Here is a 57,671-nt window from a genome sequence, read left to right on the forward strand (position 1 = left end):
TATTTACATTTTTGCAACGTAACAAGATTCAGTTCTCAATTCAAAACAAATGTCAAGAGGTTGAAAAGTTTCCAGGAATTTGCTGATATCGCGCCAGTAAACGCTTTGCTATCATCGTCGATCACTGGGATGCGCTTCAAAATGCTCAAGTTCGACTCCATACTTGCCGATAGCCAACCACAGATTCTCATTCAATGTTCAGGGTGCGACTGACTACACCTGTAAGAAGATAAGTAAGATGGGGAAAGCATGAGCACCATTTTGATTTTTCTCGCGGCTGTGCTGGCTGGCGCAATAATTGCGGGTTGGTTATACAGACGCCGCGTATATCGACAATTTCGGCTGCCCTTCCTGAACGCTTTTGCGGGTGCAACCACGCGCAAGCTCTCGTCTGAAGAGCGCAGCACCGTCGAACAGTATCTTGAAACCCTCAACCGTTCTCAGCTTACGCCTGGGCCAACGGGTGCCACGACCGCTCCTATTACGCTTAATCTGAACGCACAAAGCGACACCGTACTGTGCGTGACGCGCTCAATCACCCGCTACGGCATCACCACCGACGATCCCAATAAATGGCGCTACTATCTTGATTCCGTCGAGGTTCATCTCCCGCCGTTCTGGGAGCAGTACATCAACGACGAAAACAGCGTTGAGCTGATCCATACCGACTCGCTGCCGCTGGTCATCACCCTGAATGGGCACACCCTGAGCGAGTACCTTCAGGAAGCCCCGCGCTTCGCCCTGGAGCGCGCCAGCGCAACGCAAGCCTCTATTCGCGGTGAAGAGACGGAGCAGATAGAGCTGCTGAATATTCGTCAGGAAACGCGCGAAGAGTACTCCCTCAACCGTCCGGACGGCATTCGCGAGGCGGCGTTGATCGTGGCGTCATTCCTGCTCTTTTTCTTCTGCCTGCTAACACCGGACGTCTTTGTCCCCTGGCTGGCTGGCGGCGGCGTCCTGCTGCTGGCGGCCGGGCTGTGGGGGCTGTTTGCGCATCCGACAAAGACCTCACTACGTGAAATTCACTGCCTGCGCGGGACGCCAAAGCGCTGGGGCCTGTTTGGCGAGAACGATCAGGAGCATATCAACAATATCTCCCTCGGAATTATCGATCTTATTTATCCGCGCCACTGGCAGCCGTGGATTGCCCAGGATTTAGGGCACAAAACCGATATTGATATCTACCTTGACCGCCACGTCGTGCGCCAGGGACGTTACCTTTCTCTGCACGACGAGGTTAAAAACTTCCCGCTGCAGCACTGGCTGCGCAGCACGGTGATTGCGGGCGGCGCGGCGCTGGTCTTTGCAATGCTGCTGCTGTTCGTTCCGCTGGATATGCCGATTAAATTCACCCTGTCATGGATTAAGGGGGCGCAAACGGTGGAGGCCACCAGCGTCAAACAGCTGAACGAGGCCGGCGTCAGGGTGGGCGATACGCTGCGCCTGAAGGGTACCGGCATGTGTAATATCCACACGCCAGGCGCCTGGAATACGCGTCAGAACTCGCCGTTTGCGCCGTTCGACTGCTCGCAAATCATCTGGAACGACGCCGCGCCGCTGCCGCTGCCGGAATCAGACGTGGTCAATAAGGCCAACGCGCTTACCCAAACGGTCAGCCGCCAGCTCCATCCAAAACCGGATGATGACTCGCGCGTCAGCCCTGCCCTGCGCTCCGCTATTCAGAAATCAGGCATGGTGCTGCTGGATGACTTTGCCGAAATCGTCCTGAAAACGCAGGATTTGTGCTCTGCGCAGGACGAGTGCGTACGCCTGAAAAATGCGCTGGTTAACCTGGGCAACAGCAAAGACTGGGAAGCGCTGGTGAAGCGCGCCGAAGCGGGCCGCCTTGACGGTGTTAACGTGCTGCTGCGCCCGGTCAGCGCCGAGTCGCTGGATAACCTGGTGGCGACCTCAACCGCGCCGTTTGTGATGCGCGAAACCACCCGTGCGGCCCAGGCGCTTAACAGCCCGGCGCCGGGCGGGTTTGTGATTGTTAGCGATGAAGGCAGCGACCTGGTCGACCAGCCTTATCCCCAGGTTTCGCTGTACGATTATCCTGCGCAAGAGCAGTGGGCCGCGTTCCAGCGCCTTGCGCAGATGCTGATGCAAACGCCGTTCAGCGCCGAAGGCATCGTCACAGGCATCTATACAGATGCCAACGGTACGCGCCATGTCGATCTCCACCGCATGCCGGACAGCGCAGGCCTGTGGCGCTACTTCGGCACATCGCTGCTGATGATAGCGATGCTGGCGTGTATTTGCTGGAACGGCTATGCGGCACTACGCCGCTACCAGCGCTCCCGCACTCGCCTGGCGGAGATCCAGCAGTACTACGAAAATTGCCTCAATCCTAAACTGATCTCCTCTCCGGAAAGCCTGATCGGATAACGTCACGGCGCGACAAGTTATGCTACCCTGTCGCGCACGTTTCATCTGGCTGGAGAGTTTCCCTATGCATTTTGATATCGCCTGGCAGGAGGTCGATACCGTCCTGCTGGATATGGACGGCACGCTGCTCGATCTCGCCTTCGATAACTATTTCTGGCAAAAACTGGTGCCAGAAACCTATGGCGAACGGCAGGGCATCTCCCCGGCAGAAGCGCAGAAATTCATTCGTTCGCAATATAGCGCGGTGCAGCATACGCTAAACTGGTACTGTCTCGACTACTGGAGCGAGAAGCTCGGCCTCGATATTTGTGCCATGACCACCGCCCAGGGGCCGCGCGCCACGCTGCGTGAAGATACGGTTCCGTTCCTGGATGCGCTCAAAGCCAGCGGCAAGCGCCGTATTCTGCTTACTAACGCGCATCCGCATAACCTGGCGGTGAAGCTGGAACATACCGGACTTGCTTCACACCTTGATTTATTACTTTCCACCCACACATTTGGTTATCCGAAAGAAGATCAGCGATTGTGGCACGCGGTGGCGGAAGAGACCGGCCTGCAGCCGGAGCGCACGCTGTTTATTGATGACAGCGAGCCGATTCTGGATTCCGCAGCCCAGTTTGGTATTCGCTATTGCTTAGGCGTGACCAATCCTGATTCTGGCCTGGCTGAAAAAAGCTATTCGCGTCATCCGGGGCTGAACGACTATCGCCGGATGATCCCCTCACTCACCGTGAAGGAGACGCCATGAAGGAAAAACCCGCAGATGGGGTAAGACTGGATAAATGGCTGTGGGCCGCCCGTTTTTATAAAACGCGCGCCCTCGCCCGCGAGATGGTTGACGGCGGGAAAGTGCATTATAACGGCCAGCGCAGCAAACCGAGCAAGCTGGTTGAACTGAATGCCACCCTGACGCTTCGCCAGGGTAACGATGAAAAAACGGTGGTGGTGAAAGCCATCACCGAGCAGCGTCGCCCCGCAACCGAAGCCGTTTTGCTTTATGAAGAGACGGCAGAAAGCATTGAAAAGCGCGAGAAAACCGCGCTGGCGCGCAAAATGAACGCGCTGACGATGCCACACCCGGACCGGCGACCGGATAAGAAAGAGCGCCGCGATCTGATGAAATTTAAACACGGTGAGACCGAGTAACCCTCACCTGCACGAGAGACTATTATGGCCCAACACGACCAATTACACCGCTATCTGTTTGAACAATTTGCCGTTCGCGGCGAGCTGGTCACCGTTTCAGAAACCTGGAAACAGATTTTGGAAAACCACAATTACCCGCTGCCGGTCAAAAACCTGTTGGGCGAACTGCTGGTTGCCACCAGCCTGCTGACCGCCACGCTGAAGTTTGCCGGGGATATTACCGTGCAGCTTCAGGGCGATGGCCCGATGACGCTGGCGGTGATTAATGGTAACAACCAGCAGCAGATGCGCGGCGTCGCTCGCGTTCAGGGCGAGGTGCCTGAAAATGCGGACCTGAAAACCCTGGTTGGTAACGGCTATCTGGTCATCACCATTTCGCCGGAAGAAGGCGAGCGCTATCAGGGCGTTGTCGGCCTGGAAGGCGATACCCTGGCGGCCTGCCTGGAAGATTACTTCATGCGCTCTGAACAGCTGCCAACCCGCCTGTTCATCCGCACCGGTGAAGTGGACGGCCAGCCCGCTGCGGGCGGCATGCTGCTGCAGGTTCTGCCAGCCCAGGACGCGCAGACCAACGACTTCGAGCACCTGGCGACGCTGACGGAAACCATCAAAGCGGAAGAGCTGTTCACCCTGTCGGCCACCGACGTGCTGTGGCGTCTGTATCACGAAGAAGAAGTGACGGTTTACGATCCGCAGGACGTTGAGTTCAAGTGCACCTGCTCCCGCGAGCGCTGCGCCGGTGCCCTGAAAACGCTGCCGGACGAAGAGATCGACAGCATCATGGCGGAAGACGGTGAAATCGACATGCACTGCGACTATTGCGGCACGCACTACGTGTTCAATTCGATGGACATCGCAGAGATCCGCAATAACGCCTCTCCGGCGGATCCGCAGGTTCACTAAGCGCTGAGCCCGTTGCCCGGCGGCGCTATGCCTGCGCGGGCCTACGGAGCTTGTAGGCCGGGTAAGCGTTAGCGCCACCCGGCTTAAAAACGGCTAGCGCCACTGCGCGTTGCTGTAGCTGTCGTAGCTCATCCCCACTCGCTCCCCAAAAATCTCGATATCTGCCCACGGCTTCACGACCGGTTTCACTTTCCCCTGCTTCAGCGCGCGGTCAAATTCATCTCGGGTCAGGCTTTCAGGCATTTTCCAGGCATCTCCGGCAATTCTCCAGCCCGTGTTGGTTTGCGTAAAGGCCGTAATGGTGTGGGCGCTGAACTGGTACACCACCGCTTCCGGCCTGCCGTCACCGTTGAGATCCATCGCCATGAGCAGGCAGTTTTTCTGCTCAATGCTGCAGGTATCAAACCGATACTGCTCCTTGAGCATGGCCTGCCACAGCGCGTCATCAGGGCGCGGCGTTCCTGGAGCAATCTGAATGTCATTCTCCAGCGTCGCGGCCGTCGCGCTATTTCCGGCGTTTCCGGTAAGCAGCCCGTTAAGCTCGCGCAGGCGTTTAGGGCTGGCGGTGAACTGCGGATCGTTTTGCAACGTTTTCATCGCCTCTCGCCCCTTGCGCCCGCTGCTGCTGAGCATATACAGGCTCACCTGATCCGCCGTAATGCGTCCTTCATGATAGCGCGCCATATGGCTGTTGACGCTGATGCGCCACGGATCGAGCACGGGAGTATGGATCAATATCAGAAAGACCAGCGAGAGCAGCCCTGTCGCGGGAACAATGCCCCCTTGAAGCTTCTGCGGTTCACGCCGGGTGAATATTACGCTGGCGCAAAAGCCCGCCGCCCATACCAGCGCCACCGTCGTTATCAGCACGCCGTAGAGCCGCTCGGGCGACCAGCCGTACTGCGAAATGCGCAGCCATAGCGCCCATCCGGCAAGCAGGGGATACACCGGCGCAATCATGACGGCCAGCTGGATTAGGCCGCGCAGCGGTGCGTAATAGGGCAACGCGCGGCGCTGCGGATGCCAGACGATGGTCACCAGAAAGAGCAGCAGAAGCGCCAGCGTGGTTAACAGGCCAGCCGCGGATATCCGCGCTGAAATGGTGTCGAAGCCGACAAACGGCAGCGCGGCAATGAAGAGCAAGGCCAGCGCCGCCATCAGGGGCAGCAGCCCGGTGGCAATCAGCGTGAGCAGGTTTTGTAAGGCGACGATGAGCCGCCCCTGAACACGCGCAAGCACCGCCGCGCTCGCGGAAACCACGCCAAGCGAAACGGCAATAAACCAGCCGGTATCGAAGAACAGCCGCTCGAAAAAGGGAATACCAATCAGCTTGAACAGCTCGGCCCACAGGAAAAGCACCAGCCAGAACAGGCCATTGGAGACAAAAATCACCATTAGCGTCAGCGCGTTATGCCAGTTCCTGGCGTAAAAATCGCTGTAAAATGACGCTGCCGACGCGGCAGCAAGCCGCCTTTGCAGCCAGGGCAACATGAACAGCGTCATCAGCATCAGATGGAAGCCGAACAGCAGCACCGCGTCCCGGACGTCCCATTTATCCAGACCCGAAACGCGCCATTTCAGCCAGACGCCCATTCCCGCCACGGCGGCACCGATCGCGCCCAGCGCCAGCCACAGCAACGGTTTGCGAAATGTGGTTATGGAAAGCGAGAGCGTGGCCGTCATCACCACGCTAGCAGGCACGACGCACACCAGCCACAGCGTATCGTACGGCAGGCTCGCGTAGTCGATATACCAGCTAATCAGGTAGCAAATTAACCCCTGCGCCGCGCCCGCCAGCACCACGGCGACGCGCGCGGCTGGCGATAACACTTCACTGTTTTCCATCTCTCATCCCTTAATTGCGAAAAGCGTATTGTCTCACCGATGCGGTCGCCCGGTCCCCAGAGCATAGTCTGAAAGATTAACGGCAGGAGACGTGAATCGTTTTTAACAGTGTAATCCTTACGTAACTTTCCAACATGTATGCGATTACATTCACATTCCCACGGATAAATTCACCACCCCTTAACCTTTTAAGAACATTTTCCCCAACCAAAAAGCGATTCCTGCGATAATCTGCCCGCCCTGTGACTGGAGTCGCAGCGTTTTCCGTTAGCAAGGGTTTTGTCCAGATACGTAAATCTATGAGCCCCGTCGCGGTTAACAACCACAGAAAAACCCTACAATTTCAGACAGTACATATTGGCTAAGGAGCAGTGATATGCGTGTTACTGGTTTAACCCCGCAAGATCTCAAGGCTTATGGTATTCACGACGTCCAGGAAGTCGTCTACAACCCCGACTACGATACGCTGTATCAGGAAGAGCTTAACCCAGCGCTGGAAGGCTACGAGCGTGGCGTGTTGACGAACCTGGGGGCTATCGCCGTTGACACCGGTATCTTTACCGGCCGTTCGCCTAAGGATAAATACATCGTCCGAGACGACACCACCCGCGATACGCTGTGGTGGGCCGATAAAGGCAAAGGTAAAAACGATAACAAGCCGCTTTCCCCTGAAACCTGGCAGCACCTGAAAGGTCTCGTCACTCACCAACTCTCCGGCAAACGCCTGTTTATTGTCGATGCATTCTGCGGCGCTAACGCCGACACCCGCCTTTCCGTTCGCTTTATTACCGAAGTGGCCTGGCAGGCGCATTTCGTGAAGAACATGTTTATTCGCCCAACCGACGAAGAGCTCCAGGATTTCACCCCGGATTTCATCGTCATGAACGGCGCGAAATGCACGAACCCGCAGTGGAAAGAGCAGGGTCTAAACTCCGAAAACTTTATCGCCTTTAACCTCACCGAGCGCATCCAGCTGATCGGCGGGACCTGGTACGGCGGCGAAATGAAGAAAGGGATGTTCTCGGTGATGAACTACCTGCTGCCGCTGCGCGGTATCGCCTCCATGCACTGCTCGGCGAACGTCGGTGAAAAAGGCGACGTGGCGGTATTCTTCGGCCTGTCCGGCACCGGTAAAACCACCCTCTCCACCGATCCAAAACGCCGCCTGATCGGCGATGACGAGCACGGCTGGGACGACGACGGCGTATTTAACTTTGAAGGCGGCTGCTACGCGAAGACCATTCGCCTGTCTGAAGAGGCCGAGCCGGATATCTTCCACGCCATCCGCCGCGATGCGCTGCTGGAGAATGTCACCGTGCGCGCCGACGGCTCCATCGACTTCGACGACGCCTCGAAAACCGAAAACACCCGCGTCTCTTACCCGATTTACCATATCGATAACATCGTGAAGCCAGTCTCGAAAGCGGGCCACGCCACGAAGGTGATTTTCCTGACTGCAGACGCGTTCGGCGTGCTGCCGCCGGTTTCTCGCCTGACGGCCAGCCAGACGCAGTACCACTTCCTTTCCGGGTTTACGGCGAAGCTGGCGGGCACCGAGCGCGGGGTAACGGAGCCAACTCCAACCTTCTCCGCCTGCTTCGGCGCGGCGTTCCTGTCGCTGCACCCAACGCAGTACGCTGAAGTGCTGGTGAAGCGCATGCAGGCTTCCGGCGCGCAGGCATACCTGGTCAACACCGGCTGGAACGGTACGGGCAAACGTATTTCTATCAAGGATACGCGCGCCATCATTGACGCCATTCTGGATGGTTCACTGGATAACGCCGAAACCTTCACCCTACCGATGTTCGATCTGGCGATCCCAACCGAACTGCCGGGCGTGGAGACGCGCATCCTGGATCCGCGCAACACCTACGGCTCCCCGGAGCAGTGGCGTGAGAAAGCGGAATCGCTGGCTAAGCTGTTTATTGAGAACTTCGAGAAGTATACCGATACTCCGGCAGGTGAAGCGCTGGTGAGCGCGGGACCGAAGCTGTAGCCCCTCACCCTAACCCTCTCCCCAAAGGGGAGAGGGAACTGAGCGGTGCGAGCCTTTCCACCTCACTCCTAAGGAATATAGGGCTGCACGGTGCAATCTTTTCACCCTCGCCCCTTTGGGGAGAGGGCCGGGGTGAGGGGAAATTAACCCTCTTTCACCTGCCCCCGCGTGACCGGCACCGGCAACCACGCGCGAATGCACAGCCCGCCACGCTCGCTGGTGCCAATCTCCAGCAGCCCGTTATGGTTATCAACAATACGCTGCACAATCGCCAGGCCTAATCCGGTGCCGCTGGTGCTGCGCGCGCTGTCGCCGCGCACAAACGGCTGGAAAAGATGCTTACGCTGCTCGGGCTTAATGCCGGGGCCATCGTCCTCCACCTGGAACCAGGCGCGGTTGAGCTCTGAACCGCTGCTGACCTTGATCCAGCCGTTGCCGTAGCGCGCCGCGTTGACCACCATGTTCGCCAGCGCGCGCTTGATCGAGAGAGGATGCATACGCACCTGGATCTCGCCCGCCTGAAGGTCGGTATCAATTTCGCGTTCGTAGCCGCTCTCCGCCGCCACCACTTCGCCGAGCACCGAGTTCAGGTCGGCCATCTCCATCGGCATCTCCTGCCCGGTGCGCAGGTAGTCGATGAACTGTTCGATGATGGCGTTACACTCTTCGATGTCCTTGTTGATAGACTCCGCGAGATAGCCATCCTGCTCGCCCATCATTTCCGTCGCTAGGCGAATGCGCGTCAGCGGCGTGCGAAGATCGTGGCTCACGCCCGCCATCAGTAGCGTACGGTCATCCGCCAGCTGCTTCACGCCTGCCGCCATATGGTTGAAGGCGCGCGTCACCGAACGCACTTCAGATGCACCGTACTCGCGCAGCGGCGGAGGAATAATCCCTTTACCGACCTGCAGCGCGGCGTGCTCCAGGTCGACCAGCGGTCGGTTCTGGATGCGGATAAACAGCCACGCGCCCCCTATCGCCAGCAGCATAATGGCCAGGGTATAGCGGAACAGCGGCGAGAAGTCGCCCTGATGGATTTCCGTCAGCGGGACGCGCACCCAGATGTTGGGCGACAGCCAGGTTTTCAGCCAGACGACCGGCGAGCTTTTGTTGACCTCAACGCGCACTTCCGTTGGGCCACCGAGCTGCTGCGCCATCTGCTGGCTGAGAAATTCGTAGTGCTGCGCCCAGCGCAGGCCCGCGTCCTCCGCCGCTTCGTTCGAGTAGAGCGAAATGCCCAGCTCGCGGTAGATTTCGCGGCGGAATGCAGGCGGAACGACGAGCTGCGTGCCGTCCTCCAGCTGCAGTTTGTCGGTCATCAGCATACGCACTTCGTACGCGAGGACTTTATTAAACTGCTGGAGGCTCGGCAGGATTGCAAAGTTCAGCACCACCAGATAGGTCGTCACCAGGCTGACGAACAGCAGGGTGACGATCAACAGTAAGGTTCGGGCAAATGAGCTTCGCGGCGAGAAGCGCATTCGCCTCATGCTTTAGAACCGTCCGGTACGAATACATAGCCCAGGCCCCAAACGGTCTGGATATAGCGAGGATGCGCCGGGTCTTCTTCCACCATGCGGCGCAGGCGGGAAATTTGCACATCGATGGAGCGCTCCATCGCGGAGTATTCGCGACCGCGCGCCAGGTTCATCAGCTTGTCGCGGGAGAGCGGCTCGCGCGGATGGCTGACCAGCGCTTTCAGGACGGCAAACTCACCGCTGGTAAGCGGCATTGGCTCATCTTCGCGGAACATTTCGCGCGTGCCGAGGTTCAGCTTGAACTTCCCGAAGGCGATAACCGCTTCTTCCTGCGACGGCGCGCCCGGCAGCTCGTTCGCCTGACGGCGCAGCACGGCACGAATACGCGCCAGCAGCTCGCGCGGGTTAAACGGTTTAGGAATGTAATCATCCGCGCCGATTTCGAGGCCCACGATACGGTCAACCTCTTCCCCCTTCGCCGTGACCATGATGATCGGCATTGGGTTGCTTTGGCTGCGCAGGCGGCGGCAGATAGAGAGACCATCTTCGCCCGGCAGCATCAGGTCGAGCACCATCAGATGGAACGATTCACGGGTCAGCAGGCGGTCCATCTGCTCGGCGTTTGCGACGCTACGAACCTGGAAGCCCTGCTCGGTCAGATAACGTTCAAGGAGCGCACGCAGGCGCATGTCGTCATCTACGACCAGAATTTTGTAGTTCTCTTGCATTGTGTGTACTCCCAAAGGTTCGGATAGTCTTATAACAGCGTATTCTAAAAAAGTGCACGTGTTCGACCAGCTAATTCTGGTATAAATTCTAGTCGAAATTGTTACAAAGCATATTTAACAGCAGCTTATCTGCACATTTCATCACATAAATCATTATTAATCCTGTCTGTATAGCGATGTGGTACGTATTGTGCGCACAGACGGTCATGAGTATTAAGGCAACGTATGAAAACGCCCCTTATCACCCGCGAAGGGTACGAAAAGCTCAAAAAAGAGATGGATTTCCTGTGGCGCGAAGAGCGCCCTGAAGTCACCAAAAAAGTGACCTGGGCGGCAAGCCTGGGCGATCGCAGCGAAAACGCCGACTATCAGTACAACAAAAAGCGTCTGCGCGAGATCGACCGGCGGGTGCGCTATCTCACGAAATGCCTTGAGCGCCTTAAAATCGTCGATTACTCCCCGCAGCAGGAGGGAAAGGTGTTCTTTGGCGCGTGGGTAGAAATTGAAAACGACGACGGCGACATCAAGCGCTTTCGCATCGTTGGCTATGATGAAATTTTTGGTCGTAAGGATTACATCTCTATCGACTCGCCGATGGCCCGCGCCCTGCTTAAAAAGGAAGTGGGCGATTTGGCGGTCGTACAGACGCCTGGCGGTGAAGCCAGCTGGTACGTGAACGAAATCGAGTACGTAAAATAGTCTGAGAGCACCCTCCGTGGCTGGCATTTTGCCGTGCCAGCCCGTATAACTATCCCCTGATTTTTGACCCAACAGATGATAAAGCCATGATGAAAGATTCGCTCTGCCGCATTATTGCGGGTGAACTTCAGGCCAGAGCCGAACAGGTAGAAGCTGCCGTTCGCCTGCTTGATGAAGGGAACACCGTGCCGTTTATTGCACGCTATCGTAAGGAAGTCACCGGCGGTCTGGATGACACGCAGCTGCGTAACCTGGAAACCCGCCTGGGCTACCTGCGCGAGCTGGAAGACCGACGTCAGGCGATCCTCAAATCCATCGGCGAACAGGGCAAGCTGACCGCCGATCTGGAAAAGGCCATCAACGGCACCTTGAGCAAAACCGAACTCGAAGATCTCTATCTGCCGTACAAGCCGAAGCGCCGCACGCGCGGACAAATTGCGATTGAAGCGGGCCTTGAGCCGCTGGCCGATCTCCTGTGGAACGAGCCGTCCCACGATCCTGAAACCGAAGCGGCGAAATACATCGACGCCGACAAAGGCGTTGCGGACACCAAGGCCGCGCTCGACGGCGCGCGCTATATCCTGATGGAGCGCTTCGCTGAAGACGCCGCCCTGCTCGCTAAAGTGCGTGATTACCTCTGGAAGAACGCCCACATCGTCTCCACCGTGGTCGCAGGTAAAGAGGACGAAGGCGCGAAGTTCCGCGACTACTTCGACCACCACGAACCGATTTCAACTACCCCTTCCCACCGCGCGCTGGCGATGTTCCGCGGGCGCAACGAAGGCGTGCTTCAGCTCTCCCTCAACGCCGACCCGCAGTTTGACGAGCCGCCGAAAGAGAGCCACTGCGAGCAGATTATTATCGACCACCTCGGCCTGCGCCTGAACAACGCCCCGGCGGACAGCTGGCGCAAAGGCGTGGTGAGCTGGACCTGGCGCATTAAGGTGCTGATGCACCTCGAAACCGAGCTGATGGGCACCGTGCGCGAGCGCGCCGAAGATGAAGCGATCAACGTCTTTGCCCGCAACCTGCACGACCTGCTGATGGCAGCCCCTGCCGGCCTGCGCGCAACGATGGGTCTCGATCCGGGCCTGCGTACCGGCGTGAAGGTGGCGGTGGTTGACGGCACCGGCAAGCTGGTGGCGACCGACACCATTTATCCGCATACCGGCCAGGCCGCGAAAGCGGCAACGGTGGTTGCGGCCCTGTGCGAAAAATACAACGTCGAGCTGGTGGCGATCGGCAACGGCACGGCGTCCCGCGAAACCGAGCGTTTCTATCTCGACGTACAGAAGCAGTTCCCGAAAGTGACGGCGCAGAAGGTGATCGTCAGCGAAGCGGGCGCGTCGGTCTATTCCGCGTCCGAACTGGCGGCGCAGGAGTTCCCGGACCTGGACGTTTCATTGCGCGGCGCGGTCTCCATCGCCCGCCGCCTGCAGGATCCGCTGGCGGAGCTGGTGAAGATTGACCCGAAATCCATCGGCGTGGGCCAGTATCAGCACGACGTGAGCCAGACGCAGCTGGCGCGCAAGCTGGACGCGGTGGTGGAAGACTGCGTAAACGCCGTGGGCGTTGACCTGAACACTGCGTCGGTTCCGCTGCTGACCCGCGTGGCGGGCCTGACCCGCATGATGGCGCAGAACATCGTCGCCTGGCGCGATGAGAACGGCCAGTTCCAGAACCGCCAGCAGCTGCTGAAGGTGAGCCGTCTGGGGCCAAAAGCCTTTGAGCAGTGCGCGGGCTTCCTGCGCATCAACCACGGCGATAACCCGCTGGATGCGTCTACCGTTCACCCGGAAGCCTATCCGGTCGTGGAGCGCATTCTGGCCGCCACCCAGCAGGCGCTGAAGGACCTGATGGGCGACAGCAGCGCGCTGCGCAACCTGAAGGCGGTCGATTTCACCGACGAGAAATTCGGCGTGCCAACGGTTTCTGACATCATTAAAGAGCTGGAAAAACCGGGCCGCGATCCGCGCCCTGAGTTTAAAACCGCCACCTTCGCCGACGGCGTTGAGACGATGAACGACCTCCTGCCCGGCATGGTGCTGGAGGGCGCGGTGACTAACGTCACTAACTTCGGCGCGTTTGTGGATATCGGCGTGCATCAGGATGGCCTGGTGCATATCTCTTCCCTGGCCGACAAGTTCGTTGAAGACCCGCACACCGTGGTCAAAGCGGGCGACATCGTGAAGGTGAAAGTGCTGGAAGTGGATCTGCAGCGCAAGCGTATCGCCCTGACCATGCGTCTGGACGAGCAGCCTGGCGAAACCAACGCCCGTCGCGGCAGCGGCGGCGGTGCGCGCGAGCAGCAGCGTCCGGCAGCCAAAGCGGCAAAACCACGCGGACGCGACGCACAGCCTGCGGGCAACAGCGCGATGATGGATGCGCTGGCGGCGGCGATGGGTAAAAAACGCTAAACCCTCACCCTAACCCTCTCCCTAAAAGGGAGAGGGAACTGCACGGTGCGGTCTTTTCCCCCTCGACCCTTTGGGGAGAGGGACTGCACGGTGCGGTCTTTCCCCCCTCGCCCCTTTGGGGAGAGGGACTGCACGGTGCGGTCTTTCCCCCCTCGCCCCTTTGGGGAGAGGGACTGCACGGTGCGGTCTTTCCCCCCTCGCCCCTTTGGGGAGAGGGACTGCACGGTGCGGTCTTTTCCCCCTCGACCCTTTGGGGAGAGGGACTGCACGGTGCGGTCTTTTCCCCCTCGACCCTTTGGGGAGAGGGACTGCACGGTGCGGTCTTTCCCCCCTCGCCCCTTTGGGGAGAGGGACTGCACGGTGCGGTCTTTCCCCCCTCGGCCCTTTGGGGAGAGGGACTGCACGGTGCGGTCTTTCCCCCCTCGCCCCTTTGGGGAGAGGGGACTGCACGGTGCGGTCTTTTCCCCCTCGCCCCTTTGGGGAGAGGGAACTACACGGTGCGGTCTTTCTCCCCCTCGCCCCTTTGGGGAGAGGGTCGGGGTGAGGGGAAATAGGGCAATAATATATGAAACCGATTGCACATCCTTATTTAAACCACGAATTATCACCCCGTTAACAAATACTCTCCTTTTCGTTTTCCCGGCACGTCGGCAAATATTGAGCAAGGTCAAACAGTCCGTAAATTAATACCGCTAACAACATTCCGTCACAGTTTTAATATTGCTGATAAAAACTATTCTCATTATCATCGCAGTGTAGATTATTTAACCTCTCGTGAAAGTAGGCGCTATGCAATTCACTCCAGACAGTGCATGGAAAATTATCGGTTTCACCCGTGAAATTAGCCCGGCCTATCGGCAAAAGCTGCTCTCGCTGGGCATGCTGCCCGGCTCGTCGTTCCAGGTCGTGCGCGTGGCGCCGCTGGGCGATCCGGTGCATATCGAAACCCGACGGGTAAATTTGGTTTTACGTAAGAAAGACCTCGCCTTAATTGAAGTTGAAGCGTTATCCCGATAACAGCCAGCGGTTCAGTGAGTCTAAAACAATGAAAAAATTAACTATTGGCTTAATTGGCAATCCTAATTCCGGCAAGACAACCCTATTTAACCAGCTCACGGGCGCGCGCCAGCGCGTCGGTAACTGGGCAGGCGTAACGGTTGAACGCAAAGAAGGCCAGTTCACCACGACGGACAATCAGGTCACCCTGGTTGACCTGCCCGGCACCTATTCGTTAACCACCATTTCGTCGCAAACGTCGCTCGATGAGCAAATCGCCTGCCACTATATTCTGAGCGGCGATGCCGATTTACTCATTAACGTCGTCGATGCCTCTAACCTTGAGCGCAACCTTTACCTGACGCTGCAGCTGCTGGAGCTGGGCATCCCGTGCATCGTGGCGCTCAACATGCTCGATATCGCGGAAAAGCAGAAGCTGCGCATTGACGTGGATGCCCTCTCCGCGCGTCTGGGCTGTCCCGTCGTGCCGCTGGTCTCTACCCGCGCGCGCGGCATCGACGCCCTGAAGCTGGCAATTGACCGCCACGCGGGCAACGATGACGTCGAGCTAGTGCATTACGCCCAGCCGCTGCTGCGCGAAGCCAATTTGCTGGCGCAGGAGATGGACAAAAGCATGCCTGCGAAACAGCGCCTGTGGCTTGGCCTGCAGATGCTGGAAGGAGATATCTACAGCCGCGCCTATGCGGGCGAGGCGGCGGATAAGCTTGATATTTCTCTGGCGCACCTGAAGGACGAACTCGACGATCCCGCCCTTCATATTGCCGATGCGCGCTATCAGGCTATTGCCGCCACCTGCGAAGTGGTCAGTAACGCCCTAACGGCAGAGCCAAGCCGCTTTACCGCCGCCGTCGATAAAATCGTGCTCAACCGCTTCCTCGGCCTGCCGGTCTTTCTGCTGGTGATGTACGTGATGTTCCTGCTCGCCATTAACATCGGCGGCGCGCTCCAGCCCATTTTCGACGCGGGCTCGGTTGCCCTCTTCGTCCACGGCATTCAGTGGCTGGGCTACACCCTGCACTTCCCGGAATGGCTGACGATTTTCCTCGCTCAGGGCCTGGGCGGCGGTATCAATACCGTGCTTCCGCTGGTGCCGCAAATCGGCATGATGTACCTGTTCCTCTCCTTCCTCGAGGACTCCGGCTACATGGCGCGCGCCGCGTTCGTGATGGACCGTCTGATGCAGGCGCTGGGCCTGCCGGGCAAATCGTTCGTGCCGCTGATCGTCGGCTTCGGCTGTAACGTGCCGTCGGTGATGGGCGCGCGCACGCTCGACGCGCCGCGCGAACGCCTGATGACCATCATGATGGCGCCGTTTATGTCCTGCGGCGCGCGTCTGGCGATCTTCGCCGTCTTTGCCGCGGCCTTCTTCGGCCAAAACGGCGCGCTGGCGGTCTTCTCGCTGTACGTGCTCGGTATCGTCATGGCAATCCTGACCGGCCTGATGCTGAAGCACACCATCATGCGCGGCGAAGCGTCCCCGTTCGTGATGGAACTGCCGGTTTACCACGTTCCGCACCTGAAAAGCCTGATTATCCAGACCTGGCAGCGCCTGAAAGGCTTCGTGCTGCGCGCGGGTAAGGTGATTGTTATCGTGAGCATCTTCCTGAGCGCGCTGAACAGCTTCACGCTGAGCGGCCAGGCGGCGGATAACATTAACGATTCCGCCCTCGCCTCCGTCAGCCGCCTCATCACCCCAATCTTCAAGCCGATCGGCGTGCATGAGGATAACTGGCAGGCGACCGTGGGCCTGTTCACCGGCGCGATGGCAAAAGAGGTGGTCGTCGGCACGCTGAACACGCTCTACACTGCCGAAAACATTCAGGAAGCGGAATTTAACCCGGCGGAGTTTAACCTCGGCGACGAGCTGCTCGGCGCGATGGAAGAGACCTGGCAGAGCCTGAAGGACACCTTCAGCCTGAGCGTGCTGGCGAACCCGATTGAAGCCAGCAAGGGCGACGGCGAGATGGCAACGGGCGCGATGGGCGTAATGGGCGAGAAGTTTGGCAGCGCGTCTGCGGCCTACAGCTACCTGATTTTCGTTCTGCTCTACATTCCGTGCATCTCGGTGATGGGGGCCATTGCCCGTGAATCGAGCCGCGGCTGGATGGGCTTCTCTATCCTGTGGGGTCTGAACATTGCGTACTCGCTGGCCACGGTCTTCTACCAGACGGTCAACTTCAGCCAGCACCCGCGCTACAGCCTGGTTTGCATTCTGGCGGTGCTGCTGTTCAACGTTGTCGTCATCGGCCTGCTGCGCCGGGCGCGCAGCCGCGTGAACGTCAACCTGCTTGCCACCCGCAAGACGCCGACGAGCTGCTGCAGCAGCCCGGCGGGCGATTGCCACTAAGGCGGCAAGAATGGCATCGTTGATTCAGGTTCGCGATCTGCTGGCGCTGCAGGGGCGTATGGAGGCTAACCAGATTAGCGTCGCGCTTAGCACGCCGCAGCCGATGATCGATGCCATGCTCGAAAGGCTGGAGGCCATGGGTAAGGCCATCCGGATCCAGGAGGATGCGCGCGGCTGTTTATCAGGAAGCTGTAAAAGCTGCCCGGAAGGCAAGGCGTGCATTCGGGAGTGGTGGGCGCTGCGCTAGCGCAGCGCCGTTGGGCATACTTACTTGTAGACGACCGCCGTGGCATGCACGTTTTTGGTGTCTTTCTGCGCGCTGGTGACCACGAAATATTTTCCGCCCAGCTCATCCGCTTTTTTCGACAGTTCTTTTTTCGCGTCCATCGGCGCGGTGGTATCCGAGGTGGTGATCTCGCCCACTTTGGTGAGATTCATCTCTTTCACCTTATCTTTTTCCAGCTCCTGCGCAGCCATAACGCCGAAGGACAGTGACCCAATAACCAGAGACGTAACAATACCAGTAACAAGTTTCATAGACATGACTCTCCTTAGATTGTTGTTTTGATCATCGTCGGCGAAACAACCGCAGCGACACGTTGAGTATTGTTGCCGCGGGTGACTTTTGCCAGGTGGAGCAGAAAACAATCAGCGCAAGCGTTGACGTAGCGCAATCAGCGCCGCGCAAAACTCAGCGGGATGGGAGATAAACGGCGCATGCGCCGCTTTGGCAATGACCAGTGATTCGCTTTCCGGCCAGCGCGCGTCAAGCAGCGGCACAACCTTGCGCGGCACCAGCCCGTCGAGATAGCCGTAAATGCGCAGGTGCGGCATCGCCAGCGACGCAAGCGGCTCGCGCAGATCGACCGTCTTCAGCATGTCCAGGCCGCCGTTCAGCGCGTCTACTCCCGGCATCGGCAGCGAAAGAACCGTGTTTTTCAGCGCGCGAGCGTCCTGCCGCGCCGTCTCGGTGCCGAGGGTTTGCAGGGCAAGGAAGCGCTCAACGGTGCGCTGGAAGTTCTCGCTCAGCTGCTGCTGGAACCCGGACAGCACCTCCGGCTTGATGCCCGGCCACGCCTCTCTGGCGCTGAAGCACGGCGACGACGCGACCGTGACCAGCGCCTCTACGCGCTCAGGGTGCGTCAGGGCAATCTTGCTTGCAACCAGCCCGCCCAGGCTCCAGCCGAGCCAGATGGCCTTTTGCGGCGCGGCGTCCAGCACGATATCCGCCATCGCTTCCAGCGACATCGCGCCGAAATCCCGGCTGCGGCCATACCCCGGCAGGTCCACCAGATGCAGCGTAAAATGCGAGGACAGTTCCTCCGTTACGCAACGCCACACCTCCGCATTCAGTCCCCATCCGTGCAGCAGCACAAGATGGCAATTTCCCGTTCCAACGGTCTGCCACCACAGCGTTTTCATAAGCTATTGTTCTCTTTTTTTACAGGGAGGTTGACCATGCTAACAGCGCCCGGCCTGTGCTGGCTATGTCGAATGCCGCTCGCGCTCAGCGGGTGGGGGATCTGCTCCGTCTGCACGCGCGCGCAGAGCGGGCGCCTCTGCGGCTGCCCGCAGTGCGGTTTACCGGCCGTGAGCCAGACGGTCTCCTGCGGCCGTTGCCTGCGGAAATCTCCGCCGTGGCACGCGCTGGTCGCCGTGGATGATTACGTCCTGCCGCTGAGCAGGCTAATACACCGGCTTAAGTTCTCTCACCAGAGCAGCCTGGCGCCGCCGCTGGCTCGCCTCATGCTGCTCGCCGTTTTGCAGGCGCGGCGAACGCGCGCCCTGCCGCGGGTCGATTTGATCGTCAACGTGCCGCTTTATCACCGCCGCCACTGGCGGCGAGGCTACAACCAAAGCGATTTACTTTGTCGTCCGCTTGCCCGCTGGCTGGGCTGTCGCTACGAGGCGGCCGCGATCGCGCGCCTGCGCGCCACCGCGATACAGCATCAGCTCACCGCACGCCAGCGCAAAAGAAACCTGAAAAACGCCTTTCGTCTTGAATTACCGGTTAACGGGCTCCATATCGCGATTGTGGATGATGTCGTCACCACGGGCAGCACCGTTGCCGAGCTTTCACGGCTGCTTTTGCAAAGCGGCGCCGCGTCGGTTCAGGTATGGTGTCTGTGCCGTACCTTGTAGCCCTTCTTCAATGGGCGTATGATTATACCCAGGTAATTTAGTCAACTATTAGGCCAAAGCTATGATCCGTATTTCCGATTCTGCACAAGCGCACTTTGCCAAACTGCTGGCAAATCAGGAAGAAGGGACGCAGATCCGCGTGTTTGTGATCAATCCAGGCACTCCGAATGCAGAATGTGGTGTCTCTTACTGCCCTCCGGACGCGGTAGAAGCCACCGATACAGCCCTTAAATTTGAACAGCTCACCGCCTATGTTGATGAGCTGAGCGCGCCGTATCTTGAAGATGCGGAGATTGACTTCGTCACCGATCAGCTCGGCTCCCAGCTGACGCTGAAGGCGCCAAACGCGAAAATGCGTAAAGTCTCTGACGATGCCCCGCTGATGGAGCGCGTTGAGTACCTGCTGCAATCGCAGATCAACCCGCAGCTGGCGGGCCACGGCGGTCGGGTTTCCCTGATGGAAATCACCGAAGACGGTCTGGCGATCCTGCAGTTCGGCGGCGGCTGTAACGGCTGCTCCATGGTCGACGTAACGCTGAAAGAAGGGATCGAAAAGCAGCTGCTGAACGAGTTCCCGGAGCTGAAAGGCGTGCGCGATCTGACCGAGCACCAGCGCGGCGAGCACTCCTACTACTAAGCCGTCTGCCTTTTCCCGGTGGCGCTGCGCTTACCGGGCCTGCAAAAACAGCGCGGTTTGATGACCTCTCCCACAGGGAGAGGGAACAAGCACTATAAAACGGCAACGCACGTTGCCGTTTTGCGTTTACCTCCCCTCCATATATTGACCTGCGTCTCATAATTCAAATTTAGCCTCCTTAGGTGATTCTCAATCCCGTGATGTTACCCGTATCATTCGCGTGGGCACTCAACGCCTTCATAACAGCCGACTAAACTTATCCGTTTACAAGGCAACAGTCTGAGTGCCGTTATCGCTCTGTTCCCAGTTGGGACAACCGGACATTGTCGTCGAAACACAGACGTTACCCATAACAATTAAAGGCCAGGTAAATCATGCCATTAGTCATCGTCGCTATCGGTGTTGTGTTATTACTGCTCTTGATGATCCGCTTCAAGATGAACGGATTTATCGCTCTGGTTCTGGTGGCGCTTGCAGTCGGTCTGATGCAAGGCATGCCGCTGGTAAAAGTCATTAGCTCGATTAAAGCGGGCGTCGGCGGCACCCTCGGCAGCCTCGCCCTTATCATGGGCTTTGGCGCCATGCTCGGCAAAATGCTGGCGGACTGCGGTGGCGCACAGCGCATTGCCACCACGCTGATCGATAAATTCGGCAAGCAGCACATTCAGTGGGCCGTCGTGTTAACCGGCTTCACCGTCGGTTTTGCGCTGTTCTATGAAGTCGGCTTCGTGCTGATGCTGCCGCTGGTCTTCACCATCGCCGCGGCGGCAAATATCCCGCTGCTGTTCGTCGGCGTGCCGATGGCGGCGGCGCTGTCCGTGACCCACGGCTTCCTGCCTCCGCACCCGGGCCCAACCGCCATTGCGACCATTTTCCACGCCGATATGGGTAAAACCCTGCTGTTCGGTACCATTCTTGCGATCCCAACCGTGATTCTGGCAGGCCCGGTATACGCACGCTTCCTGAAAGGCATTGATAAGCCAATCCCGGAAGGCCTGTACAGCGCGAAAACCTTTACTGAAGAAGAGATGCCTGGCTTCGGCGTCAGCGTCTGGACCTCGCTGGTGCCGGTTATTCTGATGGCGATGCGCGCCGTAGCGGAGATGATCCTGCCAAAAGGCCACGCGTTCCTGGCCGTGGCGGAATTCCTCGGCGACCCGGTCATGGCAACGCTGATTGCGGTACTGATCGCGATGTTCACCTTCGGTCTTAACCGCGGTCGTTCAATGGATCAGATCAACGACACGCTGACCTCTTCCATCAAAATCATCGCCATGATGCTGCTGATCATCGGCGGCGGCGGCGCGTTCAAGCAGGTGCTGGTCGACAGCGGCGTGGACAAATACATCGCGGCCATGATGCATGAAACCAACGTGTCACCGCTGCTGATGGCGTGGTCTATCGCTGCGGTTCTGCGCATCGCGCTCGGCTCTGCAACCGTTGCGGCGATCACCGCCGGTGGTATCGTTGCGCCGCTGATTGCAACCACGGGCGTGAGCCCTGAGCTGATGGTTATCGCGGTCGGTTCCGGTAGCGTGATTTTCTCTCACGTTAACGATCCGGGCTTCTGGCTGTTCAAGGAGTACTTCAACCTGACCATCGGTGAAACCATCAAGTCCTGGTCCGCGCTGGAAACCATCATTTCGGTGTGCGGTCTGATCGGGGTGCTGCTGTTAAATATGGTGATTTGATGCCCCTCACCCTAACCCTCTCCCCATAGGGGAGAGGGAACCGATCGCGCCCCTCGCCCCTATGGGGAGAGGGGCGAGGAGTGAGGAGTGTATTTACCGCTTCTTACCCACCGCCCTTCTGCGCTTATCCAAATCCTTAATCAGCCTGTTCACCCCGTCATCGGCAAACATCTTCTCAAGGCTCACCGACAGCTTGCGGCGCCAGTTCTTGTACTGATAGCTGGTCCCCGGAATGTTCACCGGCTCTGCCATATCAATCCAGTCTTCCGGCTGCAGGCCAAGCAGCGCGCTGTTGCTGTCGGCAATATAGCGCTGTAAACCACGGTTGAGCGTGGCGGTCATCGACATCAGCGACGCCTTGTGACCGGCGCTTTTCGGCAGGCAGCCGTGCTGGTGCAGCGCATCCAGCAGCCCCTGCTTCGACAGCTCGCGGTCCTGGTACAGCTCAAGCAGGACGTCTTCATCCGGATAAAGCCCCAGCGTTTTGCCGAGCGTCAGATCGCCGCTTTCCCAATAGCCGCGAAGCGTAGGAAGGTCATGCGTCGTCGCGACTGCCATTGACTGTTCCGGGTACGCCTCCGGCGCGCGGAAGGTTTTCTCATGGTCGTTCTCGAAATAGAGCACTTTGTAAGAGTAAACGCCGCTGTCGCGCAGCTTGCTGACGATCTCCACCGGCACGGTCCCGAGATCTTCACCGATCACCATGCACTGATGGCGTTTGCTCTCCAGGGCGAGGATCGACAGCAGATCGTCCACCGGATACTGCACGTAGGCGCCGTGGTCGGCGGTTTCACCGTAAGGTATCCACCACAGGCGCAGCACGGACATCACGTGGTCAATGCGCAGCGCGCCGCAGTTCTGCATGTTGGCGCGCAGCAGGTCGATAAACGGCTCGTAGGCGCGGGCGGCCATCACGTGCGGGTCCATCGGCGGCAGGCCCCAGTTCTGGCCGAGCGGGCCGAGAATATCCGGCGGCGCGCCAACGGAAGCTTTTAGGCAGTACAGCTCGCGGTCGCACCAGGTTTCCGCCCCGCCTTCCGCTACGCCGACCGCCAGATCGCGATAGAGGCCGATCGGCATCTTATAGCCCTGGCTGACCTGCCAGCAGGCGGCGAACTGGCTGTAGGCCAGCCACTGCAGCCACAGGTAGAAATCCACTTCGTCGGCGTATTTTTCACAGAAGGCTTTTACTTCCGGCGCGTCGACGGAGCGATACGCCTTCGGCCATACCGGCCAGCCCCAGCGCATTTCGTCTTCTTTCACCTGATACGCGTGCAGCGCGTCAAAGGCCGCCTGCCAGTAAAGGCTTTCGCCCTCCTGCATCACAAACTGGCGGAACGCGGCCATTTGCTCGTCATCGCGCTGCGAAAAGCCTTTCCACGCCATGCGCAGCGCGGCCATTTTCAGCGCCGTGACGGTGGCGTAATCCACCCAGTCGGCCTCGCGCGCCTGCTTCAGCGCCTGCTGCGTGGTACTGAGTTTCCACCACGCCTGCGCCTCTTTGCTGTTTTTGAAATCGTCTAACGCGTTAACGTCGATATAAATCACGTTCAGCCAGCGGCGGGACGACGGGCTGTACGGGCTGGCGCTCTCCGGGTTTGCCGGATAGAGCGCGTGGATCGGATTGAGGCCGATAAACGCGCCGCCGCGCTCGCCTACTGAGGCCAGCATCTTTTTCAGATCGCCAAAATCGCCGATGCCCCAGTTGCTGTCGGAGCGCAGCGTGTAGAGCTGCACGCAGGCGCCCCACAGCTTTTTGCCCTCCCGCAGCGCCTGCGGCTCGTAGCAGCGCTGTGGCGCGACGATCAGCCGACAGTGAAAGCGGCTGTCGTCCTGGGTGAGGGTGAGCGTGTGGTAGCCCTCCGGCAGCTTCGCCGGAAGGTTAAGCGTTTTGCCGCCCGTCGCGTGGCCCTTGTGCTGCTCGCCCTCTTCGGTGGTCAGCAGCCAGCTAAACTCGCCGCGCCCGCTTACCGCCAGCGGCATCTTTTTGCCCGCGGTAAAGACCTTCACGTTCGGTATCGGCGCAGCCGACGCGTTCGCGTCGGGTTTGTGCATGGCATCCAGCAAACGTCTTTTGGTTTCCGCACCAATAGACTGCGGCTTGCCGTGCGCGTTGATGTAACTGAGGCTAATTCCCGCCGCCTGCGCGGCACTGTCCAGACGTTTACTCTCCATCGCGCTTCCTTAGCGTTTTGCCTGCCAGATACGGGCCTGATAATCACGGATTGAGCGGTCAGAGCTGAACATGCCGCAGCGCGCGGTGTTCAGAATGCACGCGCGGGTCCAGGCTTCCTGGTCGCGGTACAGCACGTCGACCTGCTTTTGCGCGTCCACGTAGGCCGTGAAGTCCGCCATGACCAGATACGGGTCGCCGCCCTGTTTGCCCATGCTGTGCAGCATCTGGTCAAACGCGTGCTTGTCGCCGTCGCTGTATTTTCCGCTCTCCAGCTCTTTCAGCACCGCATCCAGCACTTTGTCTTTTTTACGCCACTTCACCGGGTCGTAGCCTTTGGCCTTAATGGCTTTCACTTCTTCAACAGTATGGCCGAAGATAAAGATGTTCTCTTCGCCCACCTTCTCGGCGATCTCGACGTTCGCGCCGTCGAGCGTGCCGACGGTCAGCGCGCCGTTGAGCGCCAGCTTCATGTTGCCGGTACCGGACGCCTCTTTACCCGCGGTGGAGATCTGCTCGGAGATATCCGCCGCCGGGATCAGCATTTCCGCCGCGGAGACGCAGTAGTCCGGCAGGAACACCACCTTCAGCTTATCGCCCACCTTCGGATCGTTGTTGATCGCTTCCGCCACCTTGTTGATGGCGAGGATGATGTTCTTCGCCAGGTAGTAGCCCGGCGCCGCCTTCGCGCCGAACAGGAACACGCGCGGCACGCGGTCGGCGTTCGGGTTCTCGCGGATCTCTTTGTACAGCGCCAGAATGTGCAGCAGGTTCAGGTGCTGGCGCTTGTACTCGTGCAGGCGCTTAATCTGGATGTCGAAAATCGCGTTCGGGTTGATTTCAATCCCGGTGCGCATTTTCACGAACGCGGCCAGGCGCACTTTGTTTTCCAGCTTGATGGCGCGGTATTCTTCGCGGAATTTCGCGTTATCGGCCTGTTTTTCCAGGCTGATAAGCTGGTCCAGGTCGTTGGCCCACTCTTTCTTCAGGGTCTTGTCCAGCAGGCCGGCCAGCAGCGGGTTGCACTGCTTGATCCAGCGGCGCGGCGTGATGCCGTTGGTCACGTTGTGGAATTTGGTCGGCCACAGCTGGTGGTATTCCGGGAACAGATCTTTGACCACCAGGTCGGAGTGCAGCGCCGCCACGCCGTTGACGGCAAAGCCGCTCACCACGCACATGTTCGCCATGCGCACCTGCCTGTCGTGCACCACGGCCAGCTTCGCCCAGACCGCCTTATCGCCCGGCCAGGTTTTCTCCACCAGCGTTTTGAACTGCTCGTTAATCTTATTGATGATCTGCATATGGCGCGGCAGCAGCGCCTTCACCAGCTTCTCGTCCCAGCACTCCAGCGCTTCCGGCATCAGGGTGTGGTTGGTGTAAGCGAACGTGCGGCTGGTAATCGCCCAGGCGTCGTCCCAGCTCAGCTGATGTTCGTCAATCAGCACGCGCAGCAGCTCGGGGATGGCAATCGTCGGGTGCGTGTCGTTAAGCTGAATGACCTCGAAGTCCGGCAGCTGCGCCAGTTTGCGGCCCGCGAGGTGGTGACGGCGCAGGATGTCGGCCACGGAGCAGGCGCACTGGAAGTACTGCTGCATCAGGCGCAGCTTTTTGCCCGCCAGATGGTTGTCGTTCGGGTACAGCACTTTGGTCAGCTTCTCGGCGTCGATGCCCTGCTGTTCTGCGCGCAGGAAATCGCCGTCGTTGAATTTGGTCAGGTTGAACGGGTGCGCGTGCTTCGCCTGCCACAGGCGCAGCGGCTGCGACACGCCGTTGCGGTAGCCGAGCACCGGCAGATCCCAGGCTTCACCGGTAATGGTAAACGCTGGCTCCCAGAGGCCCTGTTTCGACACCTTGCCGCCAATACCGACCTGCACGTCCAGCTGCGCGTTGTGGCGGAACCACGGGTAGGTGTTGCGGTGCCAGTCGTCCGGCGCTTCCATCTGATGCCCGTCGGCAAACGACTGGCGGAACAGGCCGTACTGGTAGTTCAGGCCATAGCCGATGGCCGACTGCCCCACCGTTGCCATAGAGTCGAGGAAGCAGGCCGCCAGGCGTCCCAGGCCGCCGTTGCCCAGCGCCGGATCGGTCTCTTCTTCCAGCAGGTCGGTCAGGTTCACGTCGTGCTCTTTCAGCACGTCGCCCACGTCCTGGTACCAGCCGAGGTTAAGCAGGTTGTTGCCCGTCAGGCGGCCAATCAGAAACTCCATCGAAATATAGTTCACGTGGCGCTGGCCCTTGACGGGCTTCGCCTGCGGTTGCGCGTCCAGCTGCTCTGCGAGCGCTCCGCTCACCGCCTGCCACCACTGGTGGGGCGTCATGTCGTTTGCAGCTTGAAGACCAAAACGCTGCCACTGACGCGTCAGTGCAGCCTGAAATTGCGCTTTGTTGAAGGTTGGCTGTGACATAGGGAATCGGCATCCTGTAGAGAGAAAAACATTTGGCGCTAGTGTGCCTGGCTCATTTCACCTCTTCCTCCTCCTGGAGGGGATTAGACAGGGAGGAGTAGCGGGGATGAGCATAAAAGTGTGATCGAGGCCACTCTGAATCGCATCCTCGAGTGTGCCCGGCAGGAAAAAAGATAGCGAGGAAGCGTGTCAAAGAAATGAAATACCGTTTCCTGAGAAATTAAAACGCACGGAAATAGTTGCTTACGTAGAATAATATTTATGCCGTTAAGTATGTTCTCAGCACACAAATAAACCTGAACAACTTTACCGAAACTTTATTACCTTTGACGACACTATACCTTTCTGAAACCAGTTTCAGCGGCACCATGCTAAACGCGGACAAACCAGTATCCACGCGGGATGCGGGACCTTTTGAGAAAGTTCCTTCCGGCGTCAGAATGTTTTGTGACAGAGTGCAAATTCAGAGGCATAAAACCCCGACATAACTTGCAATAGTTCCCTTTCTGGCCGAACTTATAGCTATTAATTACGAAGCGCAAAAAAAATAAATTCTCTCGTTACCCACAGTGAAGTGAAAACTATGTTGATTCCGTCCAAATTAAGTCGCCCGGTTCGTCTTGACCACACCGTGGTCCGCGAGCGCCTGCTGGCTAAACTTTCCGGCGCGCATAATTTCCGACTGGCGCTGGTTACGAGTCCTGCAGGTTACGGAAAAACGACGCTCATTTCGCAATGGGCCGCAGGGAAAAGCGATCTTGGCTGGTACTCGCTTGATGAGGGCGATAACCAGCAGGAGCGTTTCGCCAGCTATCTTATTGCCGCGATTCAGCAGGCCACCAACGGGCACTGCGCCGCCAGCGAGACGATGGTGCAAAAGCGCCAGTACGCCAGCCTCTCCTCGCTGTTCTCGCAGCTGTTTATCGAGCTCGCCGAATGGCACCGCCCGCTGTACGTGGTGATTGACGATTATCATCTGATCACCAACCCGGTGATCCACGAGTCGATGCGCTTCTTCCTGCGCCATCAGCCCGAGAACCTCACGCTGGTCGTGCTGTCGCGCAATTTGCCGCAGCTCGGCATCGCCAACCTGCGCGTGCGCGATCAGCTCCTGGAGATCGGCAGCCAGCAGCTCGCCTTTACCCATCAGGAAGCAAAACAGTTCTTTGACTGCCGCATGACCTCGCCGATTGAGGCATCTGAAAGCAGCCGCCTGTGCGATGACGTTGCGGGCTGGGCCACGGCGCTGCAGCTGATTGCCCTGTCGGCCCGGCAGAATAACAGCCCGGCGCACCAGTCCGCGCGCCGCCTGGCCGGAATTAACGCCAGCCACCTGTCGGATTATCTGGTGGACGAAGTGCTGGACAGCGTCGATCCCGCGACCCGCAATTTCCTGCTGAAAAGCTCCCTGCTGCGCTCGATGAACGACGCGCTGATTGTGCGCGTGACCGGCTGCGAAAACGGCCAGCTCCAGCTCGAAGAGATTGAGCGCCAGGGCCTGTTCCTGACGCGCATGGACGACCCGGGCGAATGGTTTAGCTATCATCCGCTGTTTGGCAGCTTCCTGCGCCAGCGCTGCCAGTGGGAGCTGGCGGTTGAACTGCCGGATATACACCGCGCCGCGGCGGAAAGCTGGATGGCGCAGGGCTTCCCGAGCGAAGCCATTCACCACGCGCTCGCCGCGGGTGACGCCGCAATGCTGCGCGATATCCTGCTAAACCACGCGTGGGGGCTGTTTAACCACAGCGAGCTGACGCTGCTCGAAGAGTCGCTAAAAGCGCTGCCGTGGGAAAGCCTGCTGGAAAACCCGCGCCTGGTGCTGCTGCAGGCCTGGCTGATGCAGAGCCAGCACCGCTACAGCGAAGTCAACACCCTGCTGGCCCGCGCCGAGCAGGAGATGGAAAGCGAAATGGACGCCACCCTGCACGGCGAATTTAACGCGCTGCGCGCCCAAGTGGCGATCAACGATGGCGATCCGGAAGAGGCCGAACGCCTGGCCATGATAGCGCTCGACGAGCTGCCGCTGGCGAACTTCTACAGCCGCATCGTTGCAACGTCAGTGCACGGCGAAGTGCTGCACTGCAAAGGCGACCTCACCCGCTCGCTCTCCTTAATGCAGCAAACCGAGCAGATGGCGCGCCGCCACGACGTGTGGCACTACGCGCTCTGGAGCCTGATCCAGCAGAGCGAAATTTTATTTGCGCAGGGGTTCCTGCAGGCCGCCTGGGAGAACCAGGAAAAAGCGTTCCAGCTGATTCGCGATCAGCACCTTGAACAGCTGCCGATGCACGAGTTCCTGTTGCGCATTCGCGCCCAGCTGCTGTGGGCGTGGTCGCGTCTCGACGAGGCGGAAAGCTGCGCGCGTCAGGGCGTTAACGTACTCTCCAGCTTCCAGCCGCAGCAGCAGCTTCAGTGCCTGGCCCTGCTGGTGCAGTGCTCGCTGGCGCGCGGCGATCTGGACAACGCGCGTAACCACCTTAACCGTCTGGAAAACCTGCTCGGCAACGGCCAGTACCACAGCGACTGGGTATCAAATGCCGATAAGGTGCGGGTGATCTACTGGCAGATGATTGGCGACAAGAAATCCGCCGCCAACTGGCTGCGCCAGACGCCGAAGCCGGAATTTGCCAATAACCACTTCCTGCAAAGCCAGTGGCGCAACATCGCCCGCGCGCAGATCCTGCTGGGCGAGTTCGAGCCTGCGGAGATTGTGCTGGAAGAGCTGAATGAAAATGCCCGCAGCCTGCGCCTGATGAGCGATCTCAACCGCAACCTGCTGCTGCTCAATCAGCTGTACTGGCAGGCTGGCCGCAAGAATGACGCCCAGCGCGTGCTGCTGGAAGCGCTGCAGCTGGCTAACCGCACCGGGTTTATCAGCCACTTTGTGATTGAAGGCGAAGTGATGGCGCAGCAGCTGCGCCAGCTGATTCAGCTCAATACCTTGCCGGAGCTGGACCAGCACCGCGCCCAGCGTATCCTGCGCGAGATTAACCAGCATCATCGGCACAAGTTCGCCCATTTCGACGAAAACTTCGTTGAACGCCTGCTGAACCATCCGGAAGTGCCGGAGCTTATCCGCACCAGCCCGCTCACCCAGCGCGAATGGCAGGTGCTGGGGCTGATCTATTCAGGCTATAGCAATGAGCAGATTGCCGGGGAGCTGGCGGTGGCGGCAACCACCATCAAAACGCACATCCGAAATCTGTACCAGAAGCTCGGCGTAGCGCACCGTCAGGATGCGGTGCAGCATGCGCAGCAGCTGTTGAAAATGATGGGGTACGGCGTGTAGGTTTTGTGCGGCCTGATGCCCTCTCCCACGGGGAGAGGGAGAAAGGCTTCTCAACACAACTCTAGCTGCAGATTATTATCTTTAATCACCTGCAGAACGCCCGCCGGCGGCATGACGTCGGTGTAAAGCGCGTTGACCATGCTGATGCTGCCCATGTTCACCATCGCATTACGGCCAAACTTCGAGTGGTCCGCCACCAGCATCACGTGGCGCGAGTTCTCGATGATCGCCCGCTTGGTGCGGACCTCGTGATAATCAAACTCCAGCAGCGAGCCGTCGCTGTCGATGCCGCTGATCCCCAGAATGCCGAAATCGAGGCGGAACTGGGAGATAAAATCGAGCGTCGCTTCGCCAATAATTCCACCGTCGCGGCTGCGCAGCTCGCCGCCCGCCAGGATGATGCGGAAATCGTCTTTCTGCATCAGGGTATTCGCCACGTTCAGGTTGTTGGTCACCACGCGCAGGTTCTCGTGATCCAGCAACGCGTGGGCCACCGCTTCCGGCGTGGTGCCGATATCAATAAACAGGGTCGCGCCGTTCGGGATCTGGCTTGCCACCTTGCGGGCAATACGCTCTTTCTCGGCGGTTTGCGTGGCCTTGCGGTCATGCCAGGAGGTGTTGACCGAGCTGGACGGCAGCGCCGCGCCGCCGTGGTGGCGCAGAATGCGGCTCTGATCGGCCAGGTCGTTCAGATCGCGACGAATCGTTTGTGGGCTAACGGCAAACTGCTCAACCAGCTCTTCGGTGCTGACGTATCCCTGTTTTTTAACCAGCTCGATAATGGCGTCATGACGCTGTGTTTGTTTCATGAAATATCCCTGGAATTATGTTCGTTTTCGCGCATGAAGCGTATCGGCAAGCGCCATCGCCAGCCCAACGGCCAGCCCGGTGACGTGCGCACCGTTGGCGATCGACATACCAAACAGATCAAACCATCCGGCAATTAACCATATTAACGCAAAGGCTATCAGCCCGCGCTGCAGATAAATGCCGCTTTCCGGTTCGCGTTCGCCCCTGAGCCAGACGTACCCCATCAGGGCGTACACCACGCCAGATAATCCGCCGAACCACGGGCCGCTAAACTTGTGCTGCACATAGCCGCTCAGCAGGGCGCTGATGACCGTAATGACAATCAGCTTGCCGCTTCCGAGGCGCTTCTCCACCGCGCCGCCGAGATACCACCACCACAGCAGGTTGAAGAGAATATGCATCACGGAGAAGTGCATCAGCGCGTGGGAGAAGTAGCGCCAGAGGTCAAACTGCAGCGACGGATCGTACGGCCACGCGAGGGCAATCATTACGCTCTGGTCGCCCACCACGTTCATGATGATGAAGACGATAATGCAGGCCGCCATCAGCAGCAGCGTAAACGGCCCCGCGCGCTCGCGGAGGGTGGCGAGGAAAGGGAAACGGCTGTAGTGCAGGCCGCTTCCGGTGTGGCCGGACTGCCAGCTCGCGGCCAGGTAGCGCGGGTCACCGGGGTTTTCCAGAAAGCGCGCCAGCTCGTCGTTCACCCGCGCGGCCTGGCTCTCGTCGGCCAGCCAGACGTCGGTCTGGGTATGTTGCTGGATGGTCAAAATAACGCCCTGCGTCGCCATATAGTCGACAAACGCCTGGGCGACGCGCGGGTTGGTAAAGGAGGTGATCATCAACATGGCAGCGGTCGCTTATTTCCACACAAAAGGGGACAGTATAGAGGTTTTAGCCCCCGAACGCGTGCTCAACTTCTGCCGGGAAATGGCGGTGCCAGGCATCAAAGCCGCCGTCGACGCTGTAGACCGCGTCGTAGCCCTGCTGGAGCAGATATTGCGCCGCGCCTTTGCTGCTGTTGCCGTGGTAGCACATCACCATCACCGGCGTGTCGAAGTCGTTATCGCGCATAAACGCGCCCAGCGTGTCGTTGGTGAGATGGAACGCGCCCGGGGTGTGGCCCATGGCAAAGCTCTGCGGATCGCGAATATCCACCAGCACCGCCGTTCCCTGGTGCATCTTCTGGTGGGCTTCTTCTACGTTAATACATTCAAACTGTTCCATGGTGTTCTCTTTCGATTATTCAGATTTTATGCGGCTTGCTGACCCTCACCCCAGCCCTCTCCCTGAAAGGGAGAGGGAGCAAAACATTCCCTCGCCCCTCTGGGGAGAGGGTTAGGGTGAGGGGTGGCGTTTCACCGCACTATTTTACCCCGTAGTGTACGTCCTGGCGGCGGGTAAACGCCATTATGTTATCCATATCACTCTAAATTGTTTTTTTGATGTTACCAAAAGCGCGTTCCTTTGCTATTATGAGCGATATCGAACATTTTTGAGCTTTAACGAAAGCGCGTGAGGGTGTTATGGAAACCAAAGATCTGATTGTGATAGGCGGCGGCATCAACGGTGCCGGTATTGCGGTAGATGCCGCAGGACGCGGTTTGTCCGTACTGATGCTGGAAGCTAACGATCTCGCCTGCGCGACATCCTCCGCCAGCTCAAAACTGATCCACGGCGGCCTGCGCTACCTGGAACACTACGAGTTTCGCCTGGTGAGCGAAGCGCTGGCCGAACGCGAAGTGCTGCTGAAAATGGCCCCGCACCTGGCGATCCCGATGCGCTTTCGCCTGCCGCACCGCCCGCACCTGCGTCCGGCGTGGATGATCCGCATTGGCCTGTTTATGTACGATCATCTGGGCAAACGCACCAGCCTGCCGGGTTCGAACGGCTTGCGTTTTGGCTCAGAGTCGGTCCTTAAGCCGGAAATCGTGCGCGGTTTCGAATATTCCGACTGCTGGGTAGACGATGCGCGCCTGGTGCTGGCCAACGCGCAGATGGTGGTGAAAAAAGGCGGCGAGGTAAAAACCCGCACCCGCGCGACCGCCGCTCGCCGCGAAAACGGCCTGTGGATTGTGGAAGCGGAAGACATCGACACCGGCGAGAAATTCAGCTGGAAGGCGCGCGGCCTGGTGAACGCCACTGGCCCGTGGGTCAAACAGTTCTTTGACGACGGTATGCACCTGCCCTCTCCGTACGGCATTCGCCTGATCAAAGGCAGCCATATCGTAGTGCCGCGCGTACACACGCAAAAGCAGGCCTACATTCTGCAAAACGAAGACAAGCGCATCGTGTTTGTGATCCCGTGGATGGACGAGTTCTCCATCATCGGCACCACCGACGTGGAGTACAAAGGCGATCCGAAAAACGTCGAGATCGACGAGAGCGAGGTCAACTACCTGCTCAAAGTCTACAACGCGCACTTCAAGAAACAGCTGGCGCGCGATGACGTGGTCTGGACCTACTCCGGCGTGCGTCCGCTGTGCGACGATGAGTCTGATTCCCCGCAGGCCATCACCCGCGACTATACGCTCGACATTCACGACGTTGACGGCCAGGCGCCGCTGCTGTCGGTGTTTGGCGGCAAGCTGACCACCTACCGCAAGCTGGCCGAGCACGCGCTGGAAAAACTGACGCCGTACTACAAAGGCATCGGCCAGGCGTGGACCAAGGACGCCGTGCTGCCGGGCGGCGATATCGGGAATAATCGCGACGACTATGCCGCGAAGCTGCGCCGCCGCTATCCGTTCATCACCGAAAACATGGCGCGCCACTATGCGCGCACCTACGGCAGCAACACCGAGCTGCTGCTGGGCGATGCGAAGGAGATTGCCGACCTCGGCGAACACTTCGGGCACGAGCTGTACGAAGCCGAGCTGCGCTACCTGGTGGAACACGAATGGGTGCGTCGACTGGACGACGCCATCTGGCGCCGTACGAAGGAAGGGATGTGGCTCAACGCCGAGCAGCAGTCCCGCGTGGCGCAGTGGCTGGCGCAAAACGCGGGAAAGCGTGAGCTGTCTTTGGCGTCGTAATACGATCGGTGCGGGCTAATGCCCTCACCCTGCCCCTCTCCCACGGGGAGAGGGAACAAACAGTAACAACGGCAACCGACGTTGCCGTTTTGCTTTTACAACCGCACCGGATCAATATGCCAAATGGTATCGGCATACTCCTTGATGGTCCTGTCCGATGAGAAATAGCCCATGTTGGCAATATTGTGCATCGCCTTCGTGGCCCACTCCTCCTGATTGCGGTACAGCGCGTCCACCCTATCCTGACAGTCCACGTAGCTGCGGTAGTCCGCCAGCACCTGATAGTGATCGCCAAAGTTAATCAGCGAATCCACCAGGTCGCGGTAGCGGCTCGGCTCGTCCGGGTTGAAGACGCCGGTGGCGATTTGCGTCAGCACCTGACGAAGCTCTTCATCTTCTTCGTAGTACTGGCGCGGCTGGTAGCCCTGCCTGCGCAGTTCCTCCACCTCTTCCGTCGTATTGCCGAAGATAAAGATGTTATCCGCGCCCACGTGCTCCAGCATTTCAACGTTCGCACCGTCGAGCGTGCCGATGGTCAGCGCGCCGTTGAGGGCAAACTTCATGTTGCTGGTGCCGGACGCTTCCGTCCCCGCCGTTGAAATCTGCTCGGACAGATCCGCCGCCGGGATGATCAGCTGCGCCAGGCTCACGCTGTAGTTTGGAATAAACACCACCTTCAGCTTATCGCCAACGTCCGGATCGGTGTTGACCACCTTCGCCACGTCGTTGATGAGATGGATGATGTGCTTCGCCATGTAATAGGCCGAAGCCGCCTTACCGGCAAAGATCTTCACGCGCGGCACCCACTCGGCGGTAGGGTCGGCCTTGATGCGGTTGTAGTGGGTGATCACGTGCAGCACGTTCATCAGCTGGCGTTTGTATTCGTGGATGCGCTTGATCTGCACGTCGAACAGCGCCTTCGGATTCGCCACAACGTTCATGTGCATCGCAAGATACACCGCCAGGCGCTTTTTGTTCGCCAGCTTGGCTTCGCGCACGGCCTTGTTCACCGTCGGGAAGTCAATGTGCTGCTCAAGCTCGCTCAGTTGGCCCAAATCGGTACGCCAGGTGCGCCCAATATTTTCATCCAGCACGTCTGACAACGGCGGGTTCGCCAGCGCCAGCCAGCGGCGCGGCGTAACGCCGTTGGTCACGTTGCAGAAGCGCGTCGGGAAGATCTTCGCGAAGTCGGCGAACAGCGACTGCACCATCAGGTTCGAGTGCAGCTCCGATACGCCGTTCACCTTGTGGCTAATGACCACCGCCAGCCACGCCATGCGCACGCGGCGGCCGTTAGATTCATCGATTATGGAGGTACGGCTCAGCAGGCCGGTATCGTTCGGGTACTGCTCCTGGAGCGTTTTCAGGAAGTAGTCGTTAATCTCAAAGATGATCTGCAGATGGCGCGGCAGGATTTTGCCGAGCATGTCCACCGGCCAGGTCTCCAGCGCTTCACTCATCAGCGTGTGGTTGGTGTAGGAGAACACCTGGCAGGTCACCTCAAAGGCTTCGTCCCAGCTGAACTTGTGCTCGTCAATCAGCAGGCGCATCAGCTCGGGGATCGACAGCACCGGATGGGTGTCGTTGAGGTGAATGGCGATTTTATCCGCCAGGTTGGCGTAGGTTTTGTGCAGCTGGTAGTGGCGGCTCAGGATATCCTGAATCGTCGAGGAGACGAGGAAATACTCCTGGCGCAGGCGCAGCTCGCGGCCCGAATAGGTCGAGTCGTCCGGGTACAGCACGCGGGAGACGTTTTCGGAGTGGTTTTTATCTTCCACCGCCGCGAAGTAGTCGCCCTGGTTGAATTTACCGAGGTTGATCTCGCTGCTCGCCTGGGCGCTCCACAGGCGAAGCGTGTTGGTGGCGTCGGTGTCGTAGCCGGGGATGATCTGGTCATAGGCCACGGCGAGGATCTCTTCCGTTTCCACCCAGCGGGATTTTTTCCCTTCCTGCTGGATGCGCCCGCCAAAGCGCACCTTGTAGCGCGTATTGTGGCGCTTAAATTCCCACGGGTTGCCGTACTCCAGCCAGTAGTCCGGAGACTCTTTTTGCCGCCCGTCGACGATATTCTGCTTAAACATGCCGTAGTCGTAGCGGATGCCGTAGCCGCGGCCCGGCAGCGCCAGCGTCGCGAGCGAGTCGAGGAAGCAGGCGGCCAGGCGGCCAAGGCCGCCGTTGCCGAGGCCGGGGTCGTTCTCTTCGTCAATCAGCTCTTCCAGATCCAGACCCATCTCTTCCAGCGCGTTTTTGACGTCTTCGTAAATCCCGAGCGACAGCAGGGCGTTAGAGAGGGTGCGGCCAATCAAAAATTCCATCGACAGGTAGTAAACCTGCCGCGTTTCCTGCGAGAGCTGGGCGCGGTTGGAGCGCAGCCAGCGCTCCACCAGGCGATCGCGCACGGCAAACAGCGTAGCGTTCAGCCACTCGTGCTTGTTGGCGATAACCGGATCTTTGCCGATGGTGAACATCAGCTTGTAGGCAATGGAGTGCTTTAATGCCTCAACGCTAAGCGTGGGTGAAGAGTAGCTAAAAGGAGCATTCATATCGGTAACTTCGCCTCGTTACATCAAGCGTTGATAAAGATCGCGGTAGGACTGCGCCGCAACGTGCCAGCTAAAGTCCATGGACATTGCCTGGCGCTGAACGTAGCGCCACAGCGAAGGACGCGACCACAGGACGAATGCACGCCGGACGGCCCGCAGCAGTGACCACGCATTGCTGTCCTCAAATACAAATCCGGTCGCCACGCCGTCCGCCAGGTTTTCCAGCGAGGTGTCGGAGACGGTATCCGCCAGGCCGCCCGTGCGCCGCACCAGCGGCAGGGTGCCGTATTTCAGCCCGTAGAGCTGCGTCAGGCCGCAGGGTTCGAAGCGGCTCGGCACCAGAATCACGTCCGCGCCGCCCATAATGCGGTGCGAGAACGCCTCGTGATAGCCGATCTGCACGCCCACCTGCCCCGGATGTTCCGCCGCCGCCGCCAGGAAGCCTTCCTGCAACACCGGATCCCCCGCGCCGAGCAGCGCCAGCTGGCCGCCCTGCTCCAGCAGGCCAGGCAGCGCCTCCAGCACCAAATCCAGCCCTTTCTGGCTGGTCAGGCGGCTGACCACCGCGAAGAGCGGCACCTTGTCGTTGACCTTCAGGCCCATCGCAATTTGCAGCTGGCGCTTGTTCTCCGCCTTCTCCTCCAGCGCGTCGCGGCCGTAGCGTGACGTCAGCAGGAGGTCGGCCTCCGGGCTCCAGATTTTTTCATCCACGCCGTTCAGGATGCCGGACAGGCGTCCTTCACGGTGCCGCTGCTGAAGCAGCCCCTCCATGCCGTAGCCAAACTCCGGCTGCGTGATTTCGCGGGCATAGGTCGGGCTGACCGCCGTGATATGGTCCGCATAGTACAAACCGGCCTTCAGGAACGAGATCTGCCCGTTAAACTCCAGCCCGTGCATGTTATAGAACGACCACGGCAGATCGATGTCATTCATATGATGGGCGTAGTACATGCCCTGATACGCCAGGTTATGCACGGTAAAGACCGATTTCGCCGGTCGCCCGCGCGCCGCCAGGTACGCTGGCGCCAGGCCGGCGTGCCAGTCGTGCGCATGCACGATTTCCGGCCGCCAGAACGGGTCCAGCCCGCTGGCCATCTCCGCCCCTACCCAGCCAAGCAGCGCAAAGCGCAGCACGTTGTCCGTATAGGCGAACAGGTTAGTGTCGTGGTACGGGCTGCCGGGGCGGTCGTAAAGGTGTGGGGCATCAATCATATAGATGCCAACGCCGTTGTAATGACCGAACAGCAGGGTGATGCGCCCGGCGAACGTCTCACGGCGCGTCACCACCTGCGCATCGGGAACGCCGCGGCGGATATCCGGGAACGCGGGCAGGAGCACGCGCGCGTGGGTTCCTGCGGCAATTTGCGCTGCCGGTAGCGCGCCAAGTACATCCGCCAGCCCGCCGGTTTTCAGCAGCGGGAACATCTCAGAACATACGTGTAAAACCTGCATTATCGCTCCTGTTTGATCTGCAGTTTGCGCAGCATTTCCCGCGTAACTAATACAATCCCCTCTTCTGAACGGTAGAAACGACGCGCGTCTTCTTCCGCGTTCTCGCCAATCACCATTCCTTCAGGAATGACGCAGGCGCGGTCTATCACACAGCGGCGCAGGCGGCACGAGCGCCCCACCCACACGTCCGGCAGCAGCACCGCCGAGTCGATATTGCAAAATGAGTTGATCCGCACGCGCGGGAACAGGACGGATTGCACCACCACCGAGCCGGAAATAATGCATCCGCCGGAGACCAGCGAGTTCAGCGTCATGCCGTGGCTGCCGGAGCGATCCTGCACGAATTTCGCAGGCGGCAGCGACTCCATATGCGTACGAATCGGCCAGTTCTGGTCGTACATATCCAGCTCGGGCGTGACGGACGCCAGGTCCAGGTTCGCCTTCCAGTACGCTTCAAGCGTGCCCACGTCGCGCCAGTACGGCTCTGAGTTGGGATCGGACTGCACGCAGGACAGCGGGAAAGGATGTGCATAGGCCATGCCGGCCTGGGTGATTTTTGGAATGATGTCTTTGCCGAAGTCGTGGCTGGAGCTTTCGTCTTTGTCGTCTTCTTCGAGAAGCTCGTAAAGATAGTCGGCGTCAAAGACATAGATCCCCATGCTGGCGAGGGATTTGGTGTCGTCCCCCGGCATGGTCGGCGGGTTGGCCGGTTTTTCAACGAAGTCGATGATCTTGTCGTCCGCGTCCACGTGCATCACGCCAAACGCGGTGGCTTCCGCAACGGGCACCGGCAGGCACGCCACGGTGCAGCGCGCCCCTTTTTCGACGTGGTCGATCAGCATGTGGGAGTAGTCTTGCTTGTAGATATGGTCCCCGGCGAGGATCACGATGTATTCCGCGCCGTAGCGGCGAATGATATCGAGGTTTTGCGTCACCGCGTCGGCCGTGCCGCGATACCAGTTCTCACCGTGAACGCGCTGCTGCGCGGGCAGCAGGTCGACAAACTCGTTCATCTCTTCGCTGAAGAAGGACCAGCCGCGCTGGATGTGCTGCACCAGGGTGTGCGACTGGTATTGCGTAATCACGCCAATGCGGCGAATGCCCGAGTTGAGGCAGTTGGACAGGGCAAAATCGATAATACGAAACTTACCACCAAAGTGAACGGCCGGCTTAGCGCGCTTGATGGTCAAATCTTTGAGACGGGTACCGCGCCCGCCAGCGAGTATCAGGGCAACCGTTTTTAAGGGTAACTGGCGAGCCAACATTAAGGGATCGTTCTTCTCTAATCTAACCATGACTAACTCCTTTTTTATCATCTTTGGAATACGCACACTCCGTGCGCAGGCCCGTGCCAGACAGCCATTAACACCGGATTATCCGCTCCGGCGAAAGGGGGAACGGCGCGCCACTCCCCGTCAGGTAAAACAATCTCTGCGACGTCATCCGTCGCGTTCAGCGCGATAAGCCACTTATCCGAGAGCAGGATTTGCAGGCGAGGCACGCCGTGTTGCCACTCATGCGCGCTTAACGGCTGCGCGTCTTGATTCAGCCAGCGAACGTTGCCGTCCCCCTCTTCCCACCAGCGATCGGCGGTAAGAGCAGGAATTTGCTGGCGAAGGTGGATCAGCGCCGCGGTAAAATGGGTCAAACCGCTGTTCGCGTCCTCCCAGTTAAGCCAGGTTAAGGAGTTGTCCTGGCAATAGGCGTTATTGTTGCCGTGCTGGCTGTGGCCGTGTTCATCGCCCGCCAGCAGCATCGGCGTGCCCTGGGACAGCAGCAGCGTCGTCAACAGCGCGTGTACGCTATCGCGCCGCCGCTCGATGATGTCCAGGCTCCCGCCTAATCCTTCTATACCATGATTGAAGCTATGGTTATTGTTAGTCCCATCGCGATTCTCCTCGCCGTTTGCCTCATTGTGTTTCTGATTGAAACAAACGCAGTCGCGCAGCGTGAAGCCGTCGTGCGCCGTCACCAGATTGATCGTCGAGGACGGTAATTTGCCCTCGCGCTTAAAGAGATCGCTGGAACCGGCAAAACGTCCGGCGAACTCCCCTAACGACAGATTCCGCTCCAGCCAGAAGCGGCGCGCGGCGTCGCGAAAATGGTCGTTCCATTCGGCAAACGGCAGCGGGAAGTTCCCCACCTGATAGCCGCCTTCCCCGATGTCCCACGGCTCGGCAATGAGCTTCACCTGCGAGAGCACCGGACATTTTTTTATCGCCTCAAACAGCGGCGCCTGCGGGCTAAACGCCGGCGTGCGCCCCATGACGGGCGCCAGATCAAACCGAAAGCCGTCGACGTGAAACGTCTCCACCCAGTACTTCAGGCATTCATAAGCGTAGTGCGTCACGGCTGGATGGCTGAGATTGAGCGTGTTACCGCAGCCGGTCCAGTTGAAGTAATCGCCATCCTCCCTGATCCAATAATAGCTACGGTTATCAATTCCGCGCAGGGAGAGCGTCGGGCCGTCAAGATCGCTTTCCGCGCTGTGGTTCAGCACCACGTCCAGAATGACCTCAATTCCCGCCCGGTGGAGCGCCTTGACCGCGTCGCGAAGCTCGTCCCGCGCCTTATCAGGATCGGCGGCGTAGCGCGGGTCGAGGGCAAACATCGCCAGCGGGTTGTAGCCCCAGTAGTTGCTTAGCCCAAGCCGCTGCAGGCGCGGCTCGCTGGCGAAATGCGCCACGGGCAGCAGCTCCAGCGCGGTAATGCCCAGATGCTTCAGGTAGGCCACCATGGTCGGGTGGCCGAGTGCCTTATAGGTGCCGCGCATCTCTTTCGGAATCGACGGGTGCAGGTACGTCAGCCCCTTCACGTGGGCTTCGTAGATGACGGTGTTGCCCCACGGCGTGCGCGGCGCGGCGTCGTCTTCCCAGTCGTACAGGTCGTTCACCACCACGCTTTTCGGCGCGAGGGGCGCGCTGTCGCGATGGTCCGGCTCGCCGTAGCCGACGTGGAACAGCGGGTCGTCTTTGAACTCACCGTCCACGCGGTGGGCGCACGGATCGAGCAGCAGCTTCGCCGGGTTAAACCAGTGCCCCTGCGCGGGCGCCCACGGGCCGTGAACGCGAAATCCGTAGCGCAGTCCCGGACGCCCGCCGGCCAGGTAGCCGTGCCAGGTGTCTCCGGTGCGCGACGGCAGATCGTAACGGTGCTCGTTGCCTTCGCCGTCAAACACGCACAGCTCAACCCGCTCCGCGTGCGCGGAAAAGAGCGTGAAGTTCACGCCTTTTCCGTCAAAGCGTGCCCCAAGCGGTTCGCTTCGGCCTGCCGTCAGCTGCGTCATTCGCCCTCCCGAACCAGCCAGAGGGTGCTGAGCGGCGGCAACGTCAGGCTGAGCGAGTTGGGTCGTCCGTGGCTTTCCTGCTCGTCGCTCTGCACCAGGCCGCCGTTTCCGGCATTGCTGCCGTGATAGTGCATCGAGTCGGTGTTGAGGATTTCGCGCCATTTGCCCGGCTGGTTTATGCCGAAGCGGTAGTGATTGCGCGGAACGGGGGTAAAGTTGCTGGCAACGATGATCTCGTTACCCGCCTTGTCGCGGCGCACGAAGACGAACACCGAGCGCTCGCGATCGTCCACCACCAGCCACTCAAAGCCGTACGGATCGAAGTCCAGCTCGTGCAGGGCCTTATGGTGACGATAGGTCAGGTTCAGGTCGCGCACCAGGCGCTGCACGCCGTGGTGCCAGTTGTCGCCCCCTTCCAGCAGGTGCCAGTCGAGGCTGGTGTCATGGTTCCACTCGCGTCCCTGAGCAAACTCGTTGCCCATAAACAGCAGCTTTTTCCCCGGGAAGGCGAACAGCCAGCCGTAGTAGGCGCGCAGGTTGGCGAACTTCTGCCACGCGTCGCCCGGCATGCGGTCGAGAATCGATTTTTTGCCGTGAACGACCTCGTCGTGCGACAGCGGCAGCATGAAGTTTTCGGTGTAGTTATAGAGCAGGCCGAACGTCAGCTTGTCGTGATGATGCTGACGGTACACCGGATCGAGCTTCATGTAGTCGAGCGTGTCGTGCATCCAGCCAAGGTTCCACTTGTACCAGAAGCCGAGGCCGCCCATCGACGGCGGACGGGAGACGCCGGGAAAGTCGGTCGACTCTTCCGCCATGGTCACCGCGCCCTCGACCTGCTCGCCGAGAATGCGGTTGGTGTTGCGCAGGAACTCTATCGCCTCGAGGTTTTCCCGCCCGCCGAATTCGTTCGGGATCCACTCGCCCTCTTTGCGGCTGTAGTCGCGGTAGATCATCGAGGCCACCGCGTCGACGCGCAGGGCATCCACGCCGAAGCGTTCGATCCAGTACAGCGCATTGCCCACCAGGTAATTCGTCACCTCGCGGCGGCCGTAGTTGTAGATCAGCGTATTCCAGTCCTGGTGATAGCCTTCGCGCGGGTCGCTGTGCTCGTAGAGCTTAGTGCCGTCAAACTCTGCCAGCGCAAAGTCATCTGACGGGAAATGGCCCGGCACCCAGTCGAGGATCACGTTCAGCCCCGCGGCGTGCGCGGCGTTGATAAAGTAGCGGAAATCGTCGCGCGTGCCGAAGCGCCGCGTCGGGGCGTAAAGCCCGGTCGGCTGATAGCCCCAGCTGCCGTCGAACGGATGTTCGTTGATCGGCAGCAGCTCAAGATGGGTAAAGCCCATCCATTTGGCGTAGGGCACCAGTTGGTCGGCCAGCTCGCGGTAGCTGAGCCAGAAGTTGTTATCGGTATGGCGACGCCAGGAGCCAAGGTGGACTTCGTACACCGAGATCGGCGCGTCGAAGCGGTTGGCCTGCTTGCGCTCTTCGCTCTGGGTAATTTTCTCCGGCAGGCCGCAAATCAGCGAGGCGGTATCCGGCCGCATCTGTGCTTCGAAGGCGTACGGGTCGGCTTTGATGCGCAGCTTGCCGTTGGCATCAATCATTTCGAATTTGTAGAGCTGTCCGTTGTGCGCGCCGGGGATAAACAGCTCCCAGATGCCGGTTTCGCGGCGCAGTCGCATAGGGTGACGGCGGCCGTCCCAGTAGTTGAACTGCCCGACCACGGAGACGCGCTGGGCGTTCGGCGCCCACACGGCAAACCGCGTTCCGGTTACGCCGTCCATCGTATCGGCATGGGCGCCGAGCGTTTCATACGGACGCAGGTGGGTGCCCTCGGAGAGCAGCCAGGCGTCCATCTCCTTGAGCAGCGGGCCAAAGCTGTAGGGGTCGTCGATCAGGTTTTGCTGGCCGTGCCAAACGACCGCAAGCTGGTAGCGAAAGGGGTTTTTACGACGCGGCATAATGCCGCAGAAGAAGCCTCGCGAATCAAGGCATTCAAGGTTGCCGACCTTACGGCCGGTTTTGGGCTCGATGACCCACACTTCCGTAGCGTCAGGTAAGAGTGCCCGGACCTCCAGCCCGGCCTCCGTGCGGTGCATTCCCAGCACGGAAAAGGGGTCGGCAAAATGACCCGCAATAAGCGCATTAATCACGTCTCTCGAAATACGATCGGACATGGTATTCATCCTGTTTTTTTTATGTCGCCCTTTTTACGCGCTCCGGGACGACTTTTAATGTGACCTGAACGGTGCAGCACATCCTCTCTGCTCCGCCCTACCCTCAGGTGAGAAATAAATCTTCCTTAAAGCATAGCCAACGACGTAGACCCTCCAGATAAAAAATAGGACATCTGCGTTTTACTCCATGTAGTACGCAAAAAAAGGGGGTGAAAATCACCCCCGGTAGTTATCAAATTATTACGCCAGTTGGCGAAGCATGCGGCGCAGCGGTTCGGCCGCGCCCCACAGAAGCTGGTCGCCGACGGTGAACGCGGAGAGGTACTCCGGCCCCATGTTCAGCTTGCGCAGGCGGCCCACCGGCGTGGTCAGCGTGCCGGTCACGGCCGCAGGCGTCAGTTCGCGCATGGTGATATCGCGATCGTTTGGCACCACTTTCGCCCACGGGTTGTGCGCGGCCAGCAGCTCTTCCACGGTCGGAATAGACACATCTTTTTTCAGTTTAAGGGTGAAAGCCTGGCTGTGGCAGCGCAGCGCGCCGATGCGCACGCACAGGCCGTCCACCGGAATGGTGTTCGCGGTCGCGAGGATTTTGTTGGTCTCGGCCTGGCCCTTCCACTCTTCGCGGGTCTGGCCGTTATCCAGCTGTTTGTCGATCCACGGGATCAGTCCACCGGCCAGCGGTACGCCGAAGTTATCCACCGGCAGCGCGCCGCTGCGGGTCAGCTGAGTGACTTTACGCTCGATATCGAGGATCGCAGACGCCGGGTTTGCCAGCTCGGTGGCAACGCTGTCGTGCAGCTGGCCCATCTGGGTCAGCAGTTCGCGCATGTGGCGCGCGCCGCCGCCGGACGCCGCCTGGTACGTGGCGACAGAGACCCACTCCACCAGATCCTGCGCGAACAGGCCGCCGAGGGACATCAGCATCAGGCTGACGGTGCAGTTGCCGCCGACGAAGGTTTTCACGCCGTTGTTCAGGCCGTCGGTGATGACATCCTGGTTCACCGGGTCAAGAATAATGATGGCATCGTCCTTCATGCGCAGCGATGACGCCGCGTCAATCCAGTAGCCCTGCCAGCCGCTTTCACGCAGCTTTGGGTAAATCTCGTTGGTATAATCGCCGCCCTGGCAGGTGACAATAACGTCGAGTGCCTTCAGCGCTTCCAGATCGTAAGCATCCTGCAGCGTACCTGTGGTACCCCCAAAGGAAGGCGCAGCCTGGCCGAGCTGGGAAGTCGAGAAGAAGACCGGGCGGATAGCGTCGAAATCGCGCTCTTCAACCATGCGCTGCATGAGGACAGAGCCGACCATTCCACGCCAACCGATAAAACCAACGTTTTTCATAGCATTTTTTTCCTGCAAGGGTGTGTGCTGTTTATGCAAACCAGTATTCAACTGAGATATGCTTCACATTACAAAATGCTGCCAAAGTCGCAAGCGAAATTAATCGATGATTGCCCTGCAATCAGAAAAGCAGCTAATCATACGAATAACCATACAAATATTCAGGGATAATTAACCATGAGTGAGATCATTTCGGCGGCCGTTTTATTGATCCTTATTATGGATCCGCTCGGCAATCTGCCCATCTTCATGTCGGTGCTGAAGCACACCGAGCCGAAGCGCCGTCGGGCGATCATGATCCGCGAGCTGCTTATCGCGCTGCTGGTGATGTTTATCTTCCTGTTTGCGGGCGAGAAGATTTTGGCCTTCCTCAACCTGCGTGCGGAAACGGTCTCGATTTCCGGCGGGATCATTCTGTTCCTGATCGCGATAAAGATGATTTTCCCGAGCGCGGAGGGCAGCAGCAGCGGCCTGCCCGCGGGCGAAGAGCCGTTCATCGTGCCGCTGGCGATCCCGCTGGTGGCCGGGCCGACGATTCTGGCGACGCTGATGCTGCTGTCGCATCAGTACCCGAATCAGATGAGCCACCTGGTGATTGCCCTGCTGATTGCCTGGGGCGGGACGTTTATCATCCTCCTTCAGTCGTCGCTGTTCCTGCGCCTGCTGGGCGAGAAAGGGGTAAACGCGCTGGAGCGGCTAATGGGGCTGATTCTGGTGATGATGGCGACGCAGATGTTCCTGGACGGGATTCGGGCGTGGATGAAGGGTTAGCAAGGTAAATGCAAAAGGCAACGCGAGTTGCCTTTTTGATGTTTGCACCCTCTCCCCGTGGGAGAGGGCCGGGGGTGAGGGCACCAGACAGCACAATTCCCCCTCACCCTAACCCTCTCCCTCAGGGAGAGGGGACTGTTCGGTGCAGATTTTAACCTTCTCTCTCCCACAGGGAGAGGGAGAAAACCAACGTTAGCTCAGCAGCGAAAACGCAATCATCCCGACAATCGCACCCGTGGTGCCGAGGATGGTTTCCATCAGCGTCCAGGTTTTCAGGGTTTGCGCTTCGGTCGCGCCGGTAAATTTACCGAACAGCCAGAAGCCCGCGTCGTTCACGTGGGACACCACAATCGAGCCGCCCGCGATGCAGATGGAGAGCGCCGCCATCTGCGCGCCGGAGTAGTTCAGCTGTTCAATCACCGGCATCACCAGCCCCACGGCGGTTAAGCACGCTACGGTCGCGGAGCCCTGAATGATACGCACCGCCGCGGCCAGCACGAAGCAGGTTACCGCAATCGGCAGGCCCATCCCCGTCAGCGCTTCGCCCAGCGCCGGACCAACGCCGGAATCCACCAGCACCTGCTTGAACACGCCACCGGCACCGATCACCAGCAGGATAATGCCCGCAGGCTGCAGCGCCGCGCCGCAGATCTCCATCACGCGGTCTTTCGCCATCCCCTGACGCATCGCCAGGCCGTAAATCGCGACCAGACACGCCACCAGGATCGCGGTGAACGGGTGGCCGATAAACTCAAACCATTCGTAGGCGGTAGAGCCTTCCGGCACAAAGCGCGCGGCGATGGTTTTCAGGCCCACCAGCACCAGCGGCAGCAGGATCAGCGACAGGCTGAAGCCGAAGGATGGCATTTTGCCTTCGCCCAGGTGCGGCTCGGTGATGTCTTCCGGAATGTGCAGCTCAACGTAGCGGCTGATGAAGTTGCCCCACAGCGGCCCGGCGATAATCATTCCCGGGATCGCGGCGCACAGGCCAATCAGGATCATCCAGCCGAAGTCGGCGTGCATCTGGGAGGCCAGCAGCATCGGCGCGGGCCCCGGCAGCAGAAACGCCGCCGCCGCCGCCACGCCCGCAAACAGCGGAATGACCAGCTTCACGAGGTTGGTGCCGGTGTGGCGCGCCATAGAGAACGCCACGCTAATCAGCAGCACAACGGCCACCTCAAAGAACAGCGGCAGCGCGCAGATCAGACCGGCCAGGCCAATCGCATAGTGCGCGCGGCTGTGGCCGAAGGATTTCAGCATCTTGACGGCGATCTGATCGACCGCGCCCGTCTCGTGCAAAATCTTGCCAAACATCGCGCCCAGCGCGACCACAATCGCCAGGAAGCCCAGCGTGCCGCCCATCCCTTTTTCCATCGTCGCCGCGATTTTATCGAGCGGCATGCCGGAGAAAAGGCCAGCGCCAATAGACACCACCATCAAAGCAACGAAGGCGTGCATACGCGCTTTCATCACTAAAAACAGCAGCAGCAAAACGGAGCCAACTGCCGTTAAAACAAGCGTTAATGTACTCAAAACTTACTGCCTTTTGTTAATGACCTCGATGGTGCTTGCCACAACACCTTCCAGCGATTGATCGATATCAACCACCAATACGTCCTGCTCGTCCGCACCCGGCTCCTGCAGCGCTTCAAACTGCGTGACCAGCATCTGGGTTTTGAAGAAGTGGCCTTTCCGCGCCTTCAGGCGGCTTTCAATCACCTCAAAATCACCTTTCAAATAGATGAAAGAGAGGTTCGGATTGCCGTCGCGCAGCAGGTCGCGGTAGGTTTTTTTCAGCGCGGAGCACACGATCAGCGACACTTTGTTGGTGCGCTGCATGGCGAATGCGGCATCGTTCAGCGCCTGCAGCCACGGCTTGCGGTCGTCGTCGTTCAGCGGCTCGCCGGAGGCCATTTTCATGATGTTGCTGCGCGGATGGAGGAAGTCGCCGTCAAGAAACGCAGCGTGCAGCTGATGCGCCACTTCGCTCGCCACGGCAGATTTACCGCTACCTGAGACGCCCATCAGGACGTAAACGTGGTGATCGTGATTAGTCGTGCTCAAAGGGTGTCCCTCAGTCAATTGTTACGGGTAACAGTTATCGGTAACATTGTCCTGCCGGGACTTTAGAGAAGCAATATCCAAACGTGCGCGATGTGAATAAGTGTGACCTGGTTCAAATTTGTCAGTCTAAATTGATCCACCCGGTGACAAGGTGAAACCTAAATCTAACATTTTAGGGGTAACTAACTCACCGCGAATACGCGCCAGCAGGCGTTCTGCACCAATCCGCCCCATGCGCTCGCGCGGGGTCAGCACGCTCGCCAGGCGCGGCTCCATCACCTGGCCAATATCGTGGCCGTGGAAACCGGCAATCGCCATATCGTCTGGGATTTTCAGCCCCAGGCGCTGGCATTCGAACGCGGCGCCCACCGCAAGGTCATCGTTGGTGCAGAAGATACCGTCCAGTTGCGGATACTCGCGTCGCGCCTGACGCATCAGCTCAATGCCGGAGGTGTAGGAGGAAGATTGCTCCACCATCACGCTGTACGGCGTTAATCCCGCGTCGAGCATCGCCTGCTCGTATCCCTTCTGTTTGATGATAGTACGTTCATCCAGACGTGCGCCAAGGTAAGCCACATGGCGATGGCCGCGGGCGATAATTGCCGCCGTCATCTGCCGCGCGGCTTCGAAGTTATCGAACCCAACGGCAATGTCGAGACACGGCGACTGGCTGTCCATCAGCTCCACCACCGGAATACCGGCCACTTCAATCATCTTCAGGGTGCGCGGCGTGTGGGTACGTTCAGTTAAAATCAGGCCGTCGATGTTCCAGGAAAGCATCGATTCCAGACGTTCCTCTTCGAGTTCCGGCTTGTACCCGTAGTGCGCGAGCATGGTCTGATAGCCAAACGCGTCGGTCACGCTTTCAATGCCGCGAAGCACTTCGGCGAACACCTGGTTGGTTAAGGAAGGCAGCAAAACGCCGACCGCGCGGCTGGTCGCATTGGAGAGAATATCGGGCGCGCGGTTGGGGATATAGCCCAGTTCATCAAGAGCCGCGGCAATTTTGCCACGCAGCGCCACGGAAACCTGCTCCGGGTTACGTATGAAGCGGCTGACCGTCATTTTGGTCACACCAACGCGATCGGCGACATCCTGAAGTACGGGGCGTTTCTTTTTCATCGTCCTGAGAAATCTTGAAGAGAGAGATTTGCTCAGTTTATCACGGACAAAGCCCAACCTTCCCCTGTCGGAGGGAAGGTTGGGCATTTATTTATGATTTATTACACCGGCGGCAGATCGAACAGCAGAATTTCGCTTTCGCCATCGGCGTGAACGGAGATCGCCTGCTCGTCCCAGATGGCCAGACCATCGGCGGTGGTTGCTTTGGTGCCGTTAATGGTCACGTCGCCTTTTACCACCTGGATCCACACGCGGCGGTTGGCGGCAATCTGGTATACGGACTGCTCGTCTTTCGCCAGCGCCCAGCGGTACAGCTCCATATCCTGATACACCTTCAGGGAACCTTCACGCGCATCCGGGGACAGCACCAGCTGTTTGCCCTGTTTGGCGTCGAAGCGGCGCTGTTCGTAGCGCGGCGTGATGCCGGTCTCTTCTGGAATGATCCAGATTTGATACAGGTGCAGTTTTTCCGTTTTGCTCGGGTTGTACTCGGAGTGACGCACCCCGGTGCCCGCGCTCATAATCTGGAACTCACCGGCCGGAACCTGCTCTTCGTTACCCATGCTGTCTTTGTGCGCCACGGCACCTTCGAGCACATAGGTCAGGATTTCCATGTCTTTGTGCGGGTGAGTGCCGAAGCCCTGGCCTGCATCAATCACGTCATCGTTAATGACGCGCAGCGCGGAGAAGCCCATAAAGTTCGGGTCATAATAATCAGCAAACGAGAATGAATGCCATGAGTCCAGCCAGCCATGATTCGCGTGACCACGTTCGTTTGCTTTGCGTAAGTAGATCATTGTTTTCACCCTCAGTTCGTTTCGATGGAGTAAGTGTGGACGCAAACGCCCTGGGATCATAGAGGGTGAAAATTGACTCCTCTGTACAAAATATTTGAACGAGTACAGAAGAGTCTTTTCGGCTTATTTCGCGAGGGTTATCGTGGCAGGAGATGCCTGCTCGAAGGCGCGTTCAAGCAGCTCAAGGTTGGTGAGAACGTCAGATTCCTTGACGTAATTCGGCGCGCCGCTGGCGAGCGTCTCGTACAGCGCATCGTAGACGCGGCCATAGTCGCCGGGTTCAGGCGCCATTTCCTCTTTCACCGTCACGCCTTCATCGTTGACGTACTCCAGCACGCCCACGGAATCGTCCGCCGCGAAGCCCGGCTCGCCCGGCATGATATTAGCCTTCAGGCTCGTCTCCTGCTGGTCGATGCCGTACTTGATAAACGAGCCTTTGGTGCCGTGAACGATGAATTTCGGGTAGTCGATTTTGACCAGGTGGCTGGTTTTGACGATGGCCTTGAGATCGCCGTAAAACAGCTGCGCTTCAAAGGTGTCGTCCGGATTGGCCTTGTTGCGCAGGCTGCGGATGTCGTACGCGGCGTGGTCCGGGCGGCCAAACAGGGAGATGATTTGGTCCATGGTGTGGACGCCGAGGCCGTAGAACGAGCCGTCCTGCGGCAGGCCCGGCTTGGTTTCCGCGACCGGACGGTAGTAATCGAAATGGCTTTCAATTTCCACGATCTCACCCAGCTTGCCGCTTTCAATCACCTTTTTCGCCGTCAGGAAGCAGCTGTCAAAGCGGCGGTTTTGGTACGGCGTGACGTTCAGCCCTTTGCTTTTTGCCAGCGCAAACAGTTCCTTCGCTTCGGCGATGGTCGGCGTAAACGGTTTTTCCACCAGCACGTTTTTGCCCGCTTCAAGCGCGCGCTTCGCGTAGTCAAAATGGCTGTCAGCGTGGGTGCAGACGACCACCAGCTTGACCTGCGGATCGTTTAACACCTCATCGAGATCGCTGGTGAAATGAATGTTGGAATACTGAGGCGACTGCTCTTCCGGCTTCGCGCTGCGGCGGTAAATATGGGCGACGTGCCAGGTATCTTTGCGGTGGAGAACATACGGAAGGTGGTAACGGGTGGTGCTTTTGCCAAATCCAATAAATGCGCAGTGTAGGGGCATGGTGTCAGTCCTTTTTTAAGGTTACTGGGTTTTACCATAGCGCAAGTTTTGCCCTCACCCCAGCCCTCTCCCACGGGGAAAGGGAGAAAAAGGACAAAAAAAAGCCAGCGAGACGCTGGCTAAAGTAATACTGGAAGCAATGTGAGCAATGTCGTGCTTTCAGGTTCCCGTAGCGGTCTTCCTGAATGCAAAGCAATAATAATCATTCTCATTCGCACTTGTCCAATACTTTTTGCAAAAATTAGCAGTTGACGCACATTTTAAAGTCATTGATGTTGGAAGGGACTTTTAACTGACCGAGGATGAAGGAATGAGTGAGATAGTGATACGCCACGCTGAACAGAAAGATATCGACGCAATTCGTCAGATTCACGCCCAGCCGGAGGTGTACCACAATACCCTACAGGTTCCTCATCCTTCGCTCGAAATGTGGCAGATGCGGCTAGGCGACCAGCAGGGTATCAAGCAGCTGGTTGCCTGCATTGACGATACCGTGGTTGGACATCTCACTATTGATGTCGCCCAGCGCCCTCGCCGAAGCCACGTAGCCGATTTTGGTATTTGTGTGGGCGCAGAGTGGCACAACCGGGGCGTCGCCAGCGCCCTGATGCGCACCATGATAGACATGTGTGACAACTGGCTTCGCGTCGAGCGCATCGAACTCACGGTGTTTGTGGATAACGAACCGGCGATAGCCGTGTACAAAAAGTACGGGTTCGAAATTGAAGGCACCGGCAAGCGCTACGCCCTGCGCAACGGCGAGTATGTGGATGCGTATTATATGGCGAGAATGAAGTAGTCTGTTTCCCCCTCACCCGGCCCTCTCCCCAAAGGGGCGAGGGGAAAAATCGCACCGTGCAATCCCCTCTCCCCCATGGGGAGAGGGTTAGGGTGAGGGGTACAAAAATCAGTACCCCGCCGTCAAATCATCTACCGATCGCGGGTCCGATGCGCCAAACAGCGCGCCGTCCGGCCCGACCATAATGCTCTGCGTGCTGCCCATCGCCTCTTTTACCGCGACCTTCTGCCCGCGCTGCTCCAGCAGTTTGATGGTGTCCGGGCTAAAGCCCTTCTCGACGCGGAGCTCGTCCGGCAGCCACTGGTGGTGGAAGCGCGGCGCGTTGGTTGCTTCAGCGACGTTCATCCCAAAATCGATGCTGTTGACCACCATCTGCAGCACAGTAGTGATAATCCGGCTGCCGCCTGGGCTACCGGTCACCAGCCACGTTTTACCGTCTTTCACCACGATGGTCGGCGACATAGACGACAGCGGGCGCTTCTTCGGCCCGACCGCGTTGGCATCGCCGCCCACCAGCCCGTAAACGTTCGGTACGCCCGGTTTAGCAGAGAAGTCATCCATCTCGTTGTTGAGCAGAATGCCGCTGTTGCCCGCGACGATGCCGGTGCCGAAGGTGGTGTTAAGCGTATAGGTCACCGCCACCGCGTTGCCGTCTTTATCCACGACGGAGAAATGGGTGGTCTGGTTGCTCTCGTACGGCGCCAGCTTGCCGGGGCGGATCTCGCTCGACGGCTTGGCCTTGTTGATGTCGATTTCGTCGGCAATGGATTTGGCATAGGCTTTGTTGGTCAGCGCCTGCCACGGCACCTTCACGAAGTCCGGATCGCCGAGATATTCCGAACGGTCTGCGTAGGCGCGCTTTTCCGCTTCGGCCATCACCTGCATCGCGTCGGCGCTGCCGAAGCCAAACTTGTGCATATCGAAGTTTTCAAGAATGTTGAGGATCTGCACGATGTGGATCCCGCCGGAGGACGGCGGCGGCATGGAGAAGACCTCGTAGCCGCGATAAGTGCCGCTAATCGGCTCGCGCTCCACCGCCTTGTATTCCGCCAGGTCCGCTTTGGTGATGAGCCCGCCGTTCTTCTGCATCTCTTCAGCAATCTGGTCAGCAATCGCTCCCTTATAGAACGCGTCCGGGCCGTTTTCCGCAATCAGCTCCAGGCTTTTCGCCAGGTTCTTCTGCACCAGCTTATCGCCCTTCTTCAGCGGCTCGCCCTCTTTCCAGAAAATGGCCTTGCTGTTTTCATGATTCGGAATCACTTCGCTGCCGTAGGTTTTGAGATCGTCCGCCAGCGCGTCGTTCACCACGAAGCCGTCGCGCGCCAGCGCAATCGCGGGCTGCACCACCTTGTTGAGCGGCATCGTGCCGTATTTTTCCAGCGCCAGCGAGAAGCCCGCAACGGTGCCCGGCGTGCCGGACGCCAGATGGGAGGTGAGGGATTTTTTGCTGTCCGGGTTGCCCTGATCGTCGAGGAACATATCGCGCGACGCCTGATTAGGCGCCATTTCGCGGAAGTCGATGGCGGTGGTTTTGCCGTCTTTGGTGCGCAGCATCATAAAGCCGCCGCCGCCCAGGTTGCCCGCCTGCGGGTGCGTCACCGCCAGCGCATAGCCGACCGCAACCGCCGCATCCACCGCGTTGCCGCCCTGCCTGAGAATATCGACGCCCACTTGCGTTGCCAGCGCGTCCACCGAGGCCACCATCCCGTGCGTCGCGCGAACGGGATGGAAAACGTCTTCCTCCACGCCATACGACACCGGCGGAGCGGCGGGCGGGTTTGCCGCCACGCTAAACGTGCCGCCTGCCATCAGCGCGGCGAGCGCGACCCAGCGCAAAAACGTTGGTTTCATCATTATTGTTCTCCAGGTGAAGGGGTCCATATTCCCCGCTTAAGCCTGGTTCACAACTCTTAAAAAATCATCGTTATGGCGAAATCAGGGTAAACTTAAGTGAGGCCTCACAGGAGGAAACATCCATGAAACGCATAGTGATTCTGACGGCGCTGCTTCCGTTCGCCGCGCTCGCACAGCCGATTAACACCCTCAACAACCCGAACCAGCAGGGCTACGTCATTCCGAGCCAGCAGCGCATGCAGACGGAGATGATGAGCCAACAGCAGCAGCAAAAAGGGATGCTGAACCAGCAGTTGAAAACGCAGACCCAGATGCAGCAGCAGAGCCTGCAAAATCAGATGAACGCCAACACGCAGCGCGTTCAGCAGGGTCAGATGCGCGAGCAGCCGCTGCAGAATAAAAACGGCGGGATGCTCGGCGGAGGAAGCACGCTAAACGGCGGCCAGCAGCACATGCTAACGCCGCCGTCGAACGGCAGTATGCTCAATAATCCGCAGAACTAAAGTTCGGGCCAATCCGGTCAATCGCATCGGTACAAATGCTGTCCACGCCCCAGCGCAGCAGCTCGGCTGCCCGCTGTGGCCTGTTGACGGTATACACCAGGATATGCAGGCCCGCATCCTTCAGCCTCTTCACGCGCGCCTCGTCCAGCAGGCGGTGGTTGAGGTGTATCGACACGCAGCCTAAGCGGGTCGTCAGTTCGCGCCAGTCTTCGCGCCATTCGTCCAGCAGCAGCCCGCGCGGCAGTTCCGGCACGGCGGCCTGCGCGGCTTCCAGCGCGTCGATTTCAAATGATGACAGCAGCGGTGGCGTCATCCCTTCCCATAGCTCGCGCGCGGCGAGGGCAATCGCTTTACCGGTCAGCGGCCCCGTCCCGGTCGTCGGTTTGATTTCAATGTTAGCCATCATGCCGTGCTGGCGGCAGCGATCGGCGACTTCCGCCAGCAGCGGCAGCGGCTCGCCTTTGAACTCGCCGCTGAACCAGCTTCCGGCGTCCACCTTCAGCAGATCGCGCCACGGCAGCTCTCCCGCCACGCCCCAGCCGTTGCTCGTGCGCTCAAGGTTGTCGTCGTGCAGCAAAAATATTTCGCCATCTTTCGATAGCTTAGCGTCAAACTCGATCATCGTATGACCGAAGCGCGCCCCCGTGTCGATGGCCGCCAGGGTGTTTTCCGGGGCCAGCTTGCCGCCGCCGCGGTGGGCGACGACGTGGGGGTAAGGCCAGTTGCTCATATGCGTTGTCCTGTTTCACCGTCAAAAAAGTGCAGGTGATTTTCCGGCAGGTGCAGCCACAGCGTGCTGCCTGCTTTCGGGCGCGCCTGATGGGCCAGCCGCACCACCATTTTTTGTTCGCCCCAGCGCCCGTGCGCCAGGTTGTCTGCCCCGAGCATCTCCAGCGTATCCATCACCAGCGGCACGCCGCCGTCCGCCTGAGAGGTCAGGCCGATATGCTCCGGGCGAATGCCGAGCGTCATTTTACGCCCTGCGTAGCCACGATAGTACCAGCTGATGGGCAATGCCATCCCGCTTTCCAGCTCAAAGTGCGTGCCCGCGGTGCTGATGCGCCCGTCCAGCAGGTTCATCGCCGGGCTGCCGATAAAGCTCGCCACGAAGCGGCTGGCCGGCTTTTCGTACACCTCAACCGGGGTGCCGATCTGCTCGGCGACGCCTTTGTTCATCACCATCACGCGCTGGGCGAGGGTCATGGCCTCCACCTGATCGTGCGTCACGTACAGCGACGTCGTTTTCAGGCGACGGTGCAGCTGCTGCAATTCGAGGCGCATCTGCACGCGCAGCTTGGCGTCGAGGTTAGAGAGCGGCTCGTCGAACAGAAACACCGCCGGATCGCGCACGATGGCGCGCCCCATCGCCACGCGCTGGCGCTGGCCGCCGGAGAGCTCGCGCGGGCGGCGCTTGAGCAGATCGTCCAGCTCGAGAATGCGGGCCGCCTCCTTCACGCGCTCCTCGATATGGCCTTTGCCCATGCCGCGGATTTTCAGCCCCCAGGCCATGTTCTCCTCCACGCTCATGTGCGGATAGAGGGCGTAGTTCTGGAACACCATCGCGATACCGCGATCTTTCGGCTCCATCTCGGTGACGCGCTGGCGATCGATCCAGATATCGCCGGAGGTGACGCGCTCCAGCCCCGCCACCATGCGCAGCAGCGTGGATTTGCCGCAGCCGGACGGGCCGACCATCACGATAAACTCGCCGTCCGCCACGTCGAGCGTCAGCGGCTGAATCACCTGGGTTTTGCCATCCCAGCTTTTGGTTACTGCCTGAAGTTTTAAACCTGCCATCTTATTTCTCGCTATCGACCAGGCCGCGGACAAACGCGCGCTGCATGGCTAAAACAATGACTACGGGTGGGATAAGGGTGAGCAGCATCGCCGCCATCACCTGGTTCCAGAGGGTGGTGCCTTCGCCGGTGGCGATCATGCCTTTGATGCCCGCCACGGCGGTGCCGAGGTTGACGTCCTGAACAATCAGCAGCGGCCACAGGTACTGGTTCCAGCCGTAGATAAAGGTGATCACAAACAGCGCCGCGAGGTTGGTTTTCGACAGCGGCAGCACGATGTCGCGGAAGAAGCGCATCGGCGACGCGCCGTCGATGCGCGCGGCTTCAATCAGCTCGTCCGGCAGGGTCATAAAGAACTGGCGGAACAGGAAGGTGGCGGTCGCCGAAGCCATCAGCGGCAGGGTTAAGCCCGCGTAGCTGTCCAGCATCTTCAGGTTAGCGATAACCTCCACCGTCGGGAAAATACGCACTTCCACCGGCAGCATCAGGGTAATGAAGATCATCCAGAAGAACAGGTTGCGCAGCGGAAAGCGGAACCAGACGATGGCAAACGCCGAAAGCATCGACACCGTGATTTTGCCGACGGTGATGCCGAACGCCATGATGAAGCTGTTGAGCATCATCAGCCAGAACGGCGCGCTGTTGGCACCCACGCCCTGGGTCCAGATGGTTTTCATGTTTTCGAAAAGGTGCCCGCCTGGGATCAGCGTCATCGGCGTATCGAACACCGCTTTGGTGTCCAGCGTGGCGGCGACAAAGGCCACGTACAGCGGAAACAGAATGACGATAATCCCCAGTATCAGCAGGGTGTGGCTGAAAATCGTCAGCCCGGGACGGTTCTCAATCATTGGTAACGCACCTTACTTTCAACGTAGCGGAACTGCACCACCGTGAGGATGATGACGAGGAACATCAGCACGACGGACTGCGCGGCGGAGGCCGAAAGATCCAGGCCAGCAAAACCTTCGCGGTAGATCTTATAGATCAGCGTCGTGGTCGCCTGCACCGGGCCGCCAGCGGTCGCCGCGTCGATCACCGGGAAGGTGTCGAAGAAGGCGTACACGAGGTTGACCACCAGCAGGAAGAAGCTCACCGGGGCGATCAGCGGCAGCGATAATCTGAAGAAGCGACGAATCGGCCCAGCGCCGTCAATGGCGGCGGCTTCCACCAGCGAGCGCGGGATGGACTGCAGCGCGGCGAAGAAGAACAGGAAGTTGTAGCTGATCTGCTTCCACACCGAGGCGAACACCACGAGAAACATCGCCTGACCGCTGTTCTGCGCGTGGTTCCAGTCGTAGCCGAATTCGGCCAGGAAATGGGTGATCAGCCCGCGCCCCGGGTTAAACAGGAAGATCCACAGCACGGCAGCAACGGCGGGCGCGACGGCATAGGGCAGCAGCATCAGGGTTTGATACAGGCGGCTGCCGCGCACCACGTAATCCACCAGCGCGGCGAAAAACAGAGACGCGACAAGACCGCTGACCGTGACCAAGGCGCTGAATTTGATCGTCGTCCAGAAGGAATCCAGGTAGTAGCTGTCATGGAACAGCGCGGTGAAGTTGTCCAGGCCAACAAACTGGCTGGACAGCCCGAACGGATCGACGCTTTGCATCGAGTACCACAGCGCTTCGCCCGCGGGCCAGATGAAGAAAATAACGGTGATGACCAGCTGCGGCGCGACCAGCAGATAGGGCAGCCAGCGGGAGCGGAACACCGGACGGGATGATGACATAGGTTAGCTCTGTAGGTATTCACCCCTCACCCCGACCCTCTCCCCAAAGGGGCGAGGGAGAAAAGACGGCTCCGTGCAGTCCCCTCTCCCCTTTGGGGAGAGGGTTAGGGTGAGGGGGATGAGTTTTAATTACGATTTCGTCGACTGCTCAAAGCGGCGCAGCAGCTGATTCCCGCGCTCAACCGCGGAGTCCAGCGCCTGCTGTGGGGTTTTCTTGCCGGTCCAGACGCTTTCCAGCTCTTCATCCACGACGGTGCGGATCTGCGGCATATTGCCCAGACGCAGGCCCTTGGTGAACGGCAACGGCGGCTTGTTCAGCATTTGACGCGTCGCGATATCCGCGCCCGGGTTTTTGCTGTAGAAGCCCTGCTCGCGGGTCAGGTCGTATGCGGCTTTGGTGATCGGCAGGTAGCCGGTCTTCTGGTGCCATTCGGCGGCAATCTCAGGCTTCGCCAGGAAGTCGAGGAACTCGGCCACGCCCTTGTAGGTGCCTTTATCTTTGCCCTGCATCACCCACAGGCTCGCCCCGCCGATGATGGCGTTCTGCGGCGCGCCCTTCACGTCTGCGTCGTACGGCATCATGCCCACGCCGTAGTTGAATTTGGCGTAGTGACGGATGTCCGCCAGCGAGCCGGAGGAGGCGGTGGTAATGGCGCAGTCGCCGTTGTAGAACTTCTCGGTGGATTCATCTTTACGGCCAAAGTAGCTGAAGTCGCCCTTCTTGTTCAGATCGGCAAGCAGCGCGATGTGCTTCACCTGCTCCGGCTTGTTGAACTCCAGAACCGCGTCGGTGCCGTCGAAGCCGTTATTTTTGGTGGCAACCGGCAGGCCGTGCCAGGCGCTGAAGTTTTCAATCTGGATCCAGCCCTGCCAGCCGCTGGCGTAGCCGCACTTCATCCCCGCCGTTTTCAGCTTCGCCGTGTACTCGGCGAGATCCTGCCAGGTTTTTGGCGGCTGCTCCGGATCTAAACCGGCTTTTTTGAAGGCGTCTTTGTTGTAGTACAGCACCGGCGTGGAGCTGTTAAACGGCTGCGACAGCAGGTGGCCGGTTTTGGAATCGGTGTAGTAGCCGGAGACGGTCGGCACGAACTGGGACTCATCGAAGCTGATGCCCGCGTCTT

45 protein-coding genes (1 of these 45 running past the window's edge) are annotated in these 57,671 nt (G+C 59.2%); 18 read left to right on the forward strand and 27 right to left on the reverse strand.

What is annotated here, in order from left to right; all coding sequences use genetic code 11:
• Positions 1 to 249 precede the first annotated feature (249 nt).
• From V1599_RS01220 to hslO, 4 genes are all read left to right on the forward strand, one after another.
• Complete coding sequence (locus tag V1599_RS01220; RefSeq protein ID WP_112011777.1) at positions 250 to 2,388, forward strand: intracellular growth attenuator family protein; 2,139 nt, start codon at positions 250 to 252, stop codon at positions 2,386 to 2,388.
• Positions 2,389 to 2,452: 64 nt separating this feature from the next.
• A complete protein-coding gene (gene yrfG / locus V1599_RS01225) occupies positions 2,453 to 3,136 on the forward strand; it encodes a GMP/IMP nucleotidase (protein WP_112011778.1) in 684 nt (227 codons plus the stop codon).
• Positions 3,133 to 3,534 carry a ribosome-associated heat shock protein Hsp15 gene (gene hslR, locus V1599_RS01230; RefSeq protein ID WP_112011779.1) on the forward strand — a complete coding sequence of 134 codons (402 nt, stop codon included), beginning with the start codon at positions 3,133 to 3,135 and terminating at the stop codon, positions 3,532 to 3,534. The genes yrfG and hslR overlap by 4 nt, the downstream gene beginning before the upstream one ends.
• A 24-nt stretch (positions 3,535 to 3,558) precedes the next feature.
• The gene (gene hslO / locus V1599_RS01235; RefSeq protein WP_395300902.1) at positions 3,559 to 4,437 is read left to right on the forward strand and encodes an Hsp33 family molecular chaperone HslO; all 879 of its coding nucleotides are present in this window, start codon (positions 3,559 to 3,561) and stop codon (positions 4,435 to 4,437) included.
• Positions 4,438 to 4,530: 93 nt separating this feature from the next.
• Here the strand turns inward: hslO and V1599_RS01240 are convergent, their stop codons facing one another.
• Positions 4,531 to 6,282, reverse strand: a complete 1,752-nt coding sequence (locus V1599_RS01240; protein ID WP_395300903.1) for a DUF4153 domain-containing protein — start codon at positions 6,280 to 6,282, stop codon at positions 4,531 to 4,533.
• A 376-nt stretch (positions 6,283 to 6,658) separates the two neighbouring features.
• Between V1599_RS01240 and pckA the strand changes: the two genes are divergently transcribed.
• Complete coding sequence (gene pckA / locus V1599_RS01245; RefSeq protein ID WP_112011782.1) at positions 6,659 to 8,278, forward strand: phosphoenolpyruvate carboxykinase (ATP); 1,620 nt, start codon at positions 6,659 to 6,661, stop codon at positions 8,276 to 8,278.
• 143 nt (positions 8,279 to 8,421) lie between these two features.
• On the opposite strand, the gene envZ is transcribed toward pckA, so the two are convergent.
• Together envZ and ompR are read right to left on the reverse strand one after the other, a co-directional pair.
• Complete coding sequence (envZ, locus tag V1599_RS01250) at positions 8,422 to 9,768, reverse strand: two-component system sensor histidine kinase EnvZ (protein ID WP_112011783.1); 1,347 nt, start codon at positions 9,766 to 9,768, stop codon at positions 8,422 to 8,424.
• Complete coding sequence (gene ompR / locus V1599_RS01255) at positions 9,765 to 10,484, reverse strand: two-component system response regulator OmpR (protein ID WP_001157751.1); 720 nt, start codon at positions 10,482 to 10,484, stop codon at positions 9,765 to 9,767. The genes envZ and ompR overlap by 4 nt, the downstream gene beginning before the upstream one ends.
• 225 nt (positions 10,485 to 10,709) lie before the next feature.
• Between ompR and greB the strand changes: the two genes are divergently transcribed.
• The 5 genes from greB (at position 10,710) to feoC (ending at position 17,211) form a co-directional block, all read left to right on the forward strand.
• Positions 10,710 to 11,183, forward strand: coding sequence for a transcription elongation factor GreB (gene greB, locus V1599_RS01260; RefSeq protein WP_112011784.1), 474 nt, complete (start codon positions 10,710 to 10,712; stop codon positions 11,181 to 11,183).
• 86 nt (positions 11,184 to 11,269) lie between these two features.
• A complete protein-coding gene (locus V1599_RS01265; protein ID WP_112011785.1) occupies positions 11,270 to 13,600 on the forward strand; it encodes a Tex family protein in 2,331 nt (776 codons plus the stop codon).
• A 789-nt stretch (positions 13,601 to 14,389) separates the two neighbouring features.
• Entirely contained in the window at positions 14,390 to 14,617 is a 228-nt protein-coding gene (gene feoA, locus V1599_RS01270; protein WP_024907908.1) for a ferrous iron transporter A, read from the forward strand.
• Positions 14,618 to 14,645: 28 nt separating this feature from the next.
• Positions 14,646 to 16,964, forward strand: coding sequence for a Fe(2+) transporter permease subunit FeoB (feoB, locus tag V1599_RS01275; protein WP_395300904.1), 2,319 nt, complete (start codon positions 14,646 to 14,648; stop codon positions 16,962 to 16,964).
• A 10-nt stretch (positions 16,965 to 16,974) separates the two neighbouring features.
• Positions 16,975 to 17,211, forward strand: coding sequence for a [Fe-S]-dependent transcriptional repressor FeoC (gene feoC, locus V1599_RS01280; RefSeq protein ID WP_112011787.1), 237 nt, complete (start codon positions 16,975 to 16,977; stop codon positions 17,209 to 17,211).
• 20 nt (positions 17,212 to 17,231) lie between these two features.
• Here feoC and V1599_RS01285 read toward each other — a convergent pair whose 3' ends face one another.
• Positions 17,232 to 17,501, reverse strand: coding sequence for a YdgH/BhsA/McbA-like domain containing protein (locus tag V1599_RS01285; protein WP_112011854.1), 270 nt, complete (start codon positions 17,499 to 17,501; stop codon positions 17,232 to 17,234).
• A 111-nt stretch (positions 17,502 to 17,612) separates the two neighbouring features.
• On the reverse strand, positions 17,613 to 18,386 hold the full coding sequence (gene bioH / locus V1599_RS01290; RefSeq protein WP_112011788.1) for a pimeloyl-ACP methyl ester esterase BioH: 774 nt from the start codon (positions 18,384 to 18,386) through the stop codon (positions 17,613 to 17,615).
• A 36-nt stretch (positions 18,387 to 18,422) separates the two neighbouring features.
• On the opposite strand from bioH, the gene gntX reads away from it, so the two are divergent.
• From gntX to gntT, 3 genes are all read left to right on the forward strand, one after another.
• The gene (gene gntX / locus V1599_RS01295; RefSeq protein WP_112011789.1) at positions 18,423 to 19,106 is read left to right on the forward strand and encodes a DNA utilization protein GntX; all 684 of its coding nucleotides are present in this window, start codon (positions 18,423 to 18,425) and stop codon (positions 19,104 to 19,106) included.
• A gap of 61 nt (positions 19,107 to 19,167) precedes the next feature.
• Positions 19,168 to 19,743 carry a Fe-S biogenesis protein NfuA gene (gene nfuA / locus V1599_RS01300; protein WP_003861601.1) on the forward strand — a complete coding sequence of 192 codons (576 nt, stop codon included), beginning with the start codon at positions 19,168 to 19,170 and terminating at the stop codon, positions 19,741 to 19,743.
• Positions 19,744 to 20,117: 374 nt separating this feature from the next.
• A complete protein-coding gene (gntT, locus tag V1599_RS01305; protein ID WP_395300905.1) occupies positions 20,118 to 21,434 on the forward strand; it encodes a gluconate transporter in 1,317 nt (438 codons plus the stop codon).
• A gap of 93 nt (positions 21,435 to 21,527) precedes the next feature.
• Here gntT and malQ read toward each other — a convergent pair whose 3' ends face one another.
• Positions 21,528 to 23,609 (reverse strand): 4-alpha-glucanotransferase, encoded by a 2,082-nt coding sequence (malQ, locus tag V1599_RS01310; RefSeq protein ID WP_395300906.1) that lies wholly within the window; start codon positions 23,607 to 23,609, stop codon positions 21,528 to 21,530.
• A gap of 9 nt (positions 23,610 to 23,618) precedes the next feature.
• Positions 23,619 to 26,012 (reverse strand): maltodextrin phosphorylase, encoded by a 2,394-nt coding sequence (gene malP, locus V1599_RS01315; RefSeq protein WP_395300907.1) that lies wholly within the window; start codon positions 26,010 to 26,012, stop codon positions 23,619 to 23,621.
• A 583-nt stretch (positions 26,013 to 26,595) separates the two neighbouring features.
• On the opposite strand from malP, the gene malT reads away from it, so the two are divergent.
• Positions 26,596 to 29,301: an HTH-type transcriptional regulator MalT gene (malT, locus tag V1599_RS01320; RefSeq protein ID WP_395300908.1), complete on the forward strand. Its 2,706-nt coding sequence runs from the start codon at positions 26,596 to 26,598 to the stop codon at positions 29,299 to 29,301.
• Between the two features lie 50 nt (positions 29,302 to 29,351).
• Here malT and V1599_RS01325 read toward each other — a convergent pair whose 3' ends face one another.
• Genes V1599_RS01325 through glpE form a run of 3 tightly spaced genes read right to left on the reverse strand, consistent with a single transcriptional unit; the run spans position 29,352 to position 31,335 of the window.
• Complete coding sequence (locus V1599_RS01325) at positions 29,352 to 30,110, reverse strand: DeoR/GlpR family transcriptional regulator (RefSeq protein ID WP_112011794.1); 759 nt, start codon at positions 30,108 to 30,110, stop codon at positions 29,352 to 29,354.
• A gap of 15 nt (positions 30,111 to 30,125) precedes the next feature.
• The gene (glpG, locus tag V1599_RS01330; protein ID WP_112011795.1) at positions 30,126 to 30,956 is read right to left on the reverse strand and encodes a rhomboid family intramembrane serine protease GlpG; all 831 of its coding nucleotides are present in this window, start codon (positions 30,954 to 30,956) and stop codon (positions 30,126 to 30,128) included.
• A gap of 46 nt (positions 30,957 to 31,002) precedes the next feature.
• Positions 31,003 to 31,335 (reverse strand): thiosulfate sulfurtransferase GlpE, encoded by a 333-nt coding sequence (gene glpE, locus V1599_RS01335; RefSeq protein WP_112011796.1) that lies wholly within the window; start codon positions 31,333 to 31,335, stop codon positions 31,003 to 31,005.
• 299 nt (positions 31,336 to 31,634) lie between these two features.
• Here glpE and glpD point away from each other — a divergent pair, with 299 nt between their 5' ends.
• Positions 31,635 to 33,143 carry a glycerol-3-phosphate dehydrogenase gene (gene glpD / locus V1599_RS01340; protein ID WP_112011797.1) on the forward strand — a complete coding sequence of 503 codons (1,509 nt, stop codon included), beginning with the start codon at positions 31,635 to 31,637 and terminating at the stop codon, positions 33,141 to 33,143.
• A gap of 95 nt (positions 33,144 to 33,238) precedes the next feature.
• Here the strand turns inward: glpD and glgP are convergent, their stop codons facing one another.
• From glgP to asd, 6 genes are all read right to left on the reverse strand, one after another.
• Positions 33,239 to 35,686 carry a glycogen phosphorylase gene (gene glgP, locus V1599_RS01345; RefSeq protein ID WP_112011798.1) on the reverse strand — a complete coding sequence of 816 codons (2,448 nt, stop codon included), beginning with the start codon at positions 35,684 to 35,686 and terminating at the stop codon, positions 33,239 to 33,241.
• 18 nt (positions 35,687 to 35,704) lie between these two features.
• Positions 35,705 to 37,138 carry a glycogen synthase GlgA gene (gene glgA / locus V1599_RS01350; RefSeq protein WP_112011799.1) on the reverse strand — a complete coding sequence of 478 codons (1,434 nt, stop codon included), beginning with the start codon at positions 37,136 to 37,138 and terminating at the stop codon, positions 35,705 to 35,707.
• A complete protein-coding gene (gene glgC, locus V1599_RS01355) occupies positions 37,138 to 38,433 on the reverse strand; it encodes a glucose-1-phosphate adenylyltransferase (RefSeq protein ID WP_112011800.1) in 1,296 nt (431 codons plus the stop codon). The genes glgA and glgC overlap by 1 nt, the downstream gene beginning before the upstream one ends.
• Positions 38,434 to 38,450: 17 nt before the next feature.
• Positions 38,451 to 40,424 (reverse strand): glycogen debranching protein GlgX, encoded by a 1,974-nt coding sequence (gene glgX / locus V1599_RS01360; protein WP_297117183.1) that lies wholly within the window; start codon positions 40,422 to 40,424, stop codon positions 38,451 to 38,453.
• Positions 40,421 to 42,607 carry a 1,4-alpha-glucan branching enzyme gene (glgB, locus tag V1599_RS01365; RefSeq protein ID WP_112011802.1) on the reverse strand — a complete coding sequence of 729 codons (2,187 nt, stop codon included), beginning with the start codon at positions 42,605 to 42,607 and terminating at the stop codon, positions 40,421 to 40,423. Before glgB ends, glgX begins: the two co-directional genes overlap by 4 nt.
• A gap of 240 nt (positions 42,608 to 42,847) precedes the next feature.
• The gene (gene asd / locus V1599_RS01370; protein ID WP_112011803.1) at positions 42,848 to 43,951 is read right to left on the reverse strand and encodes an aspartate-semialdehyde dehydrogenase; all 1,104 of its coding nucleotides are present in this window, start codon (positions 43,949 to 43,951) and stop codon (positions 42,848 to 42,850) included.
• Between the two features lie 177 nt (positions 43,952 to 44,128).
• Here asd and yhgN point away from each other — a divergent pair, with 177 nt between their 5' ends.
• Positions 44,129 to 44,722 (forward strand): NAAT family transporter YhgN, encoded by a 594-nt coding sequence (yhgN, locus tag V1599_RS01375; protein WP_003861574.1) that lies wholly within the window; start codon positions 44,129 to 44,131, stop codon positions 44,720 to 44,722.
• A 192-nt stretch (positions 44,723 to 44,914) separates the two neighbouring features.
• Here the strand turns inward: yhgN and gntU are convergent, their stop codons facing one another.
• The 5 genes from gntU to V1599_RS01400 form a co-directional block, all read right to left on the reverse strand.
• A complete protein-coding gene (gene gntU, locus V1599_RS01380) occupies positions 44,915 to 46,255 on the reverse strand; it encodes a gluconate transporter (RefSeq protein WP_395300909.1) in 1,341 nt (446 codons plus the stop codon).
• A gap of 3 nt (positions 46,256 to 46,258) precedes the next feature.
• Entirely contained in the window at positions 46,259 to 46,786 is a 528-nt protein-coding gene (gene gntK / locus V1599_RS01385) for a gluconokinase (RefSeq protein WP_112011805.1), read from the reverse strand.
• A 126-nt stretch (positions 46,787 to 46,912) separates the two neighbouring features.
• Positions 46,913 to 47,908, reverse strand: coding sequence for a gluconate operon transcriptional repressor GntR (gene gntR, locus V1599_RS01390; protein ID WP_112011806.1), 996 nt, complete (start codon positions 47,906 to 47,908; stop codon positions 46,913 to 46,915).
• 101 nt (positions 47,909 to 48,009) lie between these two features.
• Complete coding sequence (locus tag V1599_RS01395) at positions 48,010 to 48,705, reverse strand: pirin family protein (protein ID WP_112011807.1); 696 nt, start codon at positions 48,703 to 48,705, stop codon at positions 48,010 to 48,012.
• A 123-nt stretch (positions 48,706 to 48,828) separates the two neighbouring features.
• On the reverse strand, positions 48,829 to 49,866 hold the full coding sequence (locus tag V1599_RS01400; protein WP_112011808.1) for an oxidoreductase: 1,038 nt from the start codon (positions 49,864 to 49,866) through the stop codon (positions 48,829 to 48,831).
• A 310-nt stretch (positions 49,867 to 50,176) separates the two neighbouring features.
• Between V1599_RS01400 and yhhY the strand changes: the two genes are divergently transcribed.
• Positions 50,177 to 50,665, forward strand: a complete 489-nt coding sequence (yhhY, locus tag V1599_RS01405; RefSeq protein WP_395300910.1) for an N-acetyltransferase — start codon at positions 50,177 to 50,179, stop codon at positions 50,663 to 50,665.
• A 108-nt stretch (positions 50,666 to 50,773) separates the two neighbouring features.
• Here the strand turns inward: yhhY and ggt are convergent, their stop codons facing one another.
• Positions 50,774 to 52,516 (reverse strand): gamma-glutamyltransferase, encoded by a 1,743-nt coding sequence (gene ggt / locus V1599_RS01410; RefSeq protein ID WP_112011855.1) that lies wholly within the window; start codon positions 52,514 to 52,516, stop codon positions 50,774 to 50,776.
• 125 nt (positions 52,517 to 52,641) lie between these two features.
• Here ggt and V1599_RS01415 point away from each other — a divergent pair, with 125 nt between their 5' ends.
• Positions 52,642 to 53,022 carry a DUF2756 family protein gene (locus V1599_RS01415; protein WP_395300911.1) on the forward strand — a complete coding sequence of 127 codons (381 nt, stop codon included), beginning with the start codon at positions 52,642 to 52,644 and terminating at the stop codon, positions 53,020 to 53,022.
• Here the strand turns inward: V1599_RS01415 and ugpQ are convergent.
• The 5 genes from ugpQ to ugpB form a co-directional block, all read right to left on the reverse strand.
• A complete protein-coding gene (gene ugpQ / locus V1599_RS01420) occupies positions 53,003 to 53,752 on the reverse strand; it encodes a glycerophosphodiester phosphodiesterase (RefSeq protein WP_395300912.1) in 750 nt (249 codons plus the stop codon). The genes V1599_RS01415 and ugpQ overlap by 20 nt on opposite strands.
• Positions 53,749 to 54,819 (reverse strand): sn-glycerol-3-phosphate import ATP-binding protein UgpC, encoded by a 1,071-nt coding sequence (locus tag V1599_RS01425; protein ID WP_112011812.1) that lies wholly within the window; start codon positions 54,817 to 54,819, stop codon positions 53,749 to 53,751. Before V1599_RS01425 ends, ugpQ begins: the two co-directional genes overlap by 4 nt.
• 1 nt (position 54,820) lies before the next feature.
• Positions 54,821 to 55,666, reverse strand: a complete 846-nt coding sequence (gene ugpE, locus V1599_RS01430; RefSeq protein WP_297117204.1) for a sn-glycerol-3-phosphate ABC transporter permease UgpE — start codon at positions 55,664 to 55,666, stop codon at positions 54,821 to 54,823.
• The gene (gene ugpA, locus V1599_RS01435; RefSeq protein ID WP_395300913.1) at positions 55,663 to 56,550 is read right to left on the reverse strand and encodes a sn-glycerol-3-phosphate ABC transporter permease UgpA; all 888 of its coding nucleotides are present in this window, start codon (positions 56,548 to 56,550) and stop codon (positions 55,663 to 55,665) included. The genes ugpE and ugpA overlap by 4 nt, the downstream gene beginning before the upstream one ends.
• 129 nt (positions 56,551 to 56,679) lie before the next feature.
• A protein-coding gene (gene ugpB / locus V1599_RS01440; protein WP_112011815.1) for a sn-glycerol-3-phosphate ABC transporter substrate-binding protein UgpB crosses the window boundary here: on the reverse strand, positions 56,680 to 57,671 show its 3' portion. 325 nt of this gene lie beyond the right edge of the window; only the last 992 of its 1,317 coding nucleotides appear in the window; its start codon lies off the right edge, out of view; the stop codon is at positions 56,680 to 56,682.

Origin of the sequence: Enterobacter sp. ECC-175, assembly GCF_043968675.1 — a bacterium.
GTDB lineage: Bacteria > Pseudomonadota > Gammaproteobacteria > Enterobacterales > Enterobacteriaceae > Enterobacter.

Excerpts from the sequence above, each read along its gene's own strand:
- ugpA (WP_395300913.1), bottom strand. The coding sequence starts at position 56,550 with ATGTCATCATCCCGTCCGGTGTTCCGCTCCCGCTGGCTGCCCTATCTG.
- hslO (WP_395300902.1), top strand. The coding sequence starts at position 3,559 with ATGGCCCAACACGACCAATTACACCGCTATCTGTTTGAACAATTTGCC.
- yhhY (WP_395300910.1), top strand. The coding sequence starts at position 50,177 with ATGAGTGAGATAGTGATACGCCACGCTGAACAGAAAGATATCGACGCA.
- ugpE (WP_297117204.1), bottom strand. The coding sequence starts at position 55,666 with ATGATTGAGAACCGTCCCGGGCTGACGATTTTCAGCCACACCCTGCTG.
- malP (WP_395300907.1), bottom strand. The coding sequence starts at position 26,012 with ATGTCACAGCCAACCTTCAACAAAGCGCAATTTCAGGCTGCACTGACG.
- gntT (WP_395300905.1), top strand. The coding sequence starts at position 20,118 with ATGCCATTAGTCATCGTCGCTATCGGTGTTGTGTTATTACTGCTCTTG.
- glgC (WP_112011800.1), bottom strand. The coding sequence starts at position 38,433 with ATGGTTAGATTAGAGAAGAACGATCCCTTAATGTTGGCTCGCCAGTTA.
- V1599_RS01285 (WP_112011854.1), bottom strand. The coding sequence starts at position 17,501 with ATGAAACTTGTTACTGGTATTGTTACGTCTCTGGTTATTGGGTCACTG.
- glpG (WP_112011795.1), bottom strand. The coding sequence starts at position 30,956 with ATGTTGATGATCACCTCCTTTACCAACCCGCGCGTCGCCCAGGCGTTT.
- V1599_RS01425 (WP_112011812.1), bottom strand. The coding sequence starts at position 54,819 with ATGGCAGGTTTAAAACTTCAGGCAGTAACCAAAAGCTGGGATGGCAAA.
- V1599_RS01240 (WP_395300903.1), bottom strand. The coding sequence starts at position 6,282 with ATGGAAAACAGTGAAGTGTTATCGCCAGCCGCGCGCGTCGCCGTGGTG.
- V1599_RS01265 (WP_112011785.1), top strand. The coding sequence starts at position 11,270 with ATGATGAAAGATTCGCTCTGCCGCATTATTGCGGGTGAACTTCAGGCC.
- malT (WP_395300908.1), top strand. The coding sequence starts at position 26,596 with ATGTTGATTCCGTCCAAATTAAGTCGCCCGGTTCGTCTTGACCACACC.
- greB (WP_112011784.1), top strand. The coding sequence starts at position 10,710 with ATGAAAACGCCCCTTATCACCCGCGAAGGGTACGAAAAGCTCAAAAAA.
- gntX (WP_112011789.1), top strand. The coding sequence starts at position 18,423 with ATGCTAACAGCGCCCGGCCTGTGCTGGCTATGTCGAATGCCGCTCGCG.
- feoB (WP_395300904.1), top strand. The coding sequence starts at position 14,646 with ATGAAAAAATTAACTATTGGCTTAATTGGCAATCCTAATTCCGGCAAG.
- V1599_RS01400 (WP_112011808.1), bottom strand. The coding sequence starts at position 49,866 with ATGCCCCTACACTGCGCATTTATTGGATTTGGCAAAAGCACCACCCGT.
- bioH (WP_112011788.1), bottom strand. The coding sequence starts at position 18,386 with ATGAAAACGCTGTGGTGGCAGACCGTTGGAACGGGAAATTGCCATCTT.
- asd (WP_112011803.1), bottom strand. The coding sequence starts at position 43,951 with ATGAAAAACGTTGGTTTTATCGGTTGGCGTGGAATGGTCGGCTCTGTC.
- hslR (WP_112011779.1), top strand. The coding sequence starts at position 3,133 with ATGAAGGAAAAACCCGCAGATGGGGTAAGACTGGATAAATGGCTGTGG.
- pckA (WP_112011782.1), top strand. The coding sequence starts at position 6,659 with ATGCGTGTTACTGGTTTAACCCCGCAAGATCTCAAGGCTTATGGTATT.
- V1599_RS01220 (WP_112011777.1), top strand. The coding sequence starts at position 250 with ATGAGCACCATTTTGATTTTTCTCGCGGCTGTGCTGGCTGGCGCAATA.
- glpD (WP_112011797.1), top strand. The coding sequence starts at position 31,635 with ATGGAAACCAAAGATCTGATTGTGATAGGCGGCGGCATCAACGGTGCC.
- envZ (WP_112011783.1), bottom strand. The coding sequence starts at position 9,768 with ATGAGGCGAATGCGCTTCTCGCCGCGAAGCTCATTTGCCCGAACCTTA.
- V1599_RS01325 (WP_112011794.1), bottom strand. The coding sequence starts at position 30,110 with ATGAAACAAACACAGCGTCATGACGCCATTATCGAGCTGGTTAAAAAA.
- ggt (WP_112011855.1), bottom strand. The coding sequence starts at position 52,516 with ATGAAACCAACGTTTTTGCGCTGGGTCGCGCTCGCCGCGCTGATGGCA.
- gntR (WP_112011806.1), bottom strand. The coding sequence starts at position 47,908 with ATGAAAAAGAAACGCCCCGTACTTCAGGATGTCGCCGATCGCGTTGGT.
- glpE (WP_112011796.1), bottom strand. The coding sequence starts at position 31,335 with ATGGAACAGTTTGAATGTATTAACGTAGAAGAAGCCCACCAGAAGATG.
- nfuA (WP_003861601.1), top strand. The coding sequence starts at position 19,168 with ATGATCCGTATTTCCGATTCTGCACAAGCGCACTTTGCCAAACTGCTG.
- glgB (WP_112011802.1), bottom strand. The coding sequence starts at position 42,607 with ATGTCCGATCGTATTTCGAGAGACGTGATTAATGCGCTTATTGCGGGT.
- glgA (WP_112011799.1), bottom strand. The coding sequence starts at position 37,138 with ATGCAGGTTTTACACGTATGTTCTGAGATGTTCCCGCTGCTGAAAACC.
- feoC (WP_112011787.1), top strand. The coding sequence starts at position 16,975 with ATGGCATCGTTGATTCAGGTTCGCGATCTGCTGGCGCTGCAGGGGCGT.
- malQ (WP_395300906.1), bottom strand. The coding sequence starts at position 23,609 with ATGGAGAGTAAACGTCTGGACAGTGCCGCGCAGGCGGCGGGAATTAGC.
- yrfG (WP_112011778.1), top strand. The coding sequence starts at position 2,453 with ATGCATTTTGATATCGCCTGGCAGGAGGTCGATACCGTCCTGCTGGAT.
- V1599_RS01395 (WP_112011807.1), bottom strand. The coding sequence starts at position 48,705 with ATGATCTACTTACGCAAAGCAAACGAACGTGGTCACGCGAATCATGGC.
- feoA (WP_024907908.1), top strand. The coding sequence starts at position 14,390 with ATGCAATTCACTCCAGACAGTGCATGGAAAATTATCGGTTTCACCCGT.
- glgP (WP_112011798.1), bottom strand. The coding sequence starts at position 35,686 with ATGAATGCTCCTTTTAGCTACTCTTCACCCACGCTTAGCGTTGAGGCA.
- V1599_RS01415 (WP_395300911.1), top strand. The coding sequence starts at position 52,642 with ATGAAACGCATAGTGATTCTGACGGCGCTGCTTCCGTTCGCCGCGCTC.
- yhgN (WP_003861574.1), top strand. The coding sequence starts at position 44,129 with ATGAGTGAGATCATTTCGGCGGCCGTTTTATTGATCCTTATTATGGAT.
- ompR (WP_001157751.1), bottom strand. The coding sequence starts at position 10,484 with ATGCAAGAGAACTACAAAATTCTGGTCGTAGATGACGACATGCGCCTG.
- glgX (WP_297117183.1), bottom strand. The coding sequence starts at position 40,424 with ATGACGCAGCTGACGGCAGGCCGAAGCGAACCGCTTGGGGCACGCTTT.
- ugpQ (WP_395300912.1), bottom strand. The coding sequence starts at position 53,752 with ATGAGCAACTGGCCTTACCCCCACGTCGTCGCCCACCGCGGCGGCGGC.